Origin of the sequence: Paenibacillus sp. FSL M7-1046 (genome assembly GCF_038007405.1) — a bacterium.
In the GTDB taxonomy this organism is placed as follows: domain Bacteria; phylum Bacillota; class Bacilli; order Paenibacillales; family Paenibacillaceae; genus Paenibacillus_AQ.
Window position 1 is genome coordinate 806,809 of the sequence record NZ_JBBOXB010000001.1, and the last position, 57,671, is coordinate 864,479.

Genomic DNA, 57,671 nt, shown 5'->3' on the forward strand with positions numbered 1-57,671 from the left:
CCAATCCCCCATGTTGCCGGTACTGATATTCAGCTGTTCGCAGAAGGACTTTTTTGTCAGTCCTTTTTGTTTGATCAAATATTCTATCCGCTCGTATATCGACGCCATCAGCAATCCGCCTTCCGCACTATTTAAATATACTTATTTACGTATTTTTTATTGTAAAATGACGTAAAAAAGTATATAATTAACTATTATTACTCCCATCCATTATATCACACGACTGGATAGTCGATAAGAGGTGAAGTCTTTTGAACAGCAAACGTCCCGTTACTCCTTTTGGCTGGGCAATCAAACAGCGGCTGACGGAAATGCACATGGATCAGAAGAAATTCTGCGAGCTGTACGGAATTCCGCCTTATCGCCTATCCAATCTGATTCACGGCACCCGCAGGGCCGAGCGCTACAGGCGCCAAGTCGCAGAGCTGCTTAACCTGCCTCCATCCTAGCTTTCCATCCTGCAAACTATCAAGGAGAGATAACCTTTGCCATTCAGCATATCCACTTCCCTCATCCGTCCCCTTAATGCTCTGCCGCATAATGCACTGGTTATCGACAGGCAGGGGATCATCCTGTTCACCAACGACTCCTGGAAGGAATACAACAACCACTATGGACTCTCCCCGCATGCCGATTGGACTGGCGCTGATGGTCTGGAGTTATTCGAACAGATGATGTCGGGCCCTTCCCAGATCACTGCACTTAAGGAGTTGCTGCATCGTATCCTTTGCGGCGAGTCTTTAATCTCCAGTTCCGAGTTTATTCTGCAGACTGCGGCCAAAGGCAGCAGAAGATTCCGTGTAGATGCCTTTCCGCTTATCCATGAGAATCCGGCAGCAGACCAGGCTATCATTCTCTCTCTGCAGGATGTTGGTCCTGTTATCATAAGTCAGCCTGTTCAGTCTGTCCGAACGATCCAGCCGTTGCGTTTGCACCAGAAGAATCCTCAACCTCTTGTTCCTATCTGCGCCTCCTGCAAATCCATCCGCAACAGCAGCGAGGAGTGGGTGACCATTGAACGTTTCCTGCTGCAGCAGCTGTCTTTGCAATTCACCCATGATATCTGCCCGGACTGCATCCGTGAGTTGTACCCGAAATACGCCGCAGCTCTGAAGTGGTGAATGATATTAGGGAGACCTTGTTAGATAATTAACTCTCCATCCCATTCAGGAATAAACAGCCGGTTGTTATAATAGTCGAGGCTACATACTTTGGACAGCCGCAGATCAGCTGTCATTACGAATATTGTAGCATTAAAGCTCGTCAATTGTTCAGATCACTATCTCCTTCTTCTTGATAGCCAGCACGCTGCCCATATAAAATATAAGGATATACATAGCTATATTTACTAATCCGCTGATTACATTTACCGCTTGGAATTTTCCTGCAAAGCTCTGATACAAATTCATTTGATGGACAATAGAAAAGCTGTGCAATTCCTGTACATTTTCAAGAGCGGTCAGTACAAACATGATTCCCAAAGATATTCCAATAGTGCCGCCCATAGTGGGTGACAAGATGGATACAAGTACAATAATCATGCCGAACCCTAAACAAGGCAGTGCGGTGATTATATAAGACTGTAGTGTAAGCAGTATTCCTTGAGCTGCCGGGAAAACAGTATCATTGAACATCATTTGATCCCCCCACCCCAATAACGCCGCGCCTATAACATAGCTTCCTGTCATTACAAATAGCAGCAGCATTAAGACAGAAATAATCATAGCGGCAATCTTTGCATTCAGGAGTTCAACCCTATGCACCGGGCGCAAAAGAAACAGTTTAAGCGTGCCGTTGCGATATTCATCAGAGATAATTTCAGCAAATAGAAGAGCCATAAAAAATATAAACAATGGCATAATGCGGCTTAGCATGAACATTGGGAACGACTGGCCGTTGATATTGCCGGAAGGACTGGATAATACGGTTACTCCTTGGATAATCAGAAGCCCTATGGCCATTACCATAAAATAAAACAGCTTATTCAGCTTAAACACCTTATACATTTCATTCTTCAGAAGCTTCATCCTCTTTGCCCCCTGTTTTGAATTTCAAAGAAAAATTTCTCCAGCGTGTCGTTTTGCGGGACAATAGCCTCCACTGGTATCTGCTGTGCAACCATCACCTGATTTAGACTGGATGCATAGCCATTACGCAGCTCTACAAGGATGCCTTGGGGTATGCTCTGTGCCGATTGGACGTAGCATATTTGCTCAACTTCAACTAACAAGTGGCTTGATATCAGGAATGAGATTCCTTTCTCCTTCGCAAGATGTACAACCAATTCCCTGATTTCCACCATCCCCTGCGGATCAAGTCCATTGGTAGGCTCATCAAGAATAATAAGCTTAGGATTATTTAAAAGAGCGCTGGCAATTCCAAGCCGCTGTTTCATTCCGAGCGAGTAAGTTTTCACCTTGTCTTCCGCTCTCTCCATCATTCCCACGATATCAAGAACCTCTTTGATATTGCTGTTATTCATTCCGGGAATCAGGTTTGCAATCAGCCTGAGATTGTCATATCCGGACAGATAAGTATAGAAAGCGGGGTCGATCATTGCCCCAATCGCAGAAATGGATTTTTTAAAATCAGTCCGCAGACTCACCCCGTCTATTTTCACTTCTCCCGAATCAGGACTTATCAACCCGAGAAGTATTCTGATTGTTGTCGTTTTCCCTGCTCCGTTTGGGCCAAGAAAGCCATAAATATCTCCAGTCTCAATCGAAAGATTTAAATTGTTAACCACTTTCCTGCTCCCGAAGGTCTTATTTATTCCGCGGGCTTCCAGTAACAATTTGCTTCCCATAATCTTTGTCTCCTTAAGTAGATTGATTCTATTGCCTATTCAAACTAACTAAACGTCCGATTAGCTAAACCATCAAAAAAATTACGGTCATTTAGACCATAATTTTACTGTGAAGTCCACAATCTTTTCGATATATCCATCATAACCATCTACTACGAACTCTTTTCCGAAAATACTAATGGTTGTGAAATTATAGATAAATTGCATAATAGCCAATCTGAAATCCATCTCTCTGATTTGACTTTTAATAGGTTCATTCGATAAAAATCCAATCATTGAGTCAATCAGCTGCTGAGTAATATTCGTTAAGAATTTGTACTGCTCCGGCTCCAGTAAATTTTTTTCGCGAATCACTAGTTGAGTGATTTCATCATTGCTTAGAAAAATTTCCGAAACCTTCTGTCCAACGAGCAGCAGCCCATCCCTAAGGGACAGATCACTTTTTAAGGATTTCACGAAATTATTGATATCCTGAATACGTTGTTCGTGCCCCTCCCGGATAATGGTATTAAATATCTCCAGCTTTCCTTCCGGAAAGTAATGATAAGTTAATGCATCCGACATTCCAACCTTTTTATTGATGGCACGCATCGAAGCTGCATGGTATCCTTCCTGTACAAATAATTGTCTGGCTGCGTTTAGAATTTGTTCTCTCCGTTCGCTGGCCTGGAGATCTCTGCTTGTCATGCTCTTTATTTCTTTATGCATAAGCCCACCCATTTCAAATTCAATTCACTAAACGTACGTTGAATTAACTATAGCACAGGGATTTTCATTTTTCAATTCGCCAACAAATCATACTCAACATAAAGAAAGCAAAAAGAACCTTGAATGATCAAGGCTCTTTTTGCTAATTATGTATGCGGTAGAGAGGACTCGAACCTCCACGGGTATACACCCACTACCCCCTCAAGATAGCGTGTCTGCCATTCCACCACTACCGCATATATGACCCGTATGGGATTCGAACCCATGTTACCTCCGTGAAAGGGAGGTGTCTTAACCCCTTGACCAACGGGCCATGTTTGATAAGTTGTCTTTGTCACAACAAAAATGAGTATATCAAACCCAGGGAGATTTGACAAGAACTTTTCTCAAAAAAATAACAGACACTCATAGATCACGAAAAGAAAGGCCCAATGTTGAGCCTTTCTCTTCACAGCTAAGGTGATTCAGGGCGTACTGGACTCCCCGATGATAAACAAATTTGATTGCGGTTCTTAACCTCTTACGGATTTACCTTTGTTTCGAAAGTTTGTGTGCCGTCAACGAATTTCAGAACGACAGCTGCTTTAACTGGGTCATGTGTTTCGTTGAGCGTGATTTTACCGGTAGCCAGCTGCAGATCTTTGGTTGCTGCCAAAGCATCTTTAATCTTGGCAGGATCGGCCTCACCTGCACGGGTAATGGCGTCAGCAACCAGCTTCAGGGAATCATAACCAAGAGCGGCCATCCCGTCCGGTACTGCGCCCCCGTTGGCAGCTTTGTAGGCATCAACGAAGGATGTAACTTCAGTAGCGGTATCTTCCGGTGAGTAATGGTTGGACATATAAGTGTTGTCCAGAGCCTCTTTGCCGGCGATTTCAGCGAGTTGCGGAGAATCCCAGCCGTCGCCGCCAAGGAATGGAACTGTAATGCCCATCTCGCGGGCTTGCTTTACGATTTTGCCGACTTCTTCATAATAGCCCGGCAGATAGATTACATCCGGGTTTTGCTCTTTGATCCGTGTCAGCACGGCTTTGAAGTCGGAGTCTTTTTGCTGATAGGATTCCTGGCTCAGCACCTCTCCGCCTTTTGCCTTAAAGGTTTCTTCAAAGAACTTTTGCAGACCCTTGGAATAGTCACTCGACGTGTCCGTGTAAATTACAGCTGTTTTGGCTTTCAGCGAATCTACAGCAAAGTTAGCCATAACTTCTCCTTGGAAAGGATCGATAAAGGCAGTGCGGAACACCCATTCGTTCACTTTGCCACTGCGCTCATCCACCGTCACTTTAGGGTTGGTGGCACCTACGGATACCAGCGGTATTTTCTTCTCGGTAGCCACCGGGACAATCCCCAGCGTGTTGGTCGAGGTTGAAGCACCAATGATGGTAACAACCTTATCATTGGTAATCAGTTTTTGCGCGGCTTGCGTGGCTTCCTCGGATTTCGAGGCGTTATCGGCTACGATTAATTCCAGTTTCTTGCCGAGTATGCCGCCTGCGTCATTGATCTGCTGTACCGCCAGCTTCGCGCCTTTGGATACGGAATCGCCGAAAGAGGCCTGGCCGCCCGTGAGCTCAAGGTTCGCACCGATTTTGATAGTGTCCCCGCCAGAATTGCCGCCGCTTGCAGAGTTTCCGCTGTTCTCTGTGTTGTCGTTGCCGCAGCCCGATGCCAATACTGCAGTCAGTACTGTTGACAAAATTATGGCCCCAATTTTCTTCATAGTTTCTCCCAGCCTCCCGGATAATAGAATTGTATATATGTTGTTTCTATGATGCCCTTAGTGAGGCTAACCTCTTAGTGCCCGAGATAGGCCATTTTGATTTCTTCGGAATCTGCCAATTCCTTGGCATCCCCTTCAAGAACAACCCTGCCCGTTTCCAGCACGTAGGCGCGGTGGGCGATTTTGAGCGCCTGATGCGCATTTTGCTCCACCAGCAGCACAGTAGTTCCGGCTTCGTTCACATCTTTAATAATCTTGAAAATATCCTGTACCAGCAGCGGTGCAAGCCCCATGGATGGCTCATCCAGCAGCAGCAGCTGGGGATGCCCCATAATGGCCCGCCCCATGGCAAGCATCTGCTGTTCGCCACCGGACAAAGTACCTGCCTGCTGCTTCTTGCGTTCCCGGAGCCTCGGAAAGATGTCGTACACCTTCTCGAAATCAGCCGCCAGACTTCCGGATTCCTGCAGGTAAGCGCCAAGCTCAAGGTTCTCTTCAACAGACATATTGGCGAACACGCGGCGTCCTTCAGGACAATGGATCAAGCCCTGCTTGACGATCGCCTGAACACTCTGGCTGGTTATTGATTTATCCAGAAATTCAATGCTGCCTGTCTTGGGTTTAAGCAGACCTGACAGAGTCTTCAGGAGCGTTGATTTGCCTGCACCATTGGCTCCGATCAGTGTTACAATTCCCCCTTGCTCGACATGGATGCTAAGGTCCTTCAGAGCATGAATGGCTCCATAATAAACATTGATCCCCTGTACTTTAAGCATTGCCATTACGCCTCCTGTCCCAAATACGCTTCGATAACCTTGGGATTATTCCGAATCTCCGCCGGAGTTCCATCAGCAATCAGTATCCCGCGATCCAAGACATAAATCCGGTTGCAGACGCCCATAACAAGCGACATATCATGCTCGATCAACAGAATGGTGAGGTCAAATTCCTCGCGTATCCAGGCGATCAGATTCATTAAGTCCCGCGTCTCGTTCGGGTTCATGCCCGCCGCCGGTTCATCCAGCAGCAGCAGCTTCGGCCCTGCCGCCAGCGCCCGTGCAATTTCCAGACGCCGCTGGTTACCATAGCTGAGATTGCTGGCAACCTCTTCACTCTGGTCCGCGAGATTGAATATTTTGAGAATATCCATCGCCTTCCGTGTAATTTCGTCCTCTCCCTTGAAATGCTTCGGCAGCCGCAGCATGGAGGTGAATAAGGAATGTCTGGCATGCTGGTGAAAGGCGATTTTGACATTCTCCAATACTGTCATGGCCGTAAACAGCCGGATATTCTGGAAGGTGCGCGCAGCGCCCTTATGGTTGATCTTGTAGGGCTTCATCCCGCCAATGGATTCATTGTTAAGAAGAATGCTGCCTGTAGAGGGCGGGTATACGCCGGTTAACAGGTTGAAAAGCGTCGTTTTGCCGGCACCATTCGGCCCAATCAGACCGATCAGTTCACCTTTGTTAATGTGAAGAGAAACTTCGCTGAGCGCCTTAAGCCCTCCAAAAGAACGGCTGGCCTCTTTAACGTCAAGAAGCACTGCTGCCTGTGATGCTGTCATCTGCCTTCACCTCCTTTTTGCTAAGCTTGCCGAATGAAAATTTCGTTGTACCCAGCAGCCCGCTTGGACGGAATATCATCATCAGGATCAGAACGATCGAATAAATAATCATCCGCCATTCCGGGAATTCACGCAGATAGGTGTAGAGCAAGGTTACAAAGACAGCACCCACAATGGAGCCGGCTGTACTGCCGAGTCCCCCGAGAACAACCATAACGATAATCTCGAACGATTTCAGAAAGTTAAAGCTGCCCGGAGTAATCACGTAGAACGTATGCGCAGACAATCCGCCCGCTATACCGGCGAACAATGCACCGATTGTAAAGGCAATAATCTTATAGCGCGTCGTGTTAATCCCCATCGCCTCTGCGGCGATTTCATTCTCGCGGATGGCAAGGCAGGCCCGGCCATGTGTGGACCTTATAAAGTTATTGATCACAACCACTGTAATTAAGGTAAAGAGAAATAGCAGGGTCCAGGTCGTTTTGGCAGGGATGCCGCTGAGCCCGGATGCGCCGCCGACGAATTCCGTGTTCAGCATGATGATCCGGATAATCTCGCCGAACCCCAGTGTGGCGATGGCCAGATAGTCACCATTCAGCCGGAGTGTAGGCATTCCGATCAGGACCCCAAACACGGCAGCGAGCAAGCCGCCGGCAATAATCGCCGGAACGAATGGAACGTTATAATCCAGTGTCAGAATCGCCGAAGTGTACGCACCTACAGACATAAAGCCTGCATGACCGATGGAGAATTGTCCGGTAATCCCGGTAATGAGGTTAAGCGATACCGCCAGCATGATGTTGACACCGATCAAGAGAAGCATCGACCTTGTTACATCACTGAATATTCCAGTTGTTAGAAGAACTTGAACGACTCCATAAAACGCCAGGGCAACAATAATGCCCATCCAGAACTTTTTGCTTGTCATCTTCACGCCGGTTCCCTCCTACACTTTCTCCCGGACATTCTTGCCGAACAGCCCGGATGGTTTAAAGATAAGGATCAGGATCAGTACTGCAAAAGCTACTCCATCACGCCAGGAGGAAAATCCGAGCGAAGAAATCTCCGTCTCTACCGTTCCCAGCAGCAATCCGCCAACAAGCGCCCCGGGAATACTTCCAATGCCTCCAAGCACTGCGGCTACAAAAGCTTTAAGCCCCGGCATAACGCCCATCAGCGGATCGACGGAGTTGTAGGTCATGCCGAAAATCACTCCGGCAGCAGCGGCCAGCGCCGAACCGATAGCAAAAGTTGCCGAGATGGTGCGGTCTACGTTGATCCCCATCAAACGGGCCGCCTCCACATCGAACGATACCGCCCGCATCGCTTTACCGGTTTTGGTGTAACGTACGATATATTGCAAGAGAATCATTAGAATTATGGTTGTTAGAAGAATCATGACTTGATTGGATTCCACTTGAATGGATGTGCCGAACAACTGGTACTGTTTCTTGTCCATTATGTCCGGGAAGCCTTTCGCCTGAGGCCCAAGAATAAGCACTCCGGTGTATTCCAGCAGGAACGATACGCCAATGGCCGTAATAAGTGCGGCAATCCGGGTCGATTTGCGCAGCGGCTTGTAGGCGAAGCGTTCAATCGTGATGCCCAGCAGTGCGCTGATGGTCATCGAAATTATAAGCGACAAGATCAACACAAGCACAGGAGGGAGCCCTGCGTTCGCCAAATATTTTGCGCTGTACAGTCCGATAAACGAACCGACCATAAACACATCCCCATGCGCAAAATTGATCAGCTTAATAATTCCGTACACCATGGTGTAACCAAGGGCGATTAGAGCGTAAATACTGCCTACGGAAATACCGTTAATTAACTGCTGAATGAAGTACTCCATCGCCATCCCCTTCTCTCCATAATAATCAAAATTCCCCTTTCTACGCCTTACAATCTGTTCATTCCCTCAAGATGTCATTTATATTAACATACAGTTATTTCTCCGTCACTAATATATGAGCGGTTTTAATATAAAATTCGAAATTATACGTTAAGTTTATTGACATTATGAGTGAATTACATGGAGTGTTTTGTGCATTATCCGCAAAAATGGATGAAAACCGGAGTAAAGCAGAGGATTTTAAAGGTCGTTTGTTTTTGTATTTATTTCCTTTTCTGTTACAATGCTTTGTTTTTCTGTAAATAATATAACATTTGTCTCTTTACAGCTTCAATCCTTCAATTTATTAAAGAGGTAACGGGTTGCACTGGTAGTCCGGCTGAAAAAGTATGAGTATACAGCACAAAAAAAAGAGCCCCCTCGGGAGCTCTTAATGTCTGAAAGTATCAATACGGAGAGAGAGGGATTCGAACCCTCGCACCGCTTACGCAGTCTAACCCCTTAGCAGAGGGTCCCCTTATAGCCACTTGGGTATCTCTCCAAGTAAATGGCTCCCCGAACAGGACTCGAACCTGTGACAACTCGATTAACAGTCGAGTGCTCTACCAACTGAGCTATCAGGGAACATTACATGAACAAGGAATAATTTATCATGATTTCGTGATCTAGTCAAGCGGACAAAAGCCACTCTGAGATCGTTTACAATCAGCACATGTATCTGACGGGCCCAACACTATACACGAAGCTTAGATTTAGGCATCAACCTGAATCCATTCTCCATCCAGCGGAAGGGCAACACGGTCCAGCAGCCCCTCCTGCTGCAAGCGTGCTTTAAGCAAGTCTCGTGTAACCAGACAATGATTAATGGCATCCATATGGACGGCGATGACGGATGTTTCAGGGGTATAATGGCATAAATCAACGACATCCTGATCATTCATTGTAATATGGCCTCCCGTTATGAACTGCGCGCCTCCGGCATTGACAATGACCGCTTCCGGACTATACTCGTCCAAGGCTTGTTTGACCTCAGCGCACCAGATGGTGTCTCCGGCCAAATACAGTACAGGCTCACCTTCAGCCTGAAAGATAAAACCGGATACCTTGCCCATCCACTCTCCGATCTCTCCTGTTCCATGCCGGCCTGCGGTTCGTGTCAGGGTCACCCCCCGGAATGTTAATGCAGCATTGTCTTGTACCACGGTGATATTGCCGAACCCTTGGGCAGCGATTGTATCCTGATCCCCATCCTGGCATAACAGCGGGATCTCATGCGGCAAAAGTGACACCGCCGCCGCATCCCAGTGATCCTGATGGAGATGTGTAACCAGCACAGCATCCGGTGAAAGCCACTGCTGAACCGGCCCCGGCAAAGGAACGAGCGGATTTCTACGGTTATTCTCCGTATTCACAATCGGCGAATTGGCACCCTGTTCGCTGAGCATCGGGTCGATCAGGAAGGTAACACCGCCGTATTCCAGCCATAAGGCCGCATTGCGGATCAATTGAATTTTCATTCTAAACACCTCTTCTTTCCAGCTGTCTTCTGCTACAATCAATTATAAATGGACCTGCATGCGGAATACATTGTGCCGTGAAAGAGATTGGCCTGTTCTATTTTCATCTGGAAAGGAATTTAACTTATGACCCCCTACCTCATCGACGATACAGATTACCGCATCCTTCAATATCTTATAGAAGACTCCACGCTCAGCCACAAGGACATCGGTGAATATGTTCATATGACGGGGCAGGCGGTAGGCGCACGAATCCGCAGAATGCGGGAATTGGAGATTATCGAAGGTTATACCGTCCGCTGGAACCCGCTCAAAATCGGACAGAGCATCCACGCCTTTATCACCGTGTTCTTAAGCTCCAACGCCGCGCATCCGCCCTTTCAAAAGTTTGCCCTAAACCACAGCAGCGTAGTGGAACTGCACCGGGTCAGCGGGGAAGGCTGCTACTGGATGCGCGTGCGTACCGGGGATCAGGCGGAGCTGAATGGTTTTCTCGACGAACTGCTGGAGTATGGCAATTATCGGATTAATCTGAGTATGAAACAGCTCAAATAACCTGTCGTCATCACCAGGTGGATAGCAGAATAGGTGAATAGGTGAATAGCAATAACGCCAAACAGCTGTTTTTTGCTGCATATTTCTCGCAAATACCAGCCGCCCTCCGCTGAACATCAATAGAGTGACTCTGTGAAAGTTCTCTACCTCTACCTCTACCTCTACCTCTACCTCTACCCCTACCCCTATCTGCTGCATTCTATACAATAGATTTGCCTCTCAGCCGTCTGAATCGGCGTTCTGCTGTATTCTGTGCAATAGAATTTGGCCAGTGCCCCTGATTTCCGGAGAAGTGACGGATTCTGCTGCACGAAATACAATAGATTGCTATTTGCAGGCCAAAAGTAAGAAATCTGCTGTATCTTTTGCAGTAGAAAGCCTTTGGGTTCCCATTATAACTAGGCTGTTATCCCTGTTCTGAGCTAGCCTCCAGCAGACTACCGGAACATTGACAAAACACCTGCCGCGCAGGATAGTTAACTCATCCACCCGCCGCTTCGGCGACGGAACCCACCCTATTCATTATTCATTATTGGAGGCCAGCATGAATCATAAAATTGATCCGCCCAAAATCGCCGACCCGCTCTCTCTGCCAGTGCAGCAAGTGTTCTCCCTGGAGTCCAAAGAGGAGTTCAGCCTCTGCGCCATCAGCGATACCTTCATTGAATATCAGGAAGCGTCCAAGGTATCCTTCGATAAAGTGCTGTTCAAAAATGTCACGATTACCGAGTCCACACTCCGTGCTGTCGAGCTGACGGATGTGATCTTTGAAAACTGCGATCTGTCCAACGTGGATTTCAGCGAAGCCTTCATTCACCGGACAGAGTTCAAGCTGTGCAAAATGATCGGAACTGACTTTACCAGAGCAAGATTCCAGAATGTCCGTGTGACGGACTGCATAGGTGACTTCGCCAGCTTCCGGTTCGGAAACTTCAAACAAACGGCCTTCGAGAACAGTTCGCTGAACAGCGCCGACTTCTATCAAGCCAGCTTCAATAAAATGTCGTTCTCAGTCTGCAAGATTGACCAGGCGGTAATGGCAGGCTCCAAATTAAGAGATATCGACTTAAGTGACTGCGAATTCAGCGGCCTGAATGTGGATATTGAAGATCTGCCGGGCTGTATTATTTCCGCAGATCAGGCGGCTTCTTTTGCCGGGCTGCTGGGCCTCGTCATTAAGTAGACTGGCCATTTCCTAGTTCAAGTGCTACCAGCTTCAGCTTGCCGGCACATTTGCCGCAGCGGTAGCGCTTCGGGTCAGCCTTGCGCTTGCGCGGATATTCCATGGCACAGTCGGTGCACACGAGCTTATACCGGTAAGGCTGCGGCTTACGGGCCTTGGCCCCCGGCAGCGCTCCGCAGTAACGGCTTCCGCCGACCTGGGCCAGCAGGCTTTTGAAATCGGCATCCCGGTGCATATATCCCCGCTTCGCCAGATGCAGATGGTAGTGGCAGAGCTCGTGCTTGATGATCTTCTCCGTCTCTTCACGCCCATACATCGCCAGCTGCTGCGGGTTAATCTCTATATTATGGCTTTTGGTAAAATATCGTCCGCCTGTTGTCGTAAGTCTGTTGTTAAAGCTTGCTTTGTGCCGGAATGGCACGCCAAAGCTGCCCAGCGACACCTGCTCGATCCACAGCTGCAGCTCTTCGTTACTTATAGTCGTCATAGCGTTTCTCACAGGTCCTCTCCATAGGAAATAAGATCTCTACTTGAATTGTAACTTGCCCATAGGCTAAACTGTCAAGAAGGAAGACAAGTCCGGAGGGAGAATGACGTATGCCGAAAATGCGGTATGTAATTTTGCAGCAGAAACAGGAATTGCAGTTTGTGGAAATGCCGGAGGAATATGCGTACCAGCTGAGTGCGCTTAATCTCCGCCTCAATAAAGAGATCGACAAGCTGACGGCGGACAATGTGCCGAACCTGCCGCTGGCCATCGCGGAATGTGATTCGCTAGATCTGCTGCGCGAGGGGTATACGCTGGAGTCGGGGCTTGCGTACATCAACCGGCTGGAGAGCGCTTTTTCCTCTATTCAGGAGAATAATTATCCGCTGATCTCGCTGCTGACGGAAATCCGTGCGCTGCAGGCACAGCTGGAACAGTGGTACGAAGAGGAAGAAGAAGGTATTCATTAAATTGTAGCCTTCGCCGCACCTTTGGGCACTCCTTCCCATATGCTGTACATAGGAAGCATGCCAGAGGAGGGGTACACTTGCCACAGTGGCTCTGCCATCAGCTCATGAAGGCTTATTTCAAAAAGGACCGCCGTCAGATCAAGCTGCTGAACGAATGCTGGTTTTTTTACCGCAATTCCGCCGAATCCCGTGATTCTGTACCTAGAGAAGTATAGAGTTATATTGCAATTCAGGTGTGTGTGAAGATCAAAAGCCACGATTACCGTCAGGGTAGCCGTGGCTTTTGGTTTGTGAAGATCCTCAGGCGCTTACATTTGCCGCAAGCACGCTGCTTCATCCGTCTATAATTTTAGAACATCGGGAAAACGTATCTCACCAGGAAGAACAGGATTCCGAAAATGATAATAATATACGCCGCGTATTTAATAAAGGTGGATGCGACAACGCTGGAATCCGATTTCTTGTGTATAGCACCCCATTAACCCCGGCTTTTCCTGCTTGAAACAAATAGCCGCATCCCCACAAGGCCAGGATATACCCGGTCAGCGGAGATGCGGCTTCATTATTGTATGTTAAATAATCAGTTAAAACTGCGGTGGGAAGGCCAGGAGCCTTGCAGCTTGCGGACCAGCACAATCTGTCCGGTGTGGTAAGAATCATGCAGAATCAGGCTCATCACTTCTTCACCCGGAGCATGGCCCGAGCCGCCCCAATCGTAGATGCCTTCTTCCAGCGCCTCAATCACTTCCCGTAGTGAAGCATGGATGGACTTTAGCTTGGCAACCGCCTGTTCCCACGCTTCTTCCCCGCTTGCTGTTACGGTAAACGTGGCGTCGTTGCTCTCTGCATCCGGCAGCTGCGGCAGACCTTTGAGCTTATTCAGCAAACGTTCCTTGTAATAGGTCAGATGGTTGACTGTCTCCCAGATGGAGTTGCCCGCTTCCCCCGGCTTCCAGCTGGCCTGAATGCTGTCCACACCCTGCAGCGCATCACTTAGCGGCGGCGCCCAATCCTCGACATCCATGGCATAATCCCAGTTTTGCAGCAAAACATCGCTAATCTTATTCTGCATGTTTTACCTCCTCAAAGTATTGTGAGCAATGTAACCACTCAAAGCTCCGATAACCGTTACACAAGAAATGTAGCATATTCAAGCGGAGGATTCAAGTAACTAGCAAACATGATTTTTAACTGTTACAATCAAGAGAAAGAGAAGGCTGCGGAAGGATGGATGAACCGTGCTGTGGGAGGATTTCATTAACAGCTATTGGCGGGATTGGCGGACAGGCGACCGCAGCAAGGACCGGGACAGGCTGGAGGATCAGGAATGGCTGGAGAAGTGGCTGGAGCAGCAAGCGTTGCAGGTAACATCGCCGCCGGAGCCTGATGAACTGGAGCAATTGAAGCAGCTGCGCGGCCTGTTGTGGGGCGAAGTGCAGAAGCTCGTGCAAGGCAATAGCGCAGATCCCAAGCTGCTGGAGCAACTGAATATGTATATGGGCAAAGGGCCAGCGCTTAGACAAGTAGTCTGGAAGCCGGACGGCCGGGCGGAGCTCTCTCTTCTGCCGCAACGCAACGACTGGGAACAGATTATGGCCGAGATTGCCGCTTCTTTTGCTGCTGCCCTGCTGGAGAAGGAAACCGCCCGTTTCCGCATCTGCGACAATCCTGACTGCCTCTGGGTCTACTACGACGATACCCGCAACCGCTCCAAGCGCTACTGCGACGACAAGCTCTGCGGCAATCTGATGAAGGTGCGCCGCTTCCGGGCACGAAAAAAAGCAGAAGACGCCGGGGATTAAATGATGCAACAGCTTGTTGGTTTCCGTGACTTCCCTTGCGTCTAGGTGTGGGTGTGTTAACTTTATTTTTGCAGGACCGTTTAGCACTGTAAACAGCACACCCTTCTCCTCAAATATCTCTTACTTTGTGGTTTTGATCATCGGGAAAGATGTACTTGTATGATAGATGCCTTATTCAAGCACGTTTGTTATTTCTTGCAATCTCTCTGCTTTTTCTATGGCTTCAATCAAAGTTAGATTTGGATTCATATTTCTAAAATTAATCGCCAGATCAGCCGAACCACCGGCTTGCAGCCACTCCCAATAATCCAACGTATCTACATTTTCCAAATAAAATCGAGATAGGGCTTCGATTGGATTAATACTGTACATATGTTCAAAAGCTGAGATTGGTATTGGATCATTCAGTAGATATTCATTTTTCAAGTCATACAACACCTGAAAGATACTATAATAGTTCACGTTAACAATTTTGTTTAAAAACTGGTTACATCGGACAGATGTATTTAATATTATTTTCATATCCTTTATCAATGATTTATCTTTACAATTTAGCATTGACACTAGCGCTTGTATGGTAATAGTTGGATTGTAAGGCGCAGCTCTGATTATTGACGTCCATGGAGGATACTCCCCCATTTTAAAAACTTTAATCGCATCCGTAACATGACAACCAATGGTTTGCCATTTACGTCCGAGCGCATCAGTGAGATGATAGTAATGTATTGCATCCTGTTGATCCTCTAACTCCGGCCAGACCAAATTTTTTTTAGTGATATCAAGAATAGCTTGGGTATTAAGTTTGCGAGGTCGGCGTTTCGGCATATGGCTTCCTCCGTCTGTTTGCTCTAAGGATATTTGTAAGAGCGTACCAACAAAATATTCATATTGAATTGCACGTTTAAAGTTCACCATCTACTTCAACAATATACTACATGCACTTTCAAAGTTCAACTATTTCTATATCTGGAGGAGACCATGGAATTTAACGAATACACACTTTACTGCAAGTTAGACACCATATTAAAAGAGCGCGGTATATCTGTATTAAAATTGTCTAAGGAAATTGGACATCGAAGAACAACGATTACGGAATTAATGCATAACAATAATATGGATAAGAAGAAAATTTCAGCAGAACTGATAATGAAGTTATGTCTCTACTTTGATGTCAGTCCTAACGATTTGTTCGAAGTACGACGTAAAGGATAAGCAGAATTGATGAAAAAAAGCACTGAATTCCTGCTGTTCAAGCGGAATTTTTGTGCTTTTTGTTTTTTTGGTTTTTTCGCTAAACTACTACATAACAATGCATGTAAATTACTCTAATTACGTAAGAATTCAGGAGATAAAAGTGAAAACCACTCAAAACATAGAAGGCTCACCACAAGTATAATTTGCAAAATTCACGAATTACCTCCTAACACCCTAACACCCAATCCCTCGCCACATAACTCAACTTCCCATCCTCAAACTCCAACCGGTAGATGTCGGGCATGGACGTCGATTGCCAGAACTCGTAACCATACTTCGGATCATAATGATTTATGATGAGCGTCATGATGTCGCCATGGGTACCGATGGCGATGGTTTGGTCTTTATATTTCTCCAGTAACAGCTCCATCTCTTGGATGCCTCTTGCCTGCGCCTCAGAACTAGATTCTCCACCCGCAAAAGCCACCTCGAAATCCTCGTACACCCTCTTTTTGACCTCGTGGAAACTCGAATTTCCAATATCGCCGATGGTTCTTTCTCGAAGCTCTTCAATAATAATAATTTCCTTGTGCAGCTCATCCGCCAACGGCTTGACCGTGAGGATCGCCCGCTCATAAGGACTCGAAACAAAGCTGTCTATGATGGCATCCTGCAAAAAGGATTTGACTCTTAGCGCATCCTTATGACCTTGTTCGGACAACCCTCTCGTTCTATCCTTCCCTTCCACATATATAGATTCCGCATGGCGGATAAGATATACAATCGTTGCCAAATCTATTACCTCCATATAAAAGCACTTAGTTTTTATCAGTTTTTTTGTCTAACCCTTATCTTTGTCCTTACCTTTGTCCTTACCTTATCCTTACCATTTCCTCGTCCTAATGCTCTTCCTTCACTCTGTCCTGCTCCAGCTCCGCCTCAATTTCCTGATCGCTGACATAATCATCGCCGGCTGTAAGGCCAAGCTTCTCCTTGATTTTCTGCAAATCGTTATGAATTTCTTTCGTTCTGACGTGTATGCTGAGCAATAATCCAAACCCTACTGCAAACAATACCAGTATCCCGTATGGGCCCAAAAAAATGGTTAATACCACAGCAGCCAAAATCGCGAGTATCGTTCCAACTATCATCATGTTCAGCTATCCCCTTCAGGTTCATTTCGGCTCTGCCTGTTTTCCGCTTCAACCTCCCGTTCAATCATATTTATTCACCCTGAACCTTGTTTATTTATGGGAATTTTAACACTGGTTTCTCAACATCAGCAACGCAGATTTCCCTATTCTCAAAAAACATCAGCTATTGCGTCAATAATCAAAACAGCCGCCCTTCACTTGCAAGGGCGGCTCATTTATTTGCAATATTACGACTCTTGAACCACCGTCTCCGGTTGCTCCTCTAGCTTCAGCTTCTCCACCTGAATGGTGGTCGAGAAGAAGGTAGCGCCGCGGCCCATGTCGCTGAGCCGGTCCGGTGTCAGAACATTGACCCGCTGCGGGCCGTCTTCCCCTTCCCACGAGAGGCCTTGGCTGATCGCCGTGCCGGGCAGCATTTTGTCGGTCACAACGGCCTTCAGCACGATTTCGCCCCGGCCGTTATAGACCTTCACTCTGTCACCGTCACGGATGGAGCGGGCTTCGGCATCTAGCGGGTGGATCTGCAGCATCGGCCCCTTCTCCATCCGCTGATGTTTCTCCACATTGGCAAAGGTGCCGTTCAGGAAATTATGGTTCGGCGGTGAGATGAAGTTCAGCGGATACGGATCATCTGCACGGGGACGGCGTACACCGTCATATCCTTCCTTCAGCGGTTCGTAAACAGGCAGGGGCGAGAGGCCCTCCGCCTTAAGTGTGGAAGAATACAGCTCGATTTTGCCTGATGGCGTGGGCAGCTTATCCAGGAAGTTCTCGCGCGCCGTCAGATCCAGCTTCACATGGCGCTCGGCCTGCAGCCGCTCCAGCGTGACACCGTTCAGGTACGGATTAGCCGGATTGTCCAGAGCTTCGCGGATCATTTCGTCCTCGCTCTGACTGAAGGCCTCCTCGTCAAACCCCATCGCCCGGCCCAGCAGCGAAAACAGCTCAAAGTTGCTTTTGCACTCTCCCGGTGCCTCAAGAACTGGCTCCTGGAGCTGCATATAGTGATGCCAGTAGGAGGCATACAGATCGGTATTCTCGAACGAAGCTGTCGACGGCAGCACGATATCGGCATACTTCGCGGTGTCGGTCATGAACAGCTCATGCACCACGGTGAACAGATCCTCCCGCTGCATGCCGGCGCGCACCCGGTCCGCTTCCGGCGCCACAACCACAGGGTTGCTGCAGAACACAAACAACGCCTTCACCGGCTGCTCGGTCATCTCCAGCGCCTGGGCCAGCCGGTTCATGTTGATGCTCCGCGCCCGCGGATTAGGGCGCAGCTTCGGCCGTTCCAGCGCCCGGGCATTAAGTGCGTTATAGGCGCCGTTGTACTTCAGCGCGCCGCCGCCTTTTTTCAGCCATTGGCCGGTCAGGGCGGGCAGGCAGCTGATGCTGCGCACGTTCATCCCGCCGTTGTCATGATGCTGCAGGCCGTTGCCGATCCGGATGTAAGACACATTGGCTTCGCCGTACATCCGTGCAAGCTGCTCCAGGTCGTCCACAGGGACGCCGGTAATATCCGAGACAGTCTGCGGAGGATACATCTGCGCCTGCTGGCGCAGTTCCTCATGCCCAAACGTATAACGGACCAGAAAATCTTCATCCACCAGCTTGTCACGGAACAGAATGTGCATAATCCCCAGCGCCAGCGCACTGTCCGTTCCCGGATGGAGCTGGATAAACCAGTCGCCCCACTGGGCCGTACGGTTGCGGTGAACATCAATAACAATGACCTTCGCCCCGCGCTTGCGCGCTTGTTCCGCCAGCACCACCTGGTGCATATTCGTACTGACGATGTTAGCCCCCCAGATAATAATCAGGTCGGCGTTCACCGTATCCTCCGGATTTAATCCGCCCTTGAAGCCCATCGTATGTTTCCAGCCTTCATTTCCGGCGGATGCACATATGGTCAGCTCCAACCGGCTCGCGCCAAGCGCATTAAAGAAACGGCGGTTCATCCCCTCCACACTGAGGAAGCCCATATTGCCGTAAAAGTTATAAGGAAGGATGCTCTCGGAGCCGAACTCTTCACTCACCGAGCGAAGCTTCCGGGCAATTTCGGCAATGGCCTCATCCCAGCTGATCGGCACAAAAGCTCCTTCGCCTTTAGGGCCAACCCGCTTCAGCGGCTGTGTCAGCCGGTCCGGATGCTGCGTCCATTCGCCTGCATGCCGCACCTTGTTGCAAATCGCTCCTTTGGTCACCGGATGCTCCGGGTTGCCCTCTATCTTGACGAGCTTTCCGTCCTTTTTGTGCAGGAGCAGCCCGCAGGTATCCGGACAATCGAGCGGGCATACCGCGGGAAAGACTCCGTCCTGTATGTTCTTCATGTCAGCTCTCTCCCATCGCTTATAGCAAACGTTAAGATTATAGCTTAATCATACACTAGGGCTCTGGGCGTGAACAGAGTACCGAAGTAAATCCCCATTGGAAAAATGAGCTTTTCCGGGCTACGAGAAATGGATCGATAACATATTCCAATAGTACATAAATCCTGTATAGCCGATGCAGGCAATCGCAACGAAGCAGCGTGTCAGGGAAACGACTTTTCCTTTAACAGACTGACCGGCATTCCGCCAGAGCAAATGAAGAGCAAACAGGACAGCCACCAGAGGCAGTGAAGCGACACCCCACGCATACCACACCGGGTAGCCGAAGGTAATGGCCCCATTGCTGTAAGTCAGCTGGAGCAGCAGAAAGACGGACATGAGCAGCGAGATTGCAGTAATATGCAGCGATACAGTTCTGCGCGGCTTACGAAATAACCGCACGACATAACGGATCAGCGTGACTGCCAGCAGCGCAAGGAACAGTAATCCAGGGACAATGTACACGATGAGCAAGGTGGAAGGACGCTTCCAGAAGCCCGGCTCCGGTGAGAAGGTCGTCTCCTGGATGATGGTCATTTTCCAATTATGCTGCTTGTCGATCAACAGCTGCATCCCACTCTCCTGTTCCTGAAACAATCCATCGGCAATCGGCACGAAGCTCTTCTCCGCCGTTTCTCCGCTTCCATCCGGGAATACTCCGCTCACAACCAGTTCTCCTTCGGCTGCTGTAACCTTGTAATTTCTGCCGCCCAGGAAATACAGCCATTTGCCCCAGCCATGCTGCGGAACCTTGGCAAAGGTATAAGTCCGCTCGTATTGCTGCAAATCCTCCAAGGAATACGGCAATGGCGTTACAGCTTCCGTCTTTTTGGTTAACAGCCCGGCAACCGCATCCGTGACCTTGTCGTAAGTTATCCCACCCTCTTCACCATTGCTGACTATTAGAATGCCAAGCTTCTGCGAAGGGATAAGCTCCATTTTGGCGGCGAATCCTTCGATCTCTCCGGTATGCGTCAGCACAGTGCTACCATCTGCAAGATGTCCCCGATACAGGCCATATCCTACACCGTCAACCTTCGGGTGCTCAGCAAATTGAGACTGCTGCATCATTTCAACGCTGTCGGGCTTCAACAATGCCGTCCCTTGATAAACCCCTTGGTTAAGTAAAGCGATCATAAAATGGGCAAATTCATCGGGAATCACACTCAGGGCCCCGGCCCCAGGGATGTGGGGGTAAGTCGACGACACAGCAGTGTACTTTTTATTAGAATACACATAGGATTTTGCCATATCCGGGCTGCTTTCGGGAACCGTCAGGCTTGCGCTGGGCATCTTCAGGGGAGTAAACACATTCTGGAACATGTAGGCCCCTAGATCAGTACCCGCAGTCTGCTCTATCAAGTTGCCAACCAATCCCAGTCCCGCGTTGCTGTATTCGTATTCCTGTCCCGGCTCCCGCACGGGTGGCTGCTGGCGGAAATATTGCCGCAGATATTGCTCTGCCGAAAGAGACTTCTCCCGGGAGTGGGCCTGAATCTTGTAGATGGACTCGTCCAGCCCGGCAGTATGGGTCAGCAGGTGATGCAGCGTAATGGGCTGCTTTCCGAAGGAAGGCAATTGATACGCGTGCAAAAAAGTATTAAGGTCATCATGCAGCGTCAGCTTCCCTTGCTCTACCAATTGCATAGCAGAGACGGCTGTTACCGTTTTGGTAATCGAACCTAACCGCATGATCGTTTTTGCAGGGTCTACAGGAATGCTCTGTTCAACATCGGCATAACCATAACCCTTGCTGAAAATAATCCGGTCTCCCTGAGTCACGACTACGGCAGATCCGGGAATATGCCGCTTCTCAAGCTCCTCTTGCATAATAGGGTCTATACTCTGTTCAAGCTGGCTCGCCGATAAAGCGGCAGGCACAGCAGGTGTGGCAGCCGCTTCTGCTTCATGGCCCATGAAGACGTTCATCCCCAAGAAGACAAGCGGCACTGCGAGCAATCGCTGTAATTTGTTTTTCATTCTTGCAACCTCCAGCACTATAATGGTTCGTTCTGCTTTTAGCATACCGTCCGTTTCTGTCCTGAATCTTCCCTCAATCTTAAATTCATCTTAAGATCATAAAATACGCTTCAAAAAATGATAGACTGATGAAAATAGGACAACTTGAGAGGAGCGGAGTAGCAGATGAGCAGAACTGTTTTGCTGGCGGATGATGACCCGGATATTCTGGAATTACTGAGGCTGTTTCTGGAGCGGGAGAACCTGAAGGTGCTGGAGGCACTGAATGGCATCGAGGCATGGAGTTTTATACGGGAGCAGCGGGTTGATCTGGCTGTAATTGATATTATGATGCCTGAGCTTGACGGTATTCAGCTGCTGAAGCTGCTCCGGACGGATTACAAAATTCCGGTTATTATTATTTCCGCCAAAAATGAGGACAGTGATAAAATTCTGGGACTGCAGCTGGGTGCGGATGATTTCATTGCGAAGCCCTTCAATCCGCTGGAGGTTATGGCCCGCATTCAGGCGATGCTGAGACGGACCTATGAATTTAACGAACCTACCGGCCAGGAGGACCCTGAGCCACCGGCTCCGCAGGAACGCACAGTCATCGGGCAGCTAGAGCTGGATCACCTGGATTGTGTCCTGTACAAAGAGGGCCAAGACATTCCGCTGACGGCGATCGAATACAAGCTGCTTACCACCTTCATGGACTCCCCGGGCCGGGTATGGACCAAAAAACAGCTATTCGAACAGGCCTGGTCTGACCCTTATTATGAAGATGCCAACACCATTATGGTACATATCTCCCGGCTGAGAGAGAAGATCGAGGACAACGCCAGACAGCCGGTGTATATCCGGACCATCCGGGGACTGGGCTACAAGTTCGCCAGGAAGGATGAATTCCGGTGAAGAAAAACACGCTTTTGTCCAGGCTGGTCAAATCCTATATCTTGTTCGCATGTACACTGGCTGTAGTCGGCATAACCTTTCTGATTATGGCTATTGATGTGGAGCAGGAAACCATTACGGTCTCCGTACAGTGGCTGCTGCTCCTGCTTGTATTATTTGGCCTAAACGTCTTAATCTACAGTGTTTGGACAGCGCGGCGGATCACCAGACCTCTGGAGCAGATTGCCGGAGCCATCCGGGAGATGCGGCTGCGTAAATTTCATAAGCGGCTGGATATTCAAACTGGCGATAGCGATGAATTCGCCCAGGTGCAGATGTACTTCAATGACCTGGCTGAGTCGCTGCAGCGGACAGAAGCCGAAAACCGCAGGCTGCAGCTAAGTAAGCAGCGGATGCTTGTCGATCTATCGCATGACCTCAAGACCCCGATTACTACTATTCAAGGCTACGCCAAAGCGCTGCAGCTAGGAATGGCGGACAATGAGGAGAAAAGAGAGCAGTACTTGCAGCTTATCTATAACAAATCCCAGCTTGTCACCTCGCTCATCGACGATATTTTCCATTTGTCGAAGCTGGACAGTCCCGACTTTCCTGTATCCGTCGAGCCCGGTGATATCGCCGAGCTGCTAAGGGAAGCCGCGGCGGATTATTATCAGCAGTTCGAGGACAAGCAGTTTATGCTGCATGTTGAAATCCCGTCCCGTGAAGTGCTGGTATCTTACGATACCAATCTGATGCGGCGGGCCATCGCCAATCTTTTATCGAATGCGCTGCGCTACAATCCCCCCGGCACAGAGGTTACGCTCCGGCTTGAGCAGTCGGAGGATGTCGTGCGGCTAGCTGTAATAGACAATGGCGTAGGCATTTCCGATGAATTGAAGGCTGTGATTTTCGACCCTTTTGTACGGGGCGACGCTTCGAGAAAACGGGACGGGGGCAGCGGGCTGGGACTGTCGATTGCCAAGCAGATGATGGTGCGGCAGGGCGGCGAGTTGAACCTGGACAACCGCCCAGGCCGGACTACGTTTGAGCTGGTGCTGTACCGCTAAACAAGGTCCCGGATCAAGGACAGGGGATCGGTGAAAAGCCCCCGGCTTCATCCTCCTGCCAGCCTGCGGATAAGATTATCCTTGCGGCCTCCGCCGGTGTTCACTCTTTTGGAGGCTCCCCAGGCGCTGATAACAACTCTGATGCAGTTGCTGATGCCGACTCTGGTGCTGTTGCTGGCTCTGGTAGTGCTGCTGACTCTGGTAGTGTTGCTGGCTCTGGTAGTGCTGCTGACTCTGGAACTGTTGCTGGCTCTGGTAGTGCTGCCGACTCTGGAGCTGTTGCTGGCTCTGGTAGTGTTTCCGACTTTGGTGTTGTTGCTGACTCTGGTGCTTCCGATGCTCTGACCAGTTTTTCCTTGACCTCATTTAAGGGTCTTCCGCTCAGAAAGTCCTCCTTCGGTTCGGACCAGGCAAATCCGTCTCCCTCATACCGGGGGATCACATGCATGTGATAATGTCCCAGGTCATTAAACACTCCGCCGTTCTGGCAAATTGTAATTCCATCCGGCCGGAAGGCGCGCTTAAGCAGCTGTGACATGGTGACTGAGACATGCATAATGTGCGTTGAGGTAGCTTCATCCATCTCTTCAACATCCAGATAATGCTCCTTAGGCATAATCAGCAAATGTCCGTCATTAAACGGGGCGATGTCCAGCACACAGGCCACATACTGATCTTCATAAACAATTTGCACCCCCGGCTCCAGCCGGTTAGCGATTCTGCATCCCAGGCATTCCATACCGATTCTCCATTCTATCCATTCTACTAGGTTACTGCATCCCCCATGTGACATCCCTGCGCACCGCCATGCATCATGCGATCATCAATAATCTACTGTATTTTCTACAACAGAAATGCCTACCATTACCTGAGATTCGCGTTCTGCTGCAGTTTGTGCAGTAGAAATCAGCGGAACCCCCTTATTATTGGAAAATTGAGAAATTCAACTGCAGGAAGTGCAGCAGATTGCCATTTCCAGCTCAAAAATCAGCCATCTGCTGCATCTTTTACAATAGAATCCATTCAGCCCCAGCCTTTCGAACTTCTAGCTTTAGCCCATCCAGCGCTTTGCCCGCTGGAAGGCGTACTCACTCGCATACGGCCGGCATAATCCTCCGCCCCGTTCTCCTTCATCCAGCTTCACTCCAACCAAGCCTCACTCCACCTAGCCTCACTCCACCTAGCCTCACTCCACTAGCCTCATCCGTTTCATCCTTGCAGCGCCTTGCGCACGCTGAGGATATATTTGGATTGGTCGAGCGGGTTCACGCCCCGGCGAATACGCTCGGCGGTGACGTCAGGCGGGCATTCCTCGTAGCCGGCAAAAAAAGACGTGAACGTGCTGCGCCCCTTCGTGTAGGAGCTCAGGGTCACCGGGTAATCGAGCGATGTCGCCAGCGGCAGCCGGCCCTCGATGATCATCCGCTCGCCCTGCAGCACCGGCGGCTCGAAGGTGCCCCGCATCTGCACGAGGTCGTTCATTACACGGCCGCCGTTCTCCTCCGGCACGACAATGCGTACCTGGAGAATCGGCTCCAGCAGCGTGGTGCCGATTCGGTTCAGCCCGTCCATAATGCCCATCGGCGTAGCTACGGCAAAATCCAGCGGATGGGTATGCCACACATGATGGTTCCCCTCCACCAGCGTCACCTTCAGGTCGGTCACCTCCCAGCCGTAGAGGCCTTGCTGCAGCGCCTCCGGCACCCGGCGGGCTGTCTCGTTCTGGTACTGCGGGAGCAGATCCGAACTGCGCACCAGCGATTCATACACCAGACCGCTGCCCGGTGGCCCCGGCTCAATGAGGAAGCGCAGAATCGCCCAGCACGGCTTCGGCATCGTATAGGCGATGAAGCCTTCACCCGCGCGGCTTGGCGTCTCTTTGTAAATCACCGACGGCTGGCCGAAGGTGACCTTCAGGCCGTAACGGCTCTCCATTACGCTGTCCAGTACCTCCAGCTGGATCGGGCCCATGACCTTGATATGCAGCTCCCGCTCCTCCTGCAGCCACTGGGCATCCAGCAGCGGATCTTCGTCCGCCAGCTCCTGGAGCGCGCCGATCACCTTGTGGTCATCGAATTCCGCTCCCCAGAAGACACGAACAGTCAGCAGCGGCACAGCCAGCTTCGCTTCCTGCGGAATGGCATCCGGCCGGCCCAGCACATCGCCGATCCGCACGCCGGAGAGCCCGTATACTACGGCGATATCCCCGGCCTCGAGCGCCCCGACATCCTCCGTCCGTCCACCCTCCACCTTGCGGATCTGCGTCACTTTGCCCTCTACATTCTGTGAGTAGTTCTTTACCGTATCACGGTTACGTATCGTTCCATCATACAGCCTGACAAAGGCCATCCGGCCCATGCTTTTATCGCGCTGAATGTTGTACACGATGCCGGACACCGGCTGCTCCGCATCCCCTCCAGCCCGGGGAAAATAATCGATCATCGCGTCCAGCAGCTCCGTAATGCCAAGGCCTTTGGCCGCGACGCCGTAGACAAGCGGGAACATCCGCCCCGAAGCCGCTTCCGCCTGCAGATGTTTTTTCCATACCGCAAGATCAGAGGCACCGCCTGACATGTAGAGCTCCAGCAGCCGTTCATCTCTTTCGGCCAGCGCCTCCAGCAGCTCCGTCCGTGCCGCCGCATCTGCACCTGCCTGCCATAAATCTGAGGCACCCGTGTATTCCTGCTCTTTACCGGCTGGCTGCTGGACCGGAATAATATCGCCGGACAGGTAGGTGCGTGCCTGGGCCAGCACAGCCCCCGGATCAGCGCCGACGCGGTCCATTTTGTTCACAAAAATCAAGGTCGGAATCCCCAGCTTACGCAGCGCATTCCAGATCATCTCGCTCTGAGCCTGCACACCTTCCACCGCCGAGAGGATCAGCACCGCGCAGTCCATCACGCGCAGACTCCGCTCCACCTCGGACAGAAAATCGACGTGGCCCGGAGTATCCACCAGATTAACCTGCACCCCTTTCCAGGCAAATGAAGCCAGCGCCGCCCGCACCGATATTCCCCGTTGCCGCTCGACCTCCATCGAATCTGTCATAGCCGTCCCGCTATCCACACTGCCGAGCGCACGAATCCGCCCGCTTTCATATAAAATATGCTCCGTCGTGGTCGTCTTTCCCGCATCGACATGGGCAAAGATCCCGACATTAATCCGCTCCATTCCCTGCTGCTGAATCATCTATGTTCTCCTGTCATGGTCTGAAAGTAGTAAATATAGCGCTATCATCCTTAAGTGTACTGCGAAATGGCTCTTTTGTTCAATTGCAAGAGACATAGCGGTATGAGTTGCTTACAGCGCTGGGGAAGGGACCAGAAGCATCGCTGCGCCTTCCGGCATCCCCGCTTCCAGACTGGTTCATCCCCAATGAGAGGGGTATGTAGTTACTGACAGAGCAACTTTTAGGAGGAATTTATTAAGGCAGGCCAGGTCGCTTTTATGAAAATGGCTGCGCTGGAGCTGGCGCAATACGCCATTCGCGTAAATGCTGTCTGCCCGGGATCAATTGATACCAATATTGGGGATAATACGTACAAAAGCGATGCAATTGAGGAAGTGAAAATCCCCGTGGAGTTTCAGGACGGCAGTCATCCGCTGGAGCAAGCTCCCGGCAAGCCGGAGCAGGTAGCCAATCTGGTGCTGTTCCTTGCTCGGACGAGTCCTTTCACGTCACGGGGATGGAAATATTTGTGGATGGTGCCGAGTCGCTGCTCCGCAGATAAATTCTTAAATTACATTTATTTTGAGCCACCCTGCAACATTTTGCGGCATTCTGCCATCTAAGGGAATAAGAGGTGAGGCACAATGAAGAAGAATCAATCATTCCAGATGAACGCTAAAAAACTAACCATAGCGTGCAGCATTCTGGCGGCAAGCTTGTCTTTGGGAACATCGGCATTTGCATTTTCCGATTTGAAAGGCCATTCCGCCGAATCCAAAATCAATACTTTGCATAAGGACGGGATTATCAACGGAGTAACCAGCGACAAGTTCGCACCGAAATCAAAGGTAACCTTCGCCCAGGGCATTCAGTTTATCGTAAGCGGACTGCAGCTGTCCCCGCAAACCGCTGGTAAAGCTAGTGATTACTTTGACAAAGTAAAGGACAAAGCCTGGTATGCTTCCGCATTTGTAGCCGCCAAGCAGAACGGCCTGTCCTTGGACAAAACCGTTGATCCGAACAGCACGATGACACGCGCCCAGTTCGCTCATTTGCTGACCCAGGCTTTGCAGAGCAAGGGCAACTTCCCGGTAACGATGATGTTTGCTGATATTTCCGATGGCAGCAAGCTGTCCACGGCGGAAATGAACAGCCTGCAGATTCTGGTTAATACACATATCGTTACCCTGGAGAAGAACAACACGTTCCGCCCATCAGAAGCCGTTACCCGCGGGGAAGCAGCGGTATGGCTCTTCGATGCAGTTAAATTCGCCAAGGAAGTCATTGAGCCGGATGGCGGAACAACAGCTCCTTCTTATAATTATGACACGGCAGTGAAGCTGGAAAAAGCCGCTGACGGAGTAAACAAAGTTACAGTGACCGTCAGCAACCTGCCGCATCCGGGCTATGGCCTAAGCATCGACCGGATCGAATTTGGCAAAAACAAGACAGCCGTCATCTATTACAGCGTAACCCAGCCGGATCCCGGCAAAAGTTACGCGCAGGTGATCTCGGCAGCTTCCGTAGTCACCTACTTGCCGGAAGGCTATACGGCGACAGCCCAGCCTGTAACCGGCACTGCCGGTTCCTCAGTATCCTCCAGCAGCGTTCAATAATTTGCCGCTGCTGAACAAGTGGAAACGGCTTCGCCGTCCTCAACAGGACGGTATCCGTTTCAGCGAGAAATAGAAGGATAATTTATAGCGTGAAGCATATAAATGCTTATTTTCTAGCCAGCGGTTATTTATCCGCTGGCTTTTCTTTTCTCACCTACAGAATCTACCCTCCCACATCATACGCAGTCATCGTCAATCCATATCTCAGGCTCTTCCTCCCATGGCTCCCGCAGATCCCTTTCATTAAGCTTATCCAGTTCGTTCTCTTTCACTGTCAGACTCATTGATAAACTCCCCTTGAGCGATCCCCGGCAACGTATGACGCAGTCTTTTTTATTTTCTGGAACTAATCTATGAAAAAGCTTCCGCTTTTGAATAAAATACTATATTATATTAAATTAAATGTATATTAAAAATATATTATGTATATTAATTCATCACACGCGATGTGATTATGACATAATCATGGTAGCATTGCCGTGCGAATCTATTGGAGGGATGCATAAACCTGCAGACGCTGGAGTAGTCCGTTTTACTAGAAAGCCTACAAATAGAGAGAACTACTGGGAGGTAAATGATGTCTAAGAAATTATTATCCTTATTAATCGCGTTAACCCTGACGTTGTCCGGAATCCTTCCGGCAGCCTATGCCGGTGAAGTTGCCGCTGAGGCACAGCCTCAGGTTCTAACCGCACCGGTATCCACGGATTCCGGCTTATCATCTACGGTTTCCTCGGAAGTCTATCAAACTTCTGTTCCTTCAGTATCGACAGCAGTCTACCAAGCCTCAATGACCGAGGCCAGAACACTGCCGATAACATTGACCCTTCCCGATGGTCTGACAGCAGACCAAATCACCTGGAAGTTTGGCAGAACGGCGGAAGAGATGAAGCCGCTAACACAGTGGAAAAAATGGAACAACGTTTCTAACGTTAGAGCATATACGGGTGATCCGTTCGTAAAAGTAAGCTATGAGACTGTCTCACCTTCTACGGTAACCGCTCTGGTATACTTCGATATGCCATTCGGCTCCAACCTGTCACTTAGCGGCATCCGGGCCGAGTATGTGAAGCTTGCGGGTGTATACAACCTGACGGCGACCGCTCCTGACGATGATGTGCTGGTGCAGCAGCAAGTGAAGCTGAACCCGTATGATACCTATCATACATATGATGAGATCAAACCGGCGATTGATACCATTACTGCCGACAGCAACAATAAATATGGCCGTTATGTGGAATATCAGCAGATCGGAACGTCCACACAAGGACGGGCGATCCACTTCTCCATCGTAGCCAAGGACAAAGCGTCCGTAGACCAATATTTGAATGAAACACTGCCGCTGATGAACAATGATCCTGCTGCATTGCAGGAGATGATCAAAAACGGCCAGTTGCAGGACTATAAAGTGCCCATCTGGCTGAACAACATCCATGCGGATGAAGCCAATGGCGTAGACGTTATTATTAAGTTTTTGGATACGCTGATGACCGAGAAAATCGTAAACTATGATACGACCAATGCTGACGGCACTGTCGTCCCGGTTACACTGGACATTGACAAGGCGCTGGACAATGTGATTTTCCTGCTCGACTATGTGGAGAATCCGGATGGGCGGGTTTTGAACACACGTGCGACTTCAACGCTGCTTGACCCGAACCGCGACAACTCCTACCAGACCCAACCGGAGACTCAGGCTGTTACAGCACAAATCGCCAAGTGGACCCCGCTGAGCTTCCTGGATATGCACGGGTTCGTGAGCGGCTTCCTGATCGAGCCATGCACACCACCGCATGATCCGAACGTCGAATACGATCTGGTCATGGACAATTTGATTGAACAGGCCACAGCAATGGGGAATGCCGGGATCGCCAACACCAAATATGAGGAGTACCACATTCCTTACCTGGAAGCTGAGAAATTAAAAAATGACCCGGATTATGCCGATCCTTATGGCAATGCTACCGGATGGGATGATGCTTCACCGGCTTACACTGCTGTCTATGCAATGCACCAAGGTGCCCTTGGACATACCATTGAAGTGCCGGAGCTGAATGAGGATTCCCTGAACGCCTTCTATTATGCAACTCTTGCTGCCACTAACTATGTGCAGGACAACAAAGAGAAGCTGTTCCTGAACCAGCTCGAAATCTTCAAACGCGGCTTGAACAATGAAGACAACAAAGCAGTTGACCCGTATTTGATAAATGCTAAATATGAATCGGTCGGCCGTGAGCGTGAAACGGAAGAAAGTAACTTTTTTCCTGAATATTATGTGCTTCCAGTAGCCAAAGATCTGCAAAAGAACGAGCTGGAAACATACAAAATGGTGAAATACCTGCTTCGTAATGGAGTGAAGGTAGAGCAGACAATTACTCCGGTAAACGTGGATGGCGTCACCTATCCGGCAGGAACCTATGTGGTGAACATGCATCAGGCCAAACGAGGCTATGCCAACCTGGTTCTGTATGACGGACTGGATGTATCCGACTTCGATGCGATGTATTCCGACACCGTACAGAATTTTGCGGACATGCGGGGATTCGACCGGTACATCAGCCGCTTCGCTGGTGCATTCTCCGGCAAGACACAGCAAGTTAGCAGCATCGTCATTCCAACGACAGATCTGAATCAATACCGTTTTGAGCAAAATTACGTCATCCGCAACAGCAACAACGATGCGATCAAAGCGGTTAACGATTTGCTTGCGAACCGAAAAGCAGTAACCCTGCTCTCGAACGATGGACCCGGCTATGAAAAAGGCAGCTTCCTGGTCTCCAGATCAAACCTGAGAACAGTAGCATCCAAATACTTGCTCGACTTAGTGCCATTCAGCACATCAGGTGACAAGACAGGCAAACTGCTCAAGCCAGTGAATGTTGGCATTGCCGCAGCACCTTCCTTTATCGTGGCCGATCTTGGATTTAAGGTAACTTCTGATGCTGCTGCGGCAGACGTCCTCGTCAATACAGGTACAAACCTGATTGCCAGCGGCAAGCCGTTCATCGGATATGGACGTACAATGCTCAACAGCCTTAAATCTCTGAATATCTTACCGGGCCTGGACTACTCCAATCCGGTGAACCAATCGGACAGATCCGCAGCACATGAAGGCTTGTTCAAAGCAACCGTCTCGCAAGACAGCGTAATTACTGCTCCTTATGCAGACAATGAATACCTGTATACCGTATCTGCCGCTTATATCACGGCTGTTCCGGAAGGCGCTGAAGTGCTGGCGAAATACGGAACGGGCGATGATTTCTTCAAAGCCGGCTGGTGGCCGAAAAGCGATTCTGCCAAGGGTCAGGTGCTGGCACTGGATTATCAAACGGACAGCATCCATGTGACCTTGTTCGCGAACGATCTGCTGAACAAATATCATCCGCAGAACCAGTTCAGATTACTGGCGAACGCGATCTATGCCTCCGCTCCGGCAGCTACGGAAGCAGACAGTATGGATAATGGTGCGCTTGAGCCGGTTCCGGCTACACCGGCTTACCCGGATACTAGTGTGCCAGCTCCAACCGCAACGCCAACCGCAACACCGGCTCCAACTGTAGTTCCGGCTACACCACAGCCGACAGCTGCACCAGCTCCGGCGGTCAATTTCACGGATCTCGGTAAAGTAGCCTGGGCAGAAGCTGCTATCAAAGAATTGACGGCTAAAGGCATCATTAACGGTGTAGGCAGCAACTCATTCGCACCGCTCAAAGAAGTGACCCGTGCTGAATTCATCACCATGATCGTCCGCGCCTTTAACCTGCCGCTGGAGAACGTTTCGGCTGACTTCAGTGATGTAGCAATTTCGAATTGGTCTTACAGCTATGTTGCTGCCGGTGTCAACAGTGGTCTGATCAACGGTGTTGGCGGAGGCAAGTTCGAGCCTAACCGCTCCATCACGCGTGAAGAGATGGCGATCATCGCCGCCAACGCACTGACGAAGTTCAAAGGCAAATCGGTTACCGGTGCTGATGCGCTGCTTGCGAACTTCAAAGACAAATCGAGCATTGCTTCCTATGGTAAAGACGCAGTTGCTCTGCTTACCCGGGAAGGCATTGTGAAAGGCATGACAGCCGACACATTTGCGCCAAAAGGTATTGCCAACCGCGCGCAAGCCGCTGTCATTATCAGCAACATCATCAACCTGCAATAGTCCGAAGGGATGATTGCCGTGAATGTGAACAGGGATGCCCCCGGCCGCAATGGCTGAGGGGCATCCCTGTTTGTCGTAGAGTAGTTACGTATCACCGGGTAAATGAGATTACTGTAAGCGAAGTTCCGCGTTCTCCAATTGACGTATTGAAAGCGCCGAAGCCAAGCAGACGCCGCTGCAACGCAAGCACGAAACATTCAGCAAGCAGTTGGGCGTAGCCATTATACTGCTGTCCATTTTGATCTTTGCCATCGGCCGGCCGTGTTTGGCTGTCGGCTCTTTCTTCGATCGTAACCATTGTCCTCTCCGCAATACAGAACAGAGATTCTCCAATGATGGGGAATCTCTGTTCTTCTCTTCTGATGTTGAGTTCATCCAAGGCTTTTATGGCGTCCACTGATCGTGAACGATGCCTACAAGCGCACGATCTTCGCCCATCTTCTCGAAGACCAGCCGCAGGCTGCGCCAGTCCATCCCTTCAACAGAAGGATCGATACCGTCGATATGGTACTCCACGAAGTCGTGAGTTTCCTTCGGATAAACTTCGTTGATATTGTTCACTGTCGTTCCTTGCCCCAATCCCTTATTCAGGGCGATTTCGGCATCACCGGCAAAGTCTGCATCATATACAAACCGCTTAAAGTATTCTGCAAAAGTGAGCTCAATCAGTTCACCTGAACCGGCGAACTCCCGCCACTCATATTTCGTGTTGTCTTTCATTACCCCCTCTAGCTTATCACGGGTAAAGACCAGATCCTTCTTGGGATCGACATATGCATAGGGTGAGAAGCGGACGCCTTTATCCGGGTGCACCCAGGCCGCAAGCGACTCCATATCACTGTTCTTCAGCGCCTTCATCACCGTTGCGGCAGCTTCCAGTGCCGTTGGAGGCATCCCTTCCTCAGGTTCTGCCGTTGCTGTCGGATCAGCCGATTCTTCCGGTGCAGCGCTTGCCTCCGGGCTTGATGTTGGACTGGTTTGAGCTTGTTCCTGTGACTGCTGCGGTACCAATGTGGCCTCCGGTTCTGCTGCTGGTGTCGTGCTGCAGGCTGCAAGGAGCAGCATTGCAGCCACCAGTGCGAACCTTCCAAAAGTTCTTGCCGTGTACATGAATTCCCTCCTTATTCTGCTGTCGTTCTTAATTAGACGCTTCACAACCTGTTAAAGTTGCAAATTAAAGAACCGGCTGCACACCCCTTAAGAGGCATCCAGCCGGTTCATTTGATATAGAATTATGGTCTATTCTTCATCATATGCCGCAAGTGCCGCAGGGAGCGATTGAACCACAGTATTCCCTGCTGCCGGAAGCCCCAGCAGAACAGCACTGATGATTTCTTCTCTGCTGACACCCAGAGCTTTGGCCTGCTTCACGTGAAAAGGAAGTCCGCTCTCAAGTCTGGCCACTGCAAGTACCGCAATGTAAGCCAGCGCTTCCGTTCTGGAATCCAGCTTGCTTGCAGCCCCCAGTCCCTTTACGGCCTGCATCCACGCCTCCTGATGTGCCGGAGCTTCCTTGCTGAACATTTGAAAAGCGTTGCTGATTGAAGATTTGTCATTCATCTCTTTCACCCCATCTTAGTATTTAATGTTAAATTACTCCATCACCTGATCTAAGAGCTATCAGAAATGTCACCAGTGAAACCGCCAGTCTCTTTCCTCAGGCCTCATCCTGTCAGAATAGCACTTCCTGCTTTTATAAATACAGAAGATCATCTATAATTTTGTTCAAATGCACAAGCTATAATCCAAAGACCACAACTGAGCATAACCAGCTTGGCAAAGGAGGAACCCGATTGTTTGAGCTTTCCGAGAAACAGGCACAGGAAATTGTAGATAAAATGATGATGGACATCCCCTATAACATCAACATTATGAACGGGAAAGGGGTCATTATCGGCAGCGGAAAAAAAGAACGGGTCGGCACCATTCACCAGGGGGCAGTCAAAGCACTGTCCACCGGAAAAATGGTCGAGGTCTGGGAGGATGGACGTTATGAAAAAAAGGGCACCAATGAGCCGATTGTTATAGGCGATGCTCCTGTGGGTGTGATTGGAATTTCGGGCAACCCTGATGAAGTCCGTCCCTTTTGCAATATCGTTAGAACGACAGTCTCTCTTCTGATTGAACAAAGAAATACGCTGGAGGATCTCGCCAATGAAGCGAGCCGTAAGAAGGCATTTCTGGAACTGCTGCTGGCCCATGAGGGAGCGTATTCGCAGAAATTACGAAAAGAAGCCGCCGCTTATCACATTGATCTGCTGCTCAAAACAACGGTCCTGTATATCAAGAATTTTACACCGGCAGAGCAGAATGCCAAGATTCTGCTGCTGCAGCCTTCGTTTCGGATCCAAGAGGACATCTGGCTTATGCTGGTCCAGAACCAGCAGGACTGCAATCTGCTGATCCGGCAAATTCTTCATAACCAGCCGCAGGTGCTGCTGGCTTCCGGCAAGCAGGAGGCCAGCATCGCGGAGAGCTACCGGCAGGCGAAGTCGGCCATGGGAATTCTGCTGGCGCTGAAGCCCTCTGCGCAGACCATCCATTTCGGGGAGGCCGAATTTCTGGTGAAGCTGAGCCATGCGGAGCTGACGGACACTCTGAATACCACCATCAAGCTGGAGGATACCGCCGATTTACTGGAGACACTAAGGAGTTTCATCAACCACAACTGCAGTGTCTCGCAAACGTCGGAGGCGCTGAACATTCACCGGAATACACTGCAGTACCGGCTGAAACGGATCGAGAGCCTCACCGGCAAAGACCCGCGGAATCTGCTGCAGCTGTTCGAGCTCACCTACGGATTGCTGGCCTTGTACAAGTAACCTAAACTTCAGAGCTGCTGCCTCTCATCTTCCGGCACCTAACTGCAGACGGCCCCGAAGAATTTCCTCTTCGGGGCCGTCTGCTTTCGTTATTCGCTTAACTTCAGCACTCTCGCAATATTTTCACAGGTCCGTTCGACATTGGCCGGACCGTCGTTTAGCAGCTTTTCCAGTTCAGCCGCTCCCGGAACGATTCCGAAGATGGCATCTATGCCTTCCGCATAGAGTGTCTCAATCCCTTCACCGATGTAGCCGGCTAAGGCAATGACCTTCTTGCCGCCTGCTTTGGCGGTGCGGGCCACTCCGTACGGTGTTTTACCGAATTTGGTCTGGAAGTCAATGCCGCCCTCGCCGGTGAACACAATATCGGCAGCGGCCAGCTTGTGCTTGAGGCCGGTATACTCAATAACGATTTCGATTCCTTTCTGCAGAACTGCCTGTGTAAATATCAGCAGTCCCGCGCCGAGCCCTCCGGCAGCTCCGGCACCCGGCAAGTCGCGGATATCCTTGTCTAGCTGTTTGTTTACGATTTCGGCATAATGGGCAAGATTGTCATCGAGCTGGAGGACCATCTCGGGTGTAGCCCCCTTTTGCGGGCCGAACACCCGGGATGCGCCTTGCTCCCCGCACAGCGGGTTGGTGACGTCACAGGCCACGATCAGCTGAACCTGCTTCAGCCGTTCGTCAAGAGAAGCAATATCAATACTTGCCAGCCGGTCCAGACTGCCGCCGCCGCGCGGAAGCTCATTCCCCGCTTCATCGAGGAATCTGGCCCCGAGCGCCTCGGCCATCCCTGTGCCGCCGTCATTGGTCGCGCTGCCCCCGATGCCGATTATGATATTGCGGATGCCCCGGTCAAGACATTCCCTAATCAGTTCGCCGGTGCCATAGGTGGTGGTGATAAGCGGGTTTCTGTCCGCCTTGTCCACCAGATGAATGCCGCTTGCCGAAGCCATCTCAATGGCCGCCGTACGGCCGTCGCCGAGTATGCCGTACTTCGCTGTAACAGGTTGCCCCAGCGGTCCCATAACCTCTTTGGTATAAATTTTCCCTCCGGAGGCATCGACAAGCGATTGGACCGTTCCTTCCCCTCCATCCGCCATAGGAACATGTATATATTCAGCCTTGGGATATACCTTTCGCAGCCCCTTTTCCATCGCAATGCAGACTTCCTTAGCGCTCATGCTCTCTTTAAAGGAGTCCGGTGCCAGTACAAAGGTTTTCTCTCTCATTTCCTCACCCCATGTTTGATATTAGAATAAAAATCCGTAAATAATCGTCGCCACAAGCGTCATTGTTCCGCCGACAATCGCCTCGTAAGGGACCAGTCCTAACCGCTGCTTGATCGTCATTTTCATACTATCCGCCGTTACATGGAAGTAGTTCCCCTGCGGAAGAGAGTCAATGACAGTAGCTCCGGTATGGACCATTACTGCCGCTGCCAGCGGAGCGGTGCCCATATCGAGAATGGCTTGTCCGAAGGAGCCTGTAGCCAGAATAACACCCGTTGAGGTTGAGGCGGTAGCCGCCGCCATCAGGATACCGGAAATCGGTGCCAGGAAGGTGCCGGATATACCCGAGGCCTGAATCAACTGGACCACCTGGGTCGACAGATCAGAAGCTGCAATCAAACCAGCTATGCCTCCTGCACCGATCAAGATTAGAACGGTTGCCGTCATTTTGTTCAGGCCGGACGAGCTGTACTGCAGGATCTTCTTGCCTTGGCCCATAGCCAGCATGCCGATAATCCCTGCAATCGGCAGGATATATAATGCATCCACCTTGAAGTTGGACAATGCCTCAATTCCGGATAACGAGCCAATCGGATTGATCATCAGCAGAATGACCGCAACAAGCGGTGCAACAATCGCCTGATGAAGCGGCGGATATTTGGAGGTATCGGCGGTGTTGTTCACCGCCTCCTGGTCTGTGACCATAATCCCCTTTTTCTTCAGAAGTGAAGCGACAATAACGGTTACGATCAGACCGCACACTGCCGGAATCAAGCCTGCCAGCATCACGTGGCTCAGGTCCAGATCGAACCCGCGGGCCGCGGCTATCGTATTCGGATTGGGGGAGATAATGTTCCCCGCTTTACCTCCGCCCGACAGGGCAAGCAGCAGCGCCATCTTGGAAATCCCCATCTTATTGCCTACCGACAAAGCAATAGGAGCCACAATCAGCACTGCTACGGGAATGAAGACACCCACTGCGGTAATAATCATCGTTGCCAGGGCCAAGGCCAGAATGGCTTTGCTGCCGCCGAATTTTTTGACAATCGCCTGGGCAATGGTCTCGGCCGCCCCCGATTCCATCATTACCCCTGCCAGGACACCGGCGGCGAGCACACGCAGCACCGTGCCCATTACACTTTGCGTACCGCTTACAAGAACAGTTACCGTCTGCTCCAGATTGGCGCCGCCGATTAGCGAGCCTGCAATGGCCCCCAGAAACAGCGCATATACGGGATTCAGTTTTCTTAATATCAGAATAATAGCAATTGCCAACCCCGCCAAGGCGCCATACCAGCCAATCATTAATCCTTCCATTGTTATGCCTCCCATTGCTCTTGTTGAACACGCTTTCATTGTAACGCTTACCATCGCCAAAAAATATTGATGATCGGACGAAATGCATTGTGCAGTTGAACAACGATTTTCCCAATAACTAGCTGGAGGATTACATGCTGTAGTTCGCGTAAAGAAGAATTCCGACGGCTTGAGCGCACACAAATTATGCACTAAGTTTCGTTCGATATGTACACTATTTTCCTTGAAATTTATAAGATTTATACCCTAGTCATAATAAAAAACCGCATATAACGCGGTTTTTCGTAAATCGGTATAGTTACAAACCATGTTAACAAAGCTTCCCTGGTCCTAGGCTGAGCTCAGCGCTTTTTCGTCGTTTGGTCCAAGCAGGCCGGGTTGGCGACTTATTTCCTAAAATGACGCTTTCCCGTCCGTTCGCCTCTATTCTTACTGGGCCGTTAAAATCAGCGGTCCGTCCGGCGTGACTGCGATCGTATGCTCATATTGCGCCGACAGCTTGCCGTCGGCCGTTCTCGCCGTCCACTCATCGTCGTCGATCGTGATGCGGAACGTACCTTCGTTGATCATCGGTTCAATCGTAAACACCATGCCTTCCTTTAACCGAATGCCTTTGCCGGCTACGCCGATATGCTCGTAGCTCGGTTCCTCGTGCAGGCTCCGCCCGATCCCATGCGCCAGCAGATCGCGTACGACCGAAAACCCGTTCGCTTCCGCATGCTGTTGAATCGCCGACGTTATGTCGCCGAGCCGGCCCCCGGGGAGTGCCCGGGCGATCCCCAGATCCAAGCATTCTTTTGCCACCTTCATTAATTTTTGCGCCTCCGGCCGGATATTGCCTACCGCATAACACCAGCACGAATCGCCGAACCATCCGCCGTATTCCACGACGATGTCGAGCTTCAGCAAGTCACCGTCCATAAGCACCTGGTTCGAAGGAATGCCGTGGGCCACTACATCGTTGACCGAAATGCAGGTTTCGGCGGGGAAACCGTTGTACCCTTTCGTAAACTGCTTGCCGCCCAGCTTAGTGATGTGTCTGGCAACAAAGTCATTGATTTCCCGGGTGGTGATCCCAGGCTCGATCAGTTTGGCCACCTCGCGGTAGCAGTCCGCAATGATTTGGCTCGCCGGCTTCATCTCTTCGATTTCCCTGGGTGATTTTATAATGATCATCTTTTGCTTATTCGCTCCTTATCCATTCTATAATTTTAAAAACAGGGCGATATCCCTGGCCTCCTCGTGCAGCTTTCCGCGGCGAAGCGAAAGCGAGGCGCAGCCGACCAAGGCGGCCAGCAGCATTTCAGCATGCTGTAGCCGATACGGCGGCTCCGCCACTTTTCCGCCGGAAGCGGCAGCCCCGTCCGCCGTACGCCCGGTTTCCAGCAGCGCGGCAAACGGCGCGAGCACCTCCCGGCGAAAGGCGGCCGAGAGCAGGGCCGAGCGCGCTTCAGGCAGCGAGGCAAAGTCCTCACTGGCCTGCTTATGCAGCAGGTACAGGGCGTGGTCCTCTGCCCAAAGCTGCAGCAGCCGGACGCCGGCGGCAGCGACGGGGCCAAGCTCTGCGGCAGCGGCCGTTTTGCGGCTTCCGCTTCGGGAATCCGCGGCAACCGAGTTCCCAGTGTCCGCCGCAGCAGCCAAGGCGAAATGCCCGCCCGCCGGGGCCTCCCCCGAAGCCGAAGCGCGTGGGACCTCCAACGGGACCTTCAGCCGAGCCTCTAGCGGGACCTCCAGCCATCCCCCGGCCCGCTCCACCGCGTCCCATAACAGATCGTAGAGCAAATCGCCCTTATTGCTGTAATAATGGTATACCGTGCCATAGCCGAGTCCCGCCTGCGCGGCCACATCGCGGATTTCCAGTAATGGCCCTTTATTCAAAAACACATCGGCAGCGGCTTTACGAATTTGCGCCAGACGCCGCAGCCGGATCTCTTCGTTTTGTTCTTTCGTGCGTGGAGTCATCCCGTCCGTTCACCTCTTTTATTATTGACCTGCTATTATGTCAATATAAAACATCGGCTTGCGGATTACAAGAGATTAGCCGGAGGATTTCCGGCTCAACCTAGAAATCGGTGCTTGACCAGTGCTAGACTGAAAAATAAAGTGCTAGACTCAGCAAATAAAGTTGTAGACTGAGAAAATAAAGTATTAGACTGACCACGCTTAGTGAGATGGATGCAAAAACGGCGGTTTTTGAGCTAATTGGATAGTCAAAGAAATCATTTTAGGATTCAAATTTATGTAGACTTCTCGGCACTTTTCTTTCCTTCCTGTTTGTGCCGACTTAGATCGGAATGGAGATTATTATGAAAAGAGTTGGAATTATTACTCTTTACTACAAAAACTATAATTACGGTGGCCAACTTGGAGCTTATGCACTGCAAAAAGCTATAGCTAAGTTAGGATTTCATTGTGAGCAAATTACATTCAAGTGGCAAAACGAATACACCTTACAAGCATATGAAAGTGCTAAAGGTGCTGAACATTTCAGGACTTTTTCCGAAAGCATTCCCCACAGCGAACGCTTATATACAGTATCTGATATTGCAGAATGTGTTGATGATTACGATATTTTTGTTTGCGGTAGCGACCAAATATGGGGTTTACCATGGGTTATTTCCGATGACATTTTACCCTGTATGGCACTTTCTTTTGTTCCAGGATCAAAAACGAAAATTGCATACGCAGCAAGCATGGGAGGAGCAGAAATAGAGCCCGATCGAAAAAATATCCTTGCTCCACACGTTAATTCCTTAGACTTTGTTTCTGTTCGTGAAAAAAGTGCAATCCCTTTTGTGAAAACGATGAAAAATGGAGATATTACTCATGTATTGGATCCAGTAATGCTTCTTGATAAATCCGCATGGGATGATATATCTGCTACTCCGCCAGAAAAAGCCTATATACTCACTTATGATTTACGAGATATTACAGGGGTTCAGGAATACGCTGAAGCACTTTCAAAAAAGTACGGATACGAGATTATATCTCTTGCAACTGCTGGAGCAGCTACGGTTGGTCCGAAGGAATTTGTAGGGTACATAAAACACGCTAAGTATTTTATTACTAGTGCTTTTCATGGGGCTGCTTTTGCCATTTTATATAAGGTTCCATTTTTGGTTTTCCCGGTATCTGATAATCCACAAGACCCCAAATCAATGGATTCAAGACTGATAGCTCTGCTGGATACGTTTGGCTTATCTTCTTGCTATGTTTATGATACATCAAATATTCCAAATATTGATGATGTTACTTTTCATAATATAGACGAATCAAAAACAAGTGCATTTCGTCATAATTCACTTCAATTTCTTAAAGATGCAGGACGGGGTAAGTTGTGAATGGAATATTTGACGAATTTTTACTTTTATATTCAAAAAACAATTATTTACAGAATGCAAACCCTTAAGAGTAGGTTTGTTATACAACATATGGATTTGGTTTGAATGACAGACTCATTCTTTAAAATAGGGCGTAATCCCTCTTGAATATAGGTTCTCCACTAACTTGAAAAATTCTTCTGACGATAAATCCTTTTGACGCTGGAGCCAAAGACGAAATAAAGAAAGGGAAGTTGTCAGGTAAAACTCAATGAAGTATGGCGTTAAGGAATGGTTTTGCGGAACGTTTAATTCTAATTGATCCAAACTGATTTCTTTTTTTAAGCGTTTTAAAAAACGGGCACTTCCATAATCGCCCAAAAGGGCATTAAGAACCAGGAGATGTTCTCTTTTGTCCAGACAATAGAGCGTATCTTGAACCATATGCATCGATAGCTCTTTATTCGCCATTTCTTTTTTAATGTCATTCAATAAGTCATTTTCAACAGAGTCTAACAATTCGTAAATGTCAGTAAAGTATTGATAAAAGGTGCTGCGGTTATATCCTGACTTATTCGCAATTTCCTGAACCGAAATTTTCTCAATCGGCTTTTGGCTATATAACTCACAAAAAACTTCTACAAACTTTTGTCTTGTTTTCTCCGTTATTTGGGGTTGCTTTTTCATGTTTCCCTCCTACTAGCGAATAAGAATATCATCCGACAAATAATAAAAAACTGATGGTTGATCAAGGAATAATGAAGATTTATAATCACATCATACAACATGTTGTCTGATAATCAAAAGGAAATGTTAATAAGTAGAGGTGATATTAATGTCAGCAAAACAAGATAGAATTCTAATTTTTGGTGCAGGTGTCATCGGGAGCATGTACGCAATTAAGCTTATTGAAGCAGGGTTTGACGTTAGCCTGTTTGCACATTCTAATAGATTTAAATCATTAAGAGAAAATGGCCTGCAATATAAAGAAAAAGGTACGGTTAGATCGATACAAGTAAATGTCATTGATACGCTCGAAAATGACGATGTATACGATTTTATTTTCGTTACCGTTCGTTATGATCGGTCCGAATCAGCGTTGTTAGCGCTAAAAGATAATCAAAGCAAAAATATAGTTACGATGACTAGTAATTCAATTGGATTTTCTTCGTGGCTGGATATCATAGGGGATAGACTTTTACCAGCTTTTCCCGGCTTCGGCGGACAGATTAAAGATGGAGTATTGCATGCTCGGTTTCTACCAAAGATTATAGTGGCAACTGCATTTGGAGAAATTAATGGTGTAGTGACAGAACGCATAGAAAACCTCGCAAAATTATTTAAAACAGCAAAGCTTCCCTACGTTATTAAAAAGGATATGCAAGCGTATCTAATCACACATTCCGTATCAGACATTGCCATGTTGAGCGTTTTGCATTCTGAGAATAAGATAATTGACAAAAAAACAGCCAGAACCAGAAAGACGGCACGCAAAATAACAGTCACTTTAAAAGCGAATCTAAGGGCAATACAAAAAGCTGGCGTTTCAATTGATCCTCCAATGCTTAAAATGGTGCTTAAATTTCCAAACTTATTTTTGGATCTTTTCTTTATGACATGGCTACGAACTAAAATGGTTAGTGATATGATGTTGCCCGATTATGCGAATAATGCTAACAATGAGATTGTGCAGCTGAGTAATGATTTAATGAAATTTTTAAGTCAAAATGATATCAAATCGGAAATACATGTTCAGTAACGTTGTTAACGCCAAGATTCATTGAATATAAAAGCAAAAGCGGCTGCCGCGTCCAGTAAATATGGGCGCACACAGCCGCTTTCATGGTTGTGAGAACAGTTAGTTGAGAGCGGGAGTAAACCGGACCTCTTCCTGTTATTGATTAAACTTAATTATGGTTAAACACGAATACAATAGAAAAAAACTACAAATGATCATTGAAGTAATGCTCAAAATCAAGTATTTGCTCTTGTTTGAAATAAAGCTACCGGATACGGGTGCATTTTTGCTAAAACAAAAGGACAAGACCGCTAATACGATCCCAAAAGCTGCTAAATAAAACAAATTATTTTTATTTCCGTAACTGTCTATATTTGAATTGAAGTCGATATGTAGAGGGATACTTCGAGGAATTCCTCCCCAGTATATATACAGCAGCAAGAAGTTTACTACAGTAATCATACCAGATACCAGCAATGAGACTTTTTTTATTCTCACCATAAGCTCCTCCCTTAACTTTATCTTCAGCTCCAATTCGACCGCTGAGGACTTATAAAACTCAAGTTATTTCTAATATCAGCTGGAACACAATTTTTTAAAATATACCATTACTTTCTAGATGATTAAATGATTTTTATCATTATTTGTCAAAAATAGAGAAGAAGGTGGATCTTTACTACACGAAGCGCAAAAGTGCTAACGGTGGCCATTCGAACACTACATCACATGATCGTTGTAGAAATCAGTCCAACTAGTATGCATATATGAGGATGCTGTTTAAAAAAAGCCCACCGCCGGATCATCTCCAGTAGCAGGCTTCCATTTTCGTTGCCGGAGTATTTCCGGGAATGGGCTTTTTAGTTCACTTGACGCTGCCCGCTTCGCGGATTAATCAAGCTCAATGTTCTGCAAATATTCCAGTGCCGCATTAAAACTGGAGTCTATTTGGGAAAGCTCCGAGGATAGCGTCTTATTAAAAGCTGCATCGCTTTGTTGGTCTTTGCCTTCCAAATGAGTCTTGATCATCTTGACCAGAGATGCTTTATGATTTGCGATCTCTTTAAGGGATGCATCGCTTTCCTTTTTGGCGCTCTTTACGGTTTTTGACAACTTGGCTTTTGCTGCCGCGAGCGTTTTTTTATCCTGAGTCATTTCATTTCTAGCCTTGGCGACAGCCTCCTTGCTCAGCTTGTTTTTGACCGCATTGCTATAGTTAGCTGCAGATACCTTGGATTTCTGCGCTAAGGCTGTAACCTCGGTGCCCAAGACTTTACTTAAGTTCTTCTGCGCATCCTTAACCTCTTTCACCCTGTCTTTGTAGGATTCAAAATAATACTTGTCTACGTACGCATTAGAATATGTAGCGGCAAACGCCTGTGATGGTAATACAACCACCAATAGCAACAACAATATCATCGCCTTTTTCATTCTCCCACTATTCCCCCTTAGTATAATACTCTTAATATAAATAATGTTATACGGCAGCACAATACTTACTTTGCAATCGGCTAGTTCGGGGTGCAAGCCAAAAGTCAGCCATTGGTGATGAAAAAAAAGCCCCCTGCCGGCGTTACGGGCTCAGTCCCGCATCCTGCAGAGGGCTTGCTGTTCGATTTACTTGACGCTGCCCGCTTCGCTGCGCGGCGGACGCATGGTCAGGCTGACCCGGCCTTTCTTGAGGTCAACGCCCATGACCCATACGGTGACATTGTCTCCTACAGAGACGACGTCCATCGGATGCTTCACGAAGCTGCCGCTAAGCTGGGAGATATGCACCAGCCCGTCGTTCTTGATTCCGATATCGACAAAGGCGCCGAAATCGATTACGTTGCGGACGGTTCCCTGCATCTCCATGCCGGGAATCAGATCTTCGATCTTCAGCACATCGGTGCGGAAGATCGGCAGCGGCAGCTCCTCGCGCGGATCGCGGCCCGGGCGCTGCAAACTTTCGAGGATGTCGCGCAGTGTAGGCACGCCGACATCCAGCTTCGCAGCCAGCTCTTCGGCGTTCTGTGCCTGCAGCTCTTCTGCGACCTCCTTGCTGCCGAGCCGGGCTACCTCCAGCCCCAGCTCACGGAACAGGCGGTCCACCACCGGATAGGACTCCGGATGGATCGGCGTGCGGTCCAGCGTATTGTCCCCGCCGGGAATCCGCAGGAAGCCGATGCACTGCTCGTAGGATTTGGCACCAAGGCGCGGCACCTTCTGCAGCGCCTTGCGGGTCACGAACTTGCCGTTCTCCTCGCGGAACTTCACAATATTCTTGGCGATTGTGGCATTCACGCCCGCAACATAGGACAGCAGAGATGCGGATGCTGTATTCACATCGACACCGACGTGGTTAACCGCGGATTCCACAACGCCCTTCAGGCTCTCCTCCAGATGCTTCTGGGAGACGTCATGCTGGTACTGCCCGACTCCGATCGCCTTCGGATCGATCTTCACCAGCTCCGCCAGCGGGTCCTGCACGCGGCGGGCAATGGATGCGGCGCTGCGCTCGGCCACATCCAGATCCGGGAACTCCTCCTGCGCAAGCTTGGAGGCGGAATAGACACTGGCTCCCGCTTCATTAACGATCAGGTACGCCAGCTCAGGATTGCCGATCTCTGCGATGACCTCGGCGGTGAACTGCTCCGTCTCCCGCGAGCCGGTGCCGTTGCCGATTACGATCAGCTGAATGCCGTATTTGGCAATCAGCTCCTTGAACTTCGCCGCCGCCTCCTTCTTCTTGTTGTTCGGCGGCGTCGGATAAGTGACCGCTACCTCCAGCAGCTTGCCGGTATCGTCCACAACGGCCAGCTTGCACCCGGTACGGTAGGCCGGGTCAACGCCAAGCACGTTCCGGCCTTTGACCGGCGGCTGCAGCAGCAGGCTGCGCAGATTCCCGGAGAAGATCGAAATTGCCTGATTCTCTCCTTTCTCCGTCATCTCTCCGCGCACCTCACGCTCAACAGACGGAGCGATCAGCCGCTTGTAGGAATCCTCCGTCACGGTCTCCAGCAATTCCTTGACCGGAGACGCCCCCTTGATCAGCTTCCGCGAGATAAAGGCATGAATCTTGTCAGTAGTCACCTCAATGCCTACCTTTAGCACGTTCTCCCGTTCTCCGCGGTTGATGGCGAGAATCCGGTGTGGCGGCATTTTATGTACCGGTTCACGGTAACTGTAATAGTTCTCGTATACGCTCTCCTGCTCAGCATCCTTGGCTTCGGAGACCAGCACCCCTTGACTTGCGGTGTACTGGCGTATCCAGGAACGGATGACCGGATCATCGGCAATGTTCTCAGCGATAATATCCATCGCGCCCTGCAGCGCCAGCTCAGCACTCTCCAAGCCTTTGTCCGCATCAATATATTTAGCGGCCTCTTCCAGCGGAAGCCCCTGCCGGCGCTGTTCCATAACCCAGTTCGCCAGCGGCTCCAGCCCCTTCTCCTTGGCCACACTTGCCCGCGTCTTGCGCTTCTGCCGGAAGGGACGATACAGATCCTCCACTTCCTGCAGCTTGACTGCCTTCAGGATCTGCTCATGCAGCTCCTTTGTCAGCTTGCCCTGCTCCTCGATGCTGCGGATGACATCTTTCTTGCGGTCACCCAGATTGCGCAGATAGGCCAGCCTTTCCTCAATATCACGCAGAGCGTTCTCGTCCAGCTCACCGGTCATTTCCTTACGGTATCTCGCAATAAACGGAATCGTATTCCCCTCATCCAGAAGGCCTACCGTCGTACGCACCTGTTTCAGGCTAATGCCCAGCTCCTTGGCAATCGCCGCGGTAATCAGTTCCTGCTCCTGCCGCGCAGCAGCTTCATCCGGCACAGTACCGGCATTCGTATTTTCTGCAGCCAATTGAATCCCTCTTTCCGCACACGTTCTGCGTTCTTATAATCCCTACCTGAAATAGTATCACAAATTGGCTATCTACCAAAGTTTAGGGATTCATTGACCCGGAAAAAGCTGGCTTACTGCGAAGTATATTGTCATGCCTGCAGGAACCACAGATCATTTCATTTGCAGGCCCCGCCGGTTCATCCGCTTAGCGGATGCTAGCGATAGCCCAAAGCACAGAACAAGCACTAGTGCAGCCACGGCATACGGGAAGTTGATATCCAGGTCAAACAGGACTCCGGCCACAATCGGACCGGCAATATTGCCAAGACTGGTATAGGCAGAATTCATGCCCATCACGAAGCCCTGCTGTGATTCCACCGCCAATTTGGAGAGCTGTGTTCCGACAGCGGGGCGCAGGATATCCATTGAAAGAAACACAATAAACGTCACTGCAACGATGGCCCAGTAGCCGTGTACAAACAATGTGAGGAAGATGAACAGGCCCGCGATAAGCAAAGAGAACGAAATGACCTTATTTTCACCAAAACGATTCAATATCCAGCTGAACGCCGTAACTTGAATCACAGCCCCCGAAATGGAGCCAAAGGTTAGGACAAAGGCAATATCCTTAGGGGTGAATCCAAATTTATGATCCACAAACAACCCGAATACCGTTTCATAATTCGCCAATCCGAAGGAGAGTACAAATACAATAACCAACCCGAAGAAATAGGGTTCACGGTAGGAACGCACCAGTTGAGATACAAGGCTCTCTTTATCGTTCTGTGCTGTTTTCAACGCTTCACGCTGGGCTGCGGTGCGCGATTCCGGCAATACAAATGTACTTATCACAGCCACCAAAGCCGCTGCTACTGCTGCTGCGAAGAACGGCACACGGATACCAAACTCCGCCAGATACCCGCCAATTCCCGGTCCGATAATAAAACCGGTGGTGATGGCCGCATTGATCAGCCCCATTCCTTTGGCCCGTTCCTCTGTAGAGGTCGTATCCGCCACGTAAGCCATAACTGCAGGCATAATCAGCGCTGCTCCGACACCTCCTAGCATTCGGGATACAAACAGCAGCCAAGGCGCATTTGCCAACCCAAACAGCAGCTCCGAGAGTGAAAAAACAATCAGTCCGGCGACGATGATTTTTTTCCGGCCCATCCGGTCCGATAGTCTGCCCGCAAACGGTGACACAATCAACTGGGTTACAGAGAAGGCTGCCACAAGCAACCCGACAACACTGCCTCCGATATGCAGCTCATTCATATAAGTAGGCATTATCGGAACAACCAGTCCGATGCCTGTAAACGCCAGAAAAATATTCAGCATAAGGAGCAGCATAGCGCCCCGGTTTCTTAGCAGTAATGACATTGCAATAACCTCCGTATTCCCGCAACCAAATCTTCAAGTAGGGGTAATTCATCTTTCTGTTTATCTTATAGTTAAATATCCGCTTATCCGTCAGTTGCCATACCTTTTATTCCACAAATGAAAAATCTTAAATAAGACACATAAGACCGACCATCCGGTCTAATTAAGGGTAAATAAAAAACGCCTTCCTCAAACTAAATTTCGGCTCAATCCTGCAATAAAATAAAACCGGCCCCTGCGTATAGCTTCTCTGCAGTGCTCTGTCTTCACAGGCACGCTTATTCTCAATGCCTATCCGGTACGTATCCCCTGCAGCAGCAGCCGTATGGCATCCCGGTAATACTCCATGATATCCTCCGGCGCGTTGGCCAGAACTGTAATCTCGCTGACTCTGCTGATTCCCTCCAGCAAGCCGCTTACAATAATCACGTAATTATCCAGGTTGCCCTTGACCAGGTACCCCGTGTCCATACCCTCCTGCAGCAGATTGCGGCAGGCTTGTGACGCCGATTCGTAGAGCCGTGAGAGACGCTGTTGAACCTCTTCTGAATGAGGCCGGGATCTGGCGTATTCCTCAAGCGCGCGGATCAGCGGATTCTGAAAATCATTCGCATAATGCTCGCCTAATGCATAGAAACGTTCCTCGATGCCGCTGATGCTGCTCTGTTTCTGCTCCCAATCGCTGAGCCACTGCTCGGTATCGTCTTCTACTACATATAGAAACAGTTCATCTTTACTCGGAAAATGGTGATATAAACTCCCTTTGCTCACCTTGGCCGCCGTACAGACTTCGTTCATGGTCACCGCTGCAAAACCTTTCTGAACAAATAACTGTGTTGCCTTTAGCACTATCCGCTTTTTCGTTTCTTCTCCGTCAGAACGTCCTTTAATTCCGACCACCTCCTTAACCAGACCGTCCGGTCCAATTGTAGCATAGCTATTGCTTAAAGTGAAGACATTTAAGCCACAGGTTCGTATACAGTTTCCATACAATTAAAAAGGCACGCCGGATTATACACCGGACGTGCCTCCATTACACATTCTATACTATGTAGCCCTGCCTGATTTAGAAATCGATCAGGCCCAGACTGATTTGCAGCGAATCATCCACTTTCTTCATTGTATCATCGTCAAGGTGGGTGATCTTATCGGTCAAGCGTTGTTTGTCAATTGTCCGAACCTGCTCGAGGAGAATAACGGAATCCCGGTCAAAGCCGTGGGCTGCCGCATCAATTTCCACGTGCGTCGGCAGTTTGGCCTTCTGGATCTGGGCAGTGATGGCTGCCACAATCACCGTCGGGCTGAAACGGTTGCCAATATCGTTCTGAATAATCAGTACCGGCCGTACTCCGCCTTGTTCTGAACCTACAACCGGCGAAAGGTCGGCAAAAAAAACGTCGCCGCGTTTAACGATCAATATCTACACCCCGCTTACTAAGCGGCCAAGAGTACTGTCTGCATCTTCCTCAGCGAGAAAGGCCTCGCATGCCATCGTCAAATTGATCTTGGCCATTTCCATATAGCCCCGCTGCATGGACTCACGAATGGTGCGTTTCCTCCGTTCGCTTAAATACAGCTTCATGGCCTGCCTAATCAATTCACTCCGGTTAGAGTTCTCCAATTGAGCGATCCCATCCACTTCCTGTAAGAGATGATCGGGCAAGCTGATCATAATTCTTTTGGTGTTCTGCAAATTGGCCACCTTCTCTTCCACCCCCACAAACCTTCTGCCCTTGTGTTTCAGTGTTACAATATACAAGGAATTTTATACAAGGAATATATGCAACCAGTATATCAAGTATGCTGCATCCCATTATAAACTAGAAATGGCGGTTCGTATAGACCATAAGTCACATAGGTCTTTACGGTTCAGCTCCCTTTATCGATTCCTGTAAAAGTTACACAGTAAGAACATCAAGCCTGCAGCAAGGGATTCACCAGGTTCGGAGTAGCACCTTCACGCACATATACGCGGGGCACCCGGTGGGCCAGCATACAGATTACCTCGTAGTGAATCGTTCCCAGATGGAGTGCCAGTTCGTCTGCCGTGATGGACACGCCAGCCTGGCTTCCGATGAGTACAACCTCTTCGCCAGCTTTGATTTGTTCCGCTTCTTCAGCGAAAGATTTGAGCGATACCATACACTGGTCCATGCAGATCGTTCCGACGACAGGAACGCGACGTCCACGTATTAGCACCTCCGCTTTGCCTGTCAGCATGCGGGAATATCCATCTGCGTACCCCACAGGCAGCGTAGCAATGATCTCTTCGCTGTCTGTGAAGTAACGGGTGCCGTAGCTGATGCCCCAATCGGGCGGCAGGGTTTTGACATAAACCGCCTGCGTCTTCAGCGTCATTACCGGGTGTAAAGCCACCTTTGTATGGCTTACCTCTGCCGATGGATAAAAACCGTACAAGCTTATGCCTACACGCACCATGTTACTGGATAGAAGAGGTGTATCAATGGCCGTAGCGCTATTGCCCGTATGTATGATCGGGATTTCAATCTCTCTGTCCCGAAGCGTTTCCGCCACGCTCATGAACCGCCGGTACTGCATCAGTGTATAGCTTTTGTTTTCTTCGTCTGCCTTGGCAAAATGGGTAAACATACCCTCCAGCTCCGCCTGCGCTACAGAATGCACTTCAGCGATGAAACCGGGCGCGTCAGCCGGCAGCAATCCCAGCCTTCCCATCCCGCTGTCGATCTTGATATGCACCTTCAGCCGGTGCTCCGGATCTATAGGAAGCCTTCTTATTGCCTCCAGTACATCCGGTGTGAACAGTGTTACGGTTATATTGTACTCCCAGGCAACGGCTATTCCTTCCGGCGAGGTGTAGCCGAGCACCAGAATAGGAATTAGTATTCCCGCCTGACGCAGCTCCAATGCCTCATCCAAAAAGGCTACACTAACATAATCCGCTCCGAGTCGTTCAAGCTCCCGCGTCACTTCCACTGCTCCATGGCCGTACGCATTTCCTTTGACGCATCCCATAAACTTAGTCTCCGGCAGCAAGGCCGCACGAAAGGCTTCGTAATTGGCACGCAGATCATCCAGATTAATCTCGGCTACTGTAGGTCGATAGCTTACTTGCACTTCAGGGTCACCTTCTTACATTGTAGTAAAACATCTCTGTGATTGTCGTATGGAACCACAAGTCTTACTGCCAATGGTAATGCTAATGGAAGGCGGCTGTCAATGTAAGTACAGCTATCTTGCTGATTGGTCCTCCAAAGGGGCGGTTAACGGCAAAAATAAGTAAAAAGCGGATACAGATTGTAGAGGAATGGGCTCCCACAATGCGCAGTATCCGCCTACTGAATATTACTTACCCGATTGTTCCGCCATAGAAGCGGCAATTTGCATCATTTCGGACTTTGGAAGGTTCGCGCTGGTAATGCGGAATTCCACGCCGTCGTTCATCCAGGTCAGAGTCAGTTGTTCATCGCCGCTCAGAAGCCCTGCGGTAAAGCCAAGATCGATTACCTTTCCCGGAACCAGCGATACCGTGTGGTCCAGCGGACGGGCTTCCATAATCGTATACTGGTAAATCCCGTCATAACGGAGGATCGCTGAATGATCCTTGCTGTCCTCGATTTTGTGGCTGTCCTTAAATTCTACACCGGCAGGAATATACTCCGGTTCAATGATACCGAAATCGCCAAGCTCCGCAGCAACCGGCTGATCTGCCTGTTCCTTGTCCTCCGGTGCAGCCACCGGATTGCCGTTCTCATCAACCTCGGCTACTGTGCTTTCGGAAGGAGTCCCGTTCGCCATATTTTTTTGCATATCAAAAGATTCCTTATTGAGCTCCGGATCAAACTTGAAGCTGTCGAACTTCACATCGACCACAACCTTGGCCTCGGAGTCGGAGACCTGCACCTGTTTCGGTTCATAGGTCTTTTTGGTCAGCCATATTTTTTGGCGCACCAGTGCGCTGCTCTGGTAATTTGCCGCCACTTCAAACACGTAGTTGTCCCCATCCTCCGTAAACTGGCGGTTGTTGTCAGAGACGATGCTGTTGACCAGTGTCTGGTACAAATACACCTGGCCTTGGCTATCCGGCCAATCGCTCTGGAAGCGGAAGCTCTTGCCGAGACTCGGTGTCAGCACGAACACCCCTTCATCATTGCGCAGAACAATCTGCGTTACATCCTTCTGGACATTGGAGAGGCTAATCCGGTAGTAGGAAGGATTTTTGTACCACACCTCCACCTTGTACTCCTGCGGCTGTTCGCCGGTGTACAGGGTCATCGTGCCGGCACCTTGGTAGGCCCCCTGCTTGCTCTCCAGCTTGTCAGACACATTGTTCAAATCCTTGACTACGGAAGCGGCATCCTTCTTCCCGCACCCCGCGAGCACCAGGGCCACGCTCATTATGATCGCGAGTACCCATGTTATCCGGCGCATGACATCATCCCCTTAACCTGTTTTGAATGCATTGATTAGTACATGTCTATGAGGGACAACACCGCAATATGCAGACGGGCATGACAAGCATGACAAGAGGTTCAAATTAGCCGTATGGACGATTCAACAAAGGAACTGGCTGCGGACGTGCAGAATTGTTTTAGGCAACGCTTATTGAAAGGGGTACAAGTTATGCAGGGATTTATTTTCAAGAAAGATTATAGAGAAAATGAGGTGCTCCGAAAGAGCCTGTCCGGGCTTGCCGCCAGCAGCTTTGGAATAAGCTTTTACTCCGGATTACATAGGGATTGAAGCAGAAAGCACTCCTTACCCGGGCGGCTTATTTGTGAGAACCTGCAGCAACTCTTCATTTCAGGCCCATATGAAGCATCCAGCTACGTATATCGCCTAGAAACTGGAAGTTAGAGCGAGTCAGCCGCAACCCCGGGATCTGCTATGTTTAGAGAGTCATGAATTGCCCAAACCGGGCCAGAAACTCTTCCTTCTCTTTGTAATCCGGCATGACACTCCCGAGGCGGCGCCAAAAAGACCGGTCATGATTCATATGCAGCAGATGGCATAGCTCATGGATAATCACATAATCAATAACCTCGACGGGGGCCATCGCCAGGCGGTAATTAAACGTCAGTTTCTTGTCCGCGCTGCAGCTCCCCCACTTGGTTCTGGATTCAACGATTTCGATCGTCTTCGGTTTTACGCGGAGCTGATTCTGATAAACGGTGATCCGTTCCGCGACAATCTTCTTCAGACGGGCAAAATAGAACTTCTTGAGTTCCAGCTTCAGCTTCTCCGCATCCCATTCACCGACGGTAATCAATTCATGCAGCGGGTATTCCTTCCCAAGGAAAAGAAACTTCCCTTCCTCCTGATATTCCTTCGCTTTGGGTGCCTGCCGCGCCTCCCGGCCCTTGCGCAGCTTGTCCAGAATCCATTCGCCGTGCCGCTCCACCGCACCCAAAATCATTTCGTCGCTTGTCCCCTTGGGGGCTTTTACCGTAATCAACCCAATTGCATCTATATGAAGGGAGATCTTCTTCCGCTTCGCGTACTGTACATGGATTTGAATCATTTCATCCTGTAACTGAATCTGCATAGCCACCATCGCTTCTATAAATATTCTTTCCTCCACTGTAACATGTTTGCCAGCATAGCATACAGAGTTTCATAGTGCGCATCTCTTCACACATCACAATTAAAAAAGAGTCCACGGTGGACTCTTCACACATATATATTATTCAATTCTTCTCAGCTCACTGGTATGAAATGCCAATGGCCGGGTTAGATCAGGCGGGCGATCTTTTCGATCTCCACTGCAGAAGCGGCTAACTGCTGCATGGACGCGGTGATTTGCTCCGTTGCCGCAGCCTGGCGCTCGCTCTGTGCCAGACAATCCAGCAGGGTTGCATCCATCAGGGTAATGTTCTTCTTGATCGCCTGCAGGATGCTGGCGATTTCTTTGGCAGAGGAGGCGCTGGAGACCGACATCTTTCGAATCTCCTGCGCTACTATCCCAAATCCCCGGCCATGCTCGGCGGCATGTGCAGCTTCGATTGCGGCGTTCAGGCCCAGCAGATTGGAGTTGTCCGCCACCTTTTTGATGAAATCCAAAATCTCATCCGTACTATGCAGCTCTTCGACAACCTTCTGGCCGAGCAGCTTAAGATCGCTTACGGTATTCGCCAAATCAGAAGCGGTTCCGGCTATCTCCCCGGAGGTGGAGCTTATCTCTTCAGAGGTTGTTGCCAGAGTATTGGCCGCATCGCTTAACGTTTCTTGATTGTGCAGGCTGATCCCAATGGTAAAAACACCGATAACCTTCCCGTCTTGCCCCTGAATCGGCATAGACGAAGATTTGAAGGGCAATCCGTAGATTTCCTTCGGAATATTTGCACTAACCGTCTCGCCGGTGTCCAGGGATCTTCGAATCCCGCCATTCTGCGGAACCGGCATTCCCTCTTGAATGCGTATATCCAGCTCATTCCCCGGCAGATAATAGATGAACTTGTCCGAATCGGCTAATGCGAACATGACATCCAGCGGAAACAAGCGCTGCACAAGCGGCAACGATATTCTCAAAGCATCCAGTAATTGTTCAATCTCCGTTTCATTTTGACCCTTCACGACACAACAGCTCCTAATAAAGGATTTTAGATCATTATAGCACGGAGGAAAACGCACCCGACAAGGCATTTAGTCCTTGCTTTTTGGTTGGTCTATTGTGTATTTATCCTGCCATAATTTGATAAAACTATGAAACCAGGAAGAAACGTTACCCTCTTAACAATAGATTGATTAGACTGAAAACTTCGAAATACTTTCCTGAAGCTCTTGAGCGAGCTCGGACAGCATTCTTGAAGCCGTTGCAATTTCCTCCACACTGGCCAACTGCTCTTGCGCCGAGGCGGATACGTCATAGGTCCCCTCGGAGGAGGCCAACGTGATCCTGTTGATCTGCTCAAAGGCAACTACCAGTTCATGAGTTTCATGCGACATTCCTTGGGAAGCATCCGAGACGCCTCCAATCTGTTCATTGATTTCTTGTATGGAGGCTTCGATTTCGGCAAAGGATTGCCCGGCGGTCTGGACGGCATGAATGCCGGCCTCCACTTCCTTCTCCCCTTGACTGACTATTACGAGGGTCCGGCTTGTCTCCGATTGAATCGAATGAATCACCTCAGAGACGCGTTTCCCGGATTCTGCAGTCTTCTCCGCAAGCTTGCGCACCTCACTGGCTACTACAGCAAAACCCCGTCCATGCTCTCCTGCTCTTGCTGCTTCGATCGCCGCATTTAGCGACAGCAGGTTCGTCTGGTTCGCTATATCCGTAATAATCGCGATAATTTCGCCGATTTCTCTGGAGCTTTCGGCCAAAGTGCTGACCACTCCTGAAACCTCACTTACATTTTTTGATACAGCCGATATTTGGTGAATTGCTGATTCAACCGCCTGAATCCCTTTGGTGGCCAGATCGGATGCTACATCCACCGATTCCTTGACATGAATGGAACGCTCCGCAATTTGCGCGGCCTCTCCGTCCATCTTCTGAACAAGCGCAACGCTGGCTTCGATACTGTTCACCTGCGTCTGCGCTCCTTCCGCTAATTTCTCCGTAATGGACGCAACATGCTCCGTAGCTTGTCCCGTTTGTTCCGCGCTGGCTGTCAGCTCTTCCGATGAAGCGGCAACATGCTCCGCATTCGTGCCCACTTCCCGGATCAGATCACGCAAGTGGTTGCCCATGTTATTGAAGGCCTCAGCCAGTTGCCCAATCTCGTCCTTATTCTTGATCTCCACCAGAGTATTCCGCAGATCCCCTCCGGCAATTTGAACCGCCATCTTCTGGAGCTTCTGGATCGGGTTCGAGATCGCCCTGCTGATCAGAGCCGCGGCCAGAGCTCCCAGAAGCAAGGCTGCGCCTGTCAATGCAATGACCAGCTTCTTAGTAGCCGATACATCACTGAAGGTTGCATTAGCTTCCAGCTCCAGCTCCTCCTCCTGAAGCTTAACAAACCGTTCTGCCGTACTGCTGAATTTACTTAGAACAGGTCCCTGCGTTTGCAGGATCTCCAGATAATCGCTGTTATTCCGCTTTTTACTGTCGATAACTTGCATAGCAGTACCGCTGTAATGCTCCTGCAGGAGATCGAGTCCGGCGAGGATTTGTTTGTCATCACGATCGGTAGTGAGCAATTTCAGCTGACCAAGAGCAGTGCGGAACTGATTCTTCGCTCCCTCAAAGTCAGCTACTTTGGACTCATCTCCATCAATCAGGAAACTGCTGATGCTTGCCCTTTCCTGCTCCACTGCAATTCGCAAATCCTTGATCAGTTGAACCGATTGGGATTTGTTCGTCAGAAGTTGTGTGTAGGTATCATTGACCTTGGAAAGGTAAAAGTAGCTGGTGAAGGCTACAACCAGCAGGAGGATCAGAATCAGACCGAACCCGCCGTATAATTTATTTTTAATCGTCATGTTTCTGAGTGTGCTCATTTCGCTGCCCCCTTATCTGTTGTGTCCAGAATTGAGGTGGCTTCTGCCCGATAACTCTTAGCTGCTTGTTCCGGGGTTATGCTGCCGTCCAGCACACGTTCCAGGATGATTTTATAGGCATTGTCAGCAATCAAGGCGCTGCTTGGAGCAGGAGGATCGATTGGGGATGAATGAGTCTTGAGATAGTCAAGCAGCTCGTACTGTTGTTTTCCCCCTTCATCCAGCTTGCCGCTGAGCTGTGCAGCAATCACAGTGGAAACAGGAACTCCCCGTTCTCCCTTCAGAATGTCATTGGCTGCCGCATTATTAATGAAGAAATCAATGAACTTGGCTGCTTCTTCCGGATATTTAGAATAGGATGACACCGCGAGGAACATGGAGGGTTTGATAAAGCGCCCTTCTTTGTCCCCGGCCTTCGGCAGCGGCAGCAGCTTGATGGTTCTTCCTGCCTTGCTGCTCAAGATTGTCGATGCATTGCTGGAAACGGAGAAGAAGGCCGTCTTCCCGGTTATTACCGGATGATTCTCATCATTGCTGACTCCCTTAAATGAGCCTATCAACCCTTCCTCTGTCCATTTTTTATAGAGGGTGAAATAATCCGCCAGATCTTTGTCATCATCATATCCAAGAGCCGTTCCCTCCGCATTGTACATGGATACGCCTCGGGTTCTCAGAAAATAACTCACAGCAAACATATTCCCCATCGGATAGAAATCGGGATCATCTATAGTTTCTTTTAGTTCTACAAGTGTCTTGTACAGCTCATCTATTGTATAGTCCTGGGAAGGTGCCTTAATGCCTGCCTCCTGAAGGAATGCCGGATCATAGATCAGAGCTTCTGAATTAATGCCGATATTGACCGCATATAATTCATCATTTTTCATGCCTGGAGCCAGGTACTCCGGGGGAACATCCGATATGGAAAGACTCTTATTCTTAATATAAGGGCCAAGCGGTTCAATGAGATCCCGATTAATATAATTGAATATAAATCCATAATCCCCCTGAATAATATCAGCAGCCTTCTGATCCGCCGTATCCATAGCCAGACGAGAAGACAGCGCATCTGTACCGGAGAAATCCTCCGTTACAATCTTGACGCCCGGATGCTCCTTCATATACAAATCAACTACCTTCTGCGTGTCCTCTTTGCGTTGCTCTTTCCCCCACCACACAAACTTTAGTGTAACCTCCTGAGCTGCCGCCTCTTCCTTGTTTCCGTCACCGGAGTTGCTGCAACCTACAATTCCTGTTAGGACCAGGAGGGCCCCCCACACCTTCAATAACCCCCATACTTTGTTTCCCCTCATAAAAGCCACCGCCCTATCTATCTACTGATGTCGAATAAACAAAAAAAATGTAGTATTT

55 protein-coding genes, 4 tRNA genes and 2 pseudogenes (1 of these 61 running past the window's edge) are annotated in these 57,671 nt (G+C 49.5%); 17 read left to right on the forward strand and 44 right to left on the reverse strand.

The genetic code is table 11. The annotated features are described in order from the left end of the window. A protein-coding gene (locus NYE29_RS03300; RefSeq protein WP_076111211.1) for a helix-turn-helix domain-containing protein crosses the window boundary here: on the reverse strand, positions 1 to 108 show its 5' end (the start). The gene continues 258 nt to the left of window position 1, outside the view; 108 of the gene's 366 nt are visible here — the first part of the coding sequence; it begins with the start codon at positions 106 to 108; its stop codon lies beyond the left edge, outside the window. 143 nt (positions 109 to 251) lie between these two features. Between NYE29_RS03300 and NYE29_RS03305 the strand changes: the two genes are divergently transcribed. Beyond that, positions 252 to 449 (forward strand): transcriptional regulator, encoded by a 198-nt coding sequence (locus NYE29_RS03305; protein ID WP_038587016.1) that lies wholly within the window; start codon positions 252 to 254, stop codon positions 447 to 449. Between the two features lie 36 nt (positions 450 to 485). After that, entirely contained in the window at positions 486 to 1,121 is a 636-nt protein-coding gene (locus NYE29_RS03310) for a hypothetical protein (RefSeq protein WP_076111212.1), read from the forward strand. Between the two features lie 20 nt (positions 1,122 to 1,141). On the opposite strand, the gene NYE29_RS03315 is transcribed toward NYE29_RS03310, so the two are convergent. From NYE29_RS03315 to NYE29_RS03380, 14 genes are all read right to left on the reverse strand, one after another. Next, the gene (locus NYE29_RS03315) at positions 1,142 to 1,267 is read right to left on the reverse strand and encodes a hypothetical protein (RefSeq protein ID WP_340894364.1); all 126 of its coding nucleotides are present in this window, start codon (positions 1,265 to 1,267) and stop codon (positions 1,142 to 1,144) included. A 4-nt stretch (positions 1,268 to 1,271) separates the two neighbouring features. Beyond that, positions 1,272 to 2,027 (reverse strand): ABC transporter permease, encoded by a 756-nt coding sequence (locus NYE29_RS03320; RefSeq protein ID WP_076111213.1) that lies wholly within the window; start codon positions 2,025 to 2,027, stop codon positions 1,272 to 1,274. Then, positions 2,024 to 2,806, reverse strand: a complete 783-nt coding sequence (locus NYE29_RS03325) for an ABC transporter ATP-binding protein (protein ID WP_340894366.1) — start codon at positions 2,804 to 2,806, stop codon at positions 2,024 to 2,026. The genes NYE29_RS03320 and NYE29_RS03325 overlap by 4 nt, the downstream gene beginning before the upstream one ends. 87 nt (positions 2,807 to 2,893) lie before the next feature. Continuing rightward, positions 2,894 to 3,514 carry a TetR/AcrR family transcriptional regulator gene (locus NYE29_RS03330; RefSeq protein ID WP_340894368.1) on the reverse strand — a complete coding sequence of 207 codons (621 nt, stop codon included), beginning with the start codon at positions 3,512 to 3,514 and terminating at the stop codon, positions 2,894 to 2,896. 153 nt (positions 3,515 to 3,667) lie between these two features. Continuing rightward, positions 3,668 to 3,750 (reverse strand) — tRNA-Leu (locus NYE29_RS03335). 5 nt (positions 3,751 to 3,755) lie between these two features. After that, positions 3,756 to 3,827, reverse strand: a tRNA-Glu gene (locus NYE29_RS03340). Between the two features lie 207 nt (positions 3,828 to 4,034). Next, the gene (locus tag NYE29_RS03345; protein WP_340894369.1) at positions 4,035 to 5,234 is read right to left on the reverse strand and encodes an ABC transporter substrate-binding protein; all 1,200 of its coding nucleotides are present in this window, start codon (positions 5,232 to 5,234) and stop codon (positions 4,035 to 4,037) included. Between the two features lie 74 nt (positions 5,235 to 5,308). Beyond that, positions 5,309 to 6,010, reverse strand: a complete 702-nt coding sequence (locus tag NYE29_RS03350) for an ABC transporter ATP-binding protein (RefSeq protein WP_340894371.1) — start codon at positions 6,008 to 6,010, stop codon at positions 5,309 to 5,311. Positions 6,011 to 6,015: 5 nt separating this feature from the next. Next, positions 6,016 to 6,798 carry an ABC transporter ATP-binding protein gene (locus NYE29_RS03355; protein WP_038587007.1) on the reverse strand — a complete coding sequence of 261 codons (783 nt, stop codon included), beginning with the start codon at positions 6,796 to 6,798 and terminating at the stop codon, positions 6,016 to 6,018. Next, a complete protein-coding gene (locus tag NYE29_RS03360; RefSeq protein WP_340899595.1) occupies positions 6,767 to 7,729 on the reverse strand; it encodes a branched-chain amino acid ABC transporter permease in 963 nt (320 codons plus the stop codon). Before NYE29_RS03360 ends, NYE29_RS03355 begins: the two co-directional genes overlap by 32 nt. 18 nt (positions 7,730 to 7,747) lie before the next feature. Continuing rightward, positions 7,748 to 8,653, reverse strand: a complete 906-nt coding sequence (locus tag NYE29_RS03365) for a branched-chain amino acid ABC transporter permease (protein ID WP_340899596.1) — start codon at positions 8,651 to 8,653, stop codon at positions 7,748 to 7,750. A 452-nt stretch (positions 8,654 to 9,105) separates the two neighbouring features. Beyond that, positions 9,106 to 9,194: transfer RNA gene (locus NYE29_RS03370), tRNA-Ser, on the reverse strand. Between the two features lie 7 nt (positions 9,195 to 9,201). Further along, positions 9,202 to 9,277: transfer RNA gene (locus NYE29_RS03375), tRNA-Asn, on the reverse strand. A 128-nt stretch (positions 9,278 to 9,405) separates the two neighbouring features. Further along, positions 9,406 to 10,170 (reverse strand): MBL fold metallo-hydrolase, encoded by a 765-nt coding sequence (locus NYE29_RS03380; protein WP_340894373.1) that lies wholly within the window; start codon positions 10,168 to 10,170, stop codon positions 9,406 to 9,408. Positions 10,171 to 10,296: 126 nt separating this feature from the next. Between NYE29_RS03380 and NYE29_RS03385 the strand changes: the two genes are divergently transcribed. Beyond that, positions 10,297 to 10,725: an Lrp/AsnC family transcriptional regulator gene (locus tag NYE29_RS03385; RefSeq protein ID WP_340894375.1), complete on the forward strand. Its 429-nt coding sequence runs from the start codon at positions 10,297 to 10,299 to the stop codon at positions 10,723 to 10,725. Positions 10,726 to 11,269: 544 nt separating this feature from the next. Beyond that, positions 11,270 to 11,908 carry a pentapeptide repeat-containing protein gene (locus tag NYE29_RS03390; RefSeq protein WP_340894377.1) on the forward strand — a complete coding sequence of 213 codons (639 nt, stop codon included), beginning with the start codon at positions 11,270 to 11,272 and terminating at the stop codon, positions 11,906 to 11,908. On the opposite strand, the gene NYE29_RS03395 is transcribed toward NYE29_RS03390, so the two are convergent. Further along, positions 11,901 to 12,395, reverse strand: a complete 495-nt coding sequence (locus NYE29_RS03395) for a SprT family protein (protein ID WP_340894379.1) — start codon at positions 12,393 to 12,395, stop codon at positions 11,901 to 11,903. The two genes, NYE29_RS03390 and NYE29_RS03395, sit on opposite strands and share 8 nt — an antisense overlap. Positions 12,396 to 12,505: 110 nt before the next feature. On the opposite strand from NYE29_RS03395, the gene NYE29_RS03400 reads away from it, so the two are divergent. After that, positions 12,506 to 12,865, forward strand: a complete 360-nt coding sequence (locus tag NYE29_RS03400) for a hypothetical protein (RefSeq protein ID WP_038586996.1) — start codon at positions 12,506 to 12,508, stop codon at positions 12,863 to 12,865. A 77-nt stretch (positions 12,866 to 12,942) separates the two neighbouring features. After that, positions 12,943 to 13,080, forward strand: coding sequence for a cortex morphogenetic protein CmpA (cmpA, locus tag NYE29_RS03405; protein WP_144024341.1), 138 nt, complete (start codon positions 12,943 to 12,945; stop codon positions 13,078 to 13,080). A gap of 365 nt (positions 13,081 to 13,445) precedes the next feature. Here cmpA and NYE29_RS03410 read toward each other — a convergent pair whose 3' ends face one another. After that, complete coding sequence (locus tag NYE29_RS03410; protein ID WP_340894381.1) at positions 13,446 to 13,937, reverse strand: DinB family protein; 492 nt, start codon at positions 13,935 to 13,937, stop codon at positions 13,446 to 13,448. A 166-nt stretch (positions 13,938 to 14,103) separates the two neighbouring features. Between NYE29_RS03410 and NYE29_RS03415 the strand changes: the two genes are divergently transcribed. Beyond that, positions 14,104 to 14,667 carry a CGNR zinc finger domain-containing protein gene (locus tag NYE29_RS03415; protein WP_340894382.1) on the forward strand — a complete coding sequence of 188 codons (564 nt, stop codon included), beginning with the start codon at positions 14,104 to 14,106 and terminating at the stop codon, positions 14,665 to 14,667. A gap of 171 nt (positions 14,668 to 14,838) precedes the next feature. Here NYE29_RS03415 and NYE29_RS03420 read toward each other — a convergent pair whose 3' ends face one another. Then, entirely contained in the window at positions 14,839 to 15,582 is a 744-nt protein-coding gene (locus NYE29_RS03420; protein WP_340894383.1) for a hypothetical protein, read from the reverse strand. 63 nt (positions 15,583 to 15,645) lie between these two features. Between NYE29_RS03420 and NYE29_RS03425 the strand changes: the two genes are divergently transcribed. Then, the gene (locus NYE29_RS03425) at positions 15,646 to 15,879 is read left to right on the forward strand and encodes a helix-turn-helix domain-containing protein (RefSeq protein WP_076111223.1); all 234 of its coding nucleotides are present in this window, start codon (positions 15,646 to 15,648) and stop codon (positions 15,877 to 15,879) included. A gap of 208 nt (positions 15,880 to 16,087) precedes the next feature. On the opposite strand, the gene NYE29_RS03430 is transcribed toward NYE29_RS03425, so the two are convergent. From NYE29_RS03430 to NYE29_RS03445, 4 genes are all read right to left on the reverse strand, one after another. After that, positions 16,088 to 16,654: a histidine phosphatase family protein gene (locus NYE29_RS03430; RefSeq protein ID WP_340894385.1), complete on the reverse strand. Its 567-nt coding sequence runs from the start codon at positions 16,652 to 16,654 to the stop codon at positions 16,088 to 16,090. Between the two features lie 106 nt (positions 16,655 to 16,760). After that, positions 16,761 to 17,015, reverse strand: coding sequence for a hypothetical protein (locus NYE29_RS03435; RefSeq protein ID WP_340894386.1), 255 nt, complete (start codon positions 17,013 to 17,015; stop codon positions 16,761 to 16,763). 227 nt (positions 17,016 to 17,242) lie between these two features. Then, entirely contained in the window at positions 17,243 to 19,348 is a 2,106-nt protein-coding gene (locus NYE29_RS03440; RefSeq protein WP_340894388.1) for a molybdopterin-containing oxidoreductase family protein, read from the reverse strand. 120 nt (positions 19,349 to 19,468) lie between these two features. Next, on the reverse strand, positions 19,469 to 21,367 hold the full coding sequence (locus NYE29_RS03445; protein ID WP_340894389.1) for a serine hydrolase: 1,899 nt from the start codon (positions 21,365 to 21,367) through the stop codon (positions 19,469 to 19,471). Between the two features lie 165 nt (positions 21,368 to 21,532). Here NYE29_RS03445 and NYE29_RS03450 point away from each other — a divergent pair, with 165 nt between their 5' ends. Continuing rightward, the gene (locus NYE29_RS03450; RefSeq protein WP_340894390.1) at positions 21,533 to 22,261 is read left to right on the forward strand and encodes a response regulator transcription factor; all 729 of its coding nucleotides are present in this window, start codon (positions 21,533 to 21,535) and stop codon (positions 22,259 to 22,261) included. After that, entirely contained in the window at positions 22,258 to 23,310 is a 1,053-nt protein-coding gene (locus tag NYE29_RS03455) for a sensor histidine kinase (RefSeq protein WP_340894391.1), read from the forward strand. The genes NYE29_RS03450 and NYE29_RS03455 overlap by 4 nt, the downstream gene beginning before the upstream one ends. A 100-nt stretch (positions 23,311 to 23,410) precedes the next feature. Here NYE29_RS03455 and NYE29_RS03460 read toward each other — a convergent pair whose 3' ends face one another. Both NYE29_RS03460 and NYE29_RS03465 read right to left on the reverse strand, forming a co-directional pair. Further along, positions 23,411 to 24,049 (reverse strand): HIT family protein, encoded by a 639-nt coding sequence (locus tag NYE29_RS03460; RefSeq protein ID WP_340894392.1) that lies wholly within the window; start codon positions 24,047 to 24,049, stop codon positions 23,411 to 23,413. A 470-nt stretch (positions 24,050 to 24,519) separates the two neighbouring features. Beyond that, positions 24,520 to 26,499 carry a translation factor GTPase family protein gene (locus NYE29_RS03465; RefSeq protein WP_340894394.1) on the reverse strand — a complete coding sequence of 660 codons (1,980 nt, stop codon included), beginning with the start codon at positions 26,497 to 26,499 and terminating at the stop codon, positions 24,520 to 24,522. 237 nt (positions 26,500 to 26,736) lie between these two features. Here NYE29_RS03465 and NYE29_RS03470 point away from each other — a divergent pair. From NYE29_RS03470 to NYE29_RS03485, 4 genes and pseudogenes are all read left to right on the forward strand, one after another. Further along, positions 26,737 to 27,041: pseudogene (locus NYE29_RS03470) on the forward strand (SDR family oxidoreductase); the annotation flags it as partial. 82 nt (positions 27,042 to 27,123) lie between these two features. Next, positions 27,124 to 28,095, forward strand: a complete 972-nt coding sequence (locus NYE29_RS03475; protein WP_340894396.1) for an S-layer homology domain-containing protein — start codon at positions 27,124 to 27,126, stop codon at positions 28,093 to 28,095. A 577-nt stretch (positions 28,096 to 28,672) separates the two neighbouring features. Continuing rightward, positions 28,673 to 32,248, forward strand: coding sequence for a M14 family metallopeptidase (locus tag NYE29_RS03480; protein ID WP_340894398.1), 3,576 nt, complete (start codon positions 28,673 to 28,675; stop codon positions 32,246 to 32,248). Between the two features lie 145 nt (positions 32,249 to 32,393). Then, positions 32,394 to 32,514 (forward strand): annotated as a pseudogene (locus tag NYE29_RS03485) (hypothetical protein); the annotation flags it as partial. 118 nt (positions 32,515 to 32,632) lie between these two features. Here NYE29_RS03485 and NYE29_RS03490 read toward each other — a convergent pair. Next, entirely contained in the window at positions 32,633 to 33,358 is a 726-nt protein-coding gene (locus NYE29_RS03490) for a hypothetical protein (protein WP_340894399.1), read from the reverse strand. A 129-nt stretch (positions 33,359 to 33,487) separates the two neighbouring features. Further along, positions 33,488 to 33,808, reverse strand: coding sequence for a carboxymuconolactone decarboxylase family protein (locus NYE29_RS03495; RefSeq protein ID WP_340894400.1), 321 nt, complete (start codon positions 33,806 to 33,808; stop codon positions 33,488 to 33,490). Positions 33,809 to 34,041: 233 nt separating this feature from the next. On the opposite strand from NYE29_RS03495, the gene NYE29_RS03500 reads away from it, so the two are divergent. After that, the gene (locus tag NYE29_RS03500) at positions 34,042 to 35,070 is read left to right on the forward strand and encodes a CdaR family transcriptional regulator (protein ID WP_340894401.1); all 1,029 of its coding nucleotides are present in this window, start codon (positions 34,042 to 34,044) and stop codon (positions 35,068 to 35,070) included. Between the two features lie 89 nt (positions 35,071 to 35,159). Here the strand turns inward: NYE29_RS03500 and NYE29_RS03505 are convergent, their stop codons facing one another. From NYE29_RS03505 to NYE29_RS03520, 4 genes are all read right to left on the reverse strand, one after another. Further along, the gene (locus NYE29_RS03505) at positions 35,160 to 36,302 is read right to left on the reverse strand and encodes a glycerate kinase family protein (protein WP_340894403.1); all 1,143 of its coding nucleotides are present in this window, start codon (positions 36,300 to 36,302) and stop codon (positions 35,160 to 35,162) included. Positions 36,303 to 36,323: 21 nt separating this feature from the next. Beyond that, positions 36,324 to 37,619 carry a GntP family permease gene (locus tag NYE29_RS03510; RefSeq protein WP_038586967.1) on the reverse strand — a complete coding sequence of 432 codons (1,296 nt, stop codon included), beginning with the start codon at positions 37,617 to 37,619 and terminating at the stop codon, positions 36,324 to 36,326. 429 nt (positions 37,620 to 38,048) lie between these two features. Then, the gene (map, locus tag NYE29_RS03515; RefSeq protein ID WP_340894404.1) at positions 38,049 to 38,795 is read right to left on the reverse strand and encodes a type I methionyl aminopeptidase; all 747 of its coding nucleotides are present in this window, start codon (positions 38,793 to 38,795) and stop codon (positions 38,049 to 38,051) included. A gap of 27 nt (positions 38,796 to 38,822) precedes the next feature. Then, positions 38,823 to 39,581 (reverse strand): TetR/AcrR family transcriptional regulator, encoded by a 759-nt coding sequence (locus tag NYE29_RS03520; RefSeq protein WP_340894405.1) that lies wholly within the window; start codon positions 39,579 to 39,581, stop codon positions 38,823 to 38,825. 344 nt (positions 39,582 to 39,925) lie between these two features. Here NYE29_RS03520 and NYE29_RS03525 point away from each other — a divergent pair, with 344 nt between their 5' ends. After that, positions 39,926 to 40,960 carry a polysaccharide pyruvyl transferase family protein gene (locus NYE29_RS03525; protein WP_340894406.1) on the forward strand — a complete coding sequence of 345 codons (1,035 nt, stop codon included), beginning with the start codon at positions 39,926 to 39,928 and terminating at the stop codon, positions 40,958 to 40,960. 114 nt (positions 40,961 to 41,074) lie between these two features. Here NYE29_RS03525 and NYE29_RS03530 read toward each other — a convergent pair whose 3' ends face one another. Further along, the gene (locus NYE29_RS03530; protein ID WP_340894407.1) at positions 41,075 to 41,626 is read right to left on the reverse strand and encodes a TetR/AcrR family transcriptional regulator; all 552 of its coding nucleotides are present in this window, start codon (positions 41,624 to 41,626) and stop codon (positions 41,075 to 41,077) included. 148 nt (positions 41,627 to 41,774) lie between these two features. Here NYE29_RS03530 and NYE29_RS03535 point away from each other — a divergent pair, with 148 nt between their 5' ends. Beyond that, on the forward strand, positions 41,775 to 42,698 hold the full coding sequence (locus tag NYE29_RS03535; RefSeq protein ID WP_340894408.1) for a ketopantoate reductase family protein: 924 nt from the start codon (positions 41,775 to 41,777) through the stop codon (positions 42,696 to 42,698). Between the two features lie 135 nt (positions 42,699 to 42,833). Here the strand turns inward: NYE29_RS03535 and NYE29_RS34505 are convergent, their stop codons facing one another. The 13 genes from NYE29_RS34505 to NYE29_RS03595 form a co-directional block, all read right to left on the reverse strand. Continuing rightward, the gene (locus tag NYE29_RS34505; protein WP_445322150.1) at positions 42,834 to 43,178 is read right to left on the reverse strand and encodes a DUF1648 domain-containing protein; all 345 of its coding nucleotides are present in this window, start codon (positions 43,176 to 43,178) and stop codon (positions 42,834 to 42,836) included. A 387-nt stretch (positions 43,179 to 43,565) separates the two neighbouring features. Then, positions 43,566 to 44,105 carry a hypothetical protein gene (locus NYE29_RS03540; protein WP_340894410.1) on the reverse strand — a complete coding sequence of 180 codons (540 nt, stop codon included), beginning with the start codon at positions 44,103 to 44,105 and terminating at the stop codon, positions 43,566 to 43,568. Positions 44,106 to 44,291: 186 nt separating this feature from the next. Further along, on the reverse strand, positions 44,292 to 46,490 hold the full coding sequence (locus NYE29_RS03545) for a Tex family protein (RefSeq protein ID WP_340899597.1): 2,199 nt from the start codon (positions 46,488 to 46,490) through the stop codon (positions 44,292 to 44,294). Positions 46,491 to 46,673: 183 nt separating this feature from the next. Continuing rightward, a complete protein-coding gene (locus tag NYE29_RS03550; RefSeq protein ID WP_340894412.1) occupies positions 46,674 to 47,882 on the reverse strand; it encodes an MFS transporter in 1,209 nt (402 codons plus the stop codon). Between the two features lie 291 nt (positions 47,883 to 48,173). Then, entirely contained in the window at positions 48,174 to 48,782 is a 609-nt protein-coding gene (locus NYE29_RS03555) for a TetR/AcrR family transcriptional regulator (protein ID WP_179091763.1), read from the reverse strand. Positions 48,783 to 48,948: 166 nt separating this feature from the next. Further along, the gene (locus NYE29_RS03560) at positions 48,949 to 49,299 is read right to left on the reverse strand and encodes a type II toxin-antitoxin system PemK/MazF family toxin (protein ID WP_038586937.1); all 351 of its coding nucleotides are present in this window, start codon (positions 49,297 to 49,299) and stop codon (positions 48,949 to 48,951) included. Between the two features lie 3 nt (positions 49,300 to 49,302). Continuing rightward, positions 49,303 to 49,584, reverse strand: coding sequence for a CopG family ribbon-helix-helix protein (locus tag NYE29_RS03565; protein ID WP_076111276.1), 282 nt, complete (start codon positions 49,582 to 49,584; stop codon positions 49,303 to 49,305). A 212-nt stretch (positions 49,585 to 49,796) separates the two neighbouring features. Then, a complete protein-coding gene (gene alr, locus NYE29_RS03570; protein WP_076111245.1) occupies positions 49,797 to 50,978 on the reverse strand; it encodes an alanine racemase in 1,182 nt (393 codons plus the stop codon). Between the two features lie 228 nt (positions 50,979 to 51,206). Next, positions 51,207 to 52,292 (reverse strand): outer membrane lipoprotein-sorting protein, encoded by a 1,086-nt coding sequence (locus NYE29_RS03575; protein WP_076111246.1) that lies wholly within the window; start codon positions 52,290 to 52,292, stop codon positions 51,207 to 51,209. Between the two features lie 460 nt (positions 52,293 to 52,752). Then, on the reverse strand, positions 52,753 to 53,406 hold the full coding sequence (locus NYE29_RS03580; protein ID WP_340899598.1) for a M48 family metallopeptidase: 654 nt from the start codon (positions 53,404 to 53,406) through the stop codon (positions 52,753 to 52,755). Positions 53,407 to 53,591: 185 nt separating this feature from the next. Continuing rightward, on the reverse strand, positions 53,592 to 54,434 hold the full coding sequence (locus NYE29_RS03585; RefSeq protein ID WP_076111249.1) for a methyl-accepting chemotaxis protein: 843 nt from the start codon (positions 54,432 to 54,434) through the stop codon (positions 53,592 to 53,594). A 171-nt stretch (positions 54,435 to 54,605) separates the two neighbouring features. Beyond that, the gene (locus NYE29_RS03590; RefSeq protein WP_340894413.1) at positions 54,606 to 56,303 is read right to left on the reverse strand and encodes a methyl-accepting chemotaxis protein; all 1,698 of its coding nucleotides are present in this window, start codon (positions 56,301 to 56,303) and stop codon (positions 54,606 to 54,608) included. Next, positions 56,300 to 57,613, reverse strand: coding sequence for an ABC transporter substrate-binding protein (locus NYE29_RS03595; protein ID WP_076111251.1), 1,314 nt, complete (start codon positions 57,611 to 57,613; stop codon positions 56,300 to 56,302). The genes NYE29_RS03590 and NYE29_RS03595 overlap by 4 nt, the downstream gene beginning before the upstream one ends. Positions 57,614 to 57,671 lie beyond the last annotated feature (58 nt).

Coding starts and splice junctions, on each gene's coding strand:
- NYE29_RS03320 (WP_076111213.1), bottom strand. CDS start 2,027: ATGAAGCTTCTGAAGAATGAAATGTATAAGGTGTTTAAGCTGAATAAG.
- NYE29_RS03325 (WP_340894366.1), bottom strand. CDS start 2,806: ATGGGAAGCAAATTGTTACTGGAAGCCCGCGGAATAAATAAGACCTTC.
- NYE29_RS03330 (WP_340894368.1), bottom strand. CDS start 3,514: ATGCATAAAGAAATAAAGAGCATGACAAGCAGAGATCTCCAGGCCAGC.
- NYE29_RS03345 (WP_340894369.1), bottom strand. CDS start 5,234: ATGAAGAAAATTGGGGCCATAATTTTGTCAACAGTACTGACTGCAGTA.
- NYE29_RS03350 (WP_340894371.1), bottom strand. CDS start 6,010: ATGCTTAAAGTACAGGGGATCAATGTTTATTATGGAGCCATTCATGCT.
- NYE29_RS03355 (WP_038587007.1), bottom strand. CDS start 6,798: ATGACAGCATCACAGGCAGCAGTGCTTCTTGACGTTAAAGAGGCCAGC.
- NYE29_RS03360 (WP_340899595.1), bottom strand. CDS start 7,729: ATGACAAGCAAAAAGTTCTGGATGGGCATTATTGTTGCCCTGGCGTTT.
- NYE29_RS03365 (WP_340899596.1), bottom strand. CDS start 8,653: ATGGAGTACTTCATTCAGCAGTTAATTAACGGTATTTCCGTAGGCAGT.
- NYE29_RS03380 (WP_340894373.1), bottom strand. CDS start 10,170: ATGAAAATTCAATTGATCCGCAATGCGGCCTTATGGCTGGAATACGGC.
- NYE29_RS03385 (WP_340894375.1), top strand. CDS start 10,297: ATGACCCCCTACCTCATCGACGATACAGATTACCGCATCCTTCAATAT.
- NYE29_RS03390 (WP_340894377.1), top strand. CDS start 11,270: ATGAATCATAAAATTGATCCGCCCAAAATCGCCGACCCGCTCTCTCTG.
- NYE29_RS03395 (WP_340894379.1), bottom strand. CDS start 12,395: ATGACGACTATAAGTAACGAAGAGCTGCAGCTGTGGATCGAGCAGGTG.
- NYE29_RS03400 (WP_038586996.1), top strand. CDS start 12,506: ATGCCGAAAATGCGGTATGTAATTTTGCAGCAGAAACAGGAATTGCAG.
- NYE29_RS03410 (WP_340894381.1), bottom strand. CDS start 13,937: ATGCAGAATAAGATTAGCGATGTTTTGCTGCAAAACTGGGATTATGCC.
- NYE29_RS03420 (WP_340894383.1), bottom strand. CDS start 15,582: ATGGTGAACTTTAAACGTGCAATTCAATATGAATATTTTGTTGGTACG.
- NYE29_RS03425 (WP_076111223.1), top strand. CDS start 15,646: ATGGAATTTAACGAATACACACTTTACTGCAAGTTAGACACCATATTA.
- NYE29_RS03435 (WP_340894386.1), bottom strand. CDS start 17,015: ATGATGATAGTTGGAACGATACTCGCGATTTTGGCTGCTGTGGTATTA.
- NYE29_RS03440 (WP_340894388.1), bottom strand. CDS start 19,348: ATGAAGAACATACAGGACGGAGTCTTTCCCGCGGTATGCCCGCTCGAT.
- NYE29_RS03445 (WP_340894389.1), bottom strand. CDS start 21,367: ATGAAAAACAAATTACAGCGATTGCTCGCAGTGCCGCTTGTCTTCTTG.
- NYE29_RS03450 (WP_340894390.1), top strand. CDS start 21,533: ATGAGCAGAACTGTTTTGCTGGCGGATGATGACCCGGATATTCTGGAA.
- NYE29_RS03460 (WP_340894392.1), bottom strand. CDS start 24,049: ATGGAATGCCTGGGATGCAGAATCGCTAACCGGCTGGAGCCGGGGGTG.
- NYE29_RS03465 (WP_340894394.1), bottom strand. CDS start 26,499: ATGATTCAGCAGCAGGGAATGGAGCGGATTAATGTCGGGATCTTTGCC.
- NYE29_RS03475 (WP_340894396.1), top strand. CDS start 27,124: ATGAAGAAGAATCAATCATTCCAGATGAACGCTAAAAAACTAACCATA.
- NYE29_RS03480 (WP_340894398.1), top strand. CDS start 28,673: ATGTCTAAGAAATTATTATCCTTATTAATCGCGTTAACCCTGACGTTG.
- NYE29_RS03490 (WP_340894399.1), bottom strand. CDS start 33,358: ATGTACACGGCAAGAACTTTTGGAAGGTTCGCACTGGTGGCTGCAATG.
- NYE29_RS03495 (WP_340894400.1), bottom strand. CDS start 33,808: ATGAATGACAAATCTTCAATCAGCAACGCTTTTCAAATGTTCAGCAAG.
- NYE29_RS03505 (WP_340894403.1), bottom strand. CDS start 36,302: ATGAGAGAGAAAACCTTTGTACTGGCACCGGACTCCTTTAAAGAGAGC.
- NYE29_RS03510 (WP_038586967.1), bottom strand. CDS start 37,619: ATGGAAGGATTAATGATTGGCTGGTATGGCGCCTTGGCGGGGTTGGCA.
- map (WP_340894404.1), bottom strand. CDS start 38,795: ATGATCATTATAAAATCACCCAGGGAAATCGAAGAGATGAAGCCGGCG.
- NYE29_RS03520 (WP_340894405.1), bottom strand. CDS start 39,581: ATGACTCCACGCACGAAAGAACAAAACGAAGAGATCCGGCTGCGGCGT.
- NYE29_RS03525 (WP_340894406.1), top strand. CDS start 39,926: ATGAAAAGAGTTGGAATTATTACTCTTTACTACAAAAACTATAATTAC.
- NYE29_RS03530 (WP_340894407.1), bottom strand. CDS start 41,626: ATGAAAAAGCAACCCCAAATAACGGAGAAAACAAGACAAAAGTTTGTA.
- NYE29_RS03535 (WP_340894408.1), top strand. CDS start 41,775: ATGTCAGCAAAACAAGATAGAATTCTAATTTTTGGTGCAGGTGTCATC.
- NYE29_RS34505 (WP_445322150.1), bottom strand. CDS start 43,178: ATGGTGAGAATAAAAAAAGTCTCATTGCTGGTATCTGGTATGATTACT.
- NYE29_RS03540 (WP_340894410.1), bottom strand. CDS start 44,105: ATGAAAAAGGCGATGATATTGTTGTTGCTATTGGTGGTTGTATTACCA.
- NYE29_RS03550 (WP_340894412.1), bottom strand. CDS start 47,882: ATGTCATTACTGCTAAGAAACCGGGGCGCTATGCTGCTCCTTATGCTG.
- NYE29_RS03575 (WP_076111246.1), bottom strand. CDS start 52,292: ATGCGCCGGATAACATGGGTACTCGCGATCATAATGAGCGTGGCCCTG.
- NYE29_RS03580 (WP_340899598.1), bottom strand. CDS start 53,406: ATGCAGATTCAGTTACAGGATGAAATGATTCAAATCCATGTACAGTAC.
- NYE29_RS03590 (WP_340894413.1), bottom strand. CDS start 56,303: ATGAGCACACTCAGAAACATGACGATTAAAAATAAATTATACGGCGGG.
- NYE29_RS03595 (WP_076111251.1), bottom strand. CDS start 57,613: ATGAGGGGAAACAAAGTATGGGGGTTATTGAAGGTGTGGGGGGCCCTC.